Here is a 55,165-nt window from a genome sequence, read left to right as displayed (position 1 = left end):
CATGAACAGGAACAGCTGCGCGGTTAGGGTGACCATCTGGGTGAGCACGATCATGGCCAGGAACCGGTTGAGCGTCGCCGGCATGGTGATCCAGCCCTGCTGGTAGGCCAGCCGTACGGCCAGGCAGGTGCCCAGGACCAGCCCGTCGAACGCCATACCGGCGAAGAACGCCGGGTAGCGCTGCCGCCGCGGCACCGCCCACAGCCGGGACAGGTCGGTCTCGAAGACCAGGAACAACCCCCGCCTGCTGACCCTGAACCGGGCGGGCAGCCCGAACCGCTGCGCGCCGAGCCAGTGGAACCCCTCGTGCACGCCCGCCAGGGCGACCGTGGTGACGATGTCGACCAGCAGCGACAGCGCGGGGTCTGGCAGGAAGATGATGCTCTCCCAGGTCGGGCGCAGCGCCGCGTCGGCCAGCAGGGTGCAGAGGCCGAACACCATGGCCACGGCGTAGACGACCCACGCCGCCGGGGAGAACAGGATCCTGGCCAGCACGGCGACCGGTTTCGCCTGGGTGATGACCCAGTCCTGCTCCGGAGCCTCGTCGCCTGTCCCCCGGACCAGGCCGCGGTCGCGCAGGACGCCGACGAACTCCAGCACGTTGACGTCCGTACCGGCGAAGGCGCTCGCCTTGGCGGTGGCCTCGGCGATCGTCCCGCCCTGCTGGAGCACCTCGAGCGCGGTCGCGCCGACGGGCGGGATCGCGAGGAAGGTTCCCCTGGCGAGGTCTCCGACGAGGTACTCGTCGCCGTCGGCGACCATCGTCAGGTGCGCGACGTCGACGAGGCTCTCCGGCAGGATCTCCCCGTCCAGCGCCCGCCCCGCCGACGTGGCGCCGCACACCGGGCACTCGGGCGAACGCCCCCAGCGCAGCGACGGGGTCACGCCGCCGTCGGCGAAGTCGACGATCCACGTCTGCCCGGCGGAGACCGGCGGGGCGAACCCGGTCAGGTACCGCACGGCCTCCATCGCCATGAGCCCGGCGACGATGCTGACCGACGGCCCGATCGCCCGGTTGATCGGCTCGGGATCGAGCACCTCCCCCAGCACCAGGCAGGCCAGGCAGCCGGAGCGGCCGGGCCACACCGACTCGTAGCGGCCCTTGCTGAAGAAGAAGCCGCCGTAGAGACACGGCACCCCGGCGCGCACGCAGGCCTCGTTGACCCAGAGCGGCGCGTCCGTCGGCTGGTCGATGGCCGACACGACGAGGTCGACGCCGTCGAGCAGCGCGTGGATGTCGTCGGCCGAGGTGAGCCTGCGCCCGACGGTGGTGATCTCGGTGTGGCCGGAGAACTCGCGCACCCACGCGCGGGCCCGTTCCACCTTCGGCAGCCCGACGTCGGCCTCGCGGTAGACGAACTGCCGGGTGAGGTTGGCCGGTTCGACCCGGTCGAAGTCGACCACGACGACCTCGCCGACGCCGAGTCCGGCGAGGTTCATCAGCATCATCGAGCCCAGCCCGCCGACGCCCAGCAGCAGCACGCGGGCGCCGCGCAGGTCGCGGTAGTAGCTCATCGGGCTGTGGTCCATGCGCGCGAAGGCCTCGAGGAACTCGAGGTTGTTGCGCCACCTGCCGCGCTCCCCGTCGGTGAGCCCGGCGAGGGAGTCCGCGTCGACGAGCAGCCCGGCGTCGTCGAGCGCGGAGAGGATGCCTTCGACCGCGTCGGTGGAAAGCTCCGCTGCGTCGGCGATCTCGGCGGTGGTGCGCGAGCCGTCCGCCGACCGCATGACCCGGGTGACCTCGCCACCGGAGTCGGGGAAGCGCCGCAGGTCGCCCGGGGTCGGATTGACCGCGACGATGATCTCGTCGCCTTCTTTCAGCCATGGAACGGTCTTCAAGGATGGCCGCATCGGTCCTCACCTCTTCGGGGAAGCCGGGCGCCCGCGAGAGGGCGGGCGCCCGGCCTGTCACTCACGTGGCGACTAGCTGCACTTGCCGGTGCAACACACGATCGTCACCTGGATCGGCTCGACCTCACGCACAGTGATCGACATGGTCATCCCCTCCTCTCTGGATCCGGCCTTTCGCCTCCTTGGGCGTTCCAGCGCGTTCCACGCGGGGACCGGCTCCCCCGGACGGGGGAGGACGCGCCCCGCTGGGGCGCGATGTGCCGGGCGGCTCCGGCGAGAAGGGTGAAGGCGACCAGCCCCACCTCTCCACGGGAGCCCTCATGATCAACCGAGCTTTACCGCTGCTGATGATTCCGCTGCTCGCAGCCTGTACGGCGACGCCCGCCGCGGGCCCGACCCCCAGCCAGGGGAACGAGCTCGCCGCGTTCAGGGCACTGGCCCAGTGCTACCGCGCGCACGGCGTGCCGAACTTCCCCGATCCGGTGGTCGACGCGCAGGGCGAGATCAAGATCGATTTCCCGGCCCAGGTGCCGGCGGCCGCGAAGACGGCCTGCCGGTCCATCGAGGAGGGGCTTCCCGCCAGGGCCGGGCAGAAGCCGCTGACAGCCGAGGAGGTGGCCGCGCTCAGGAAGCTCGCGCAGTGCTTCAGGGACCATGGCGTCGCCGACTGGCCCGACCCGGACGCCGCCGGGACCTTCCACGTCAACCAGCGCATCCAGGAGCTCGGCAAGCAGGCCTGGCTGCCCGCCCGCGACGCGTGCAAGCAGTACTTCGTCGCCAAGGGCCTCCGGATGACCGGCCCCAGCGACCAGGGCGGCGGGAAGTGAGGCCCGCCGTCGCCGCCCTGGCCGGGGTGGTCGTCCTGGCGGGGGCGGGCGGCGCCTGGGTCGCCTGGGGCAGGACCCCCGCGCCCGCCGCCGTCACGCGCGCGGCCACCGGCACCGAGCGGGTGATCCGTACCGACGTCGCCCAGCGCGGCCAGGTGAACGGCACCCTGTCCTACGACGGCGCCTACCAGGTGCTCGGCGCCGGGGGCACGCTGACCAGGCTGCCCGCCATCGGGGCCGTCATCACCCGGGGCCGCGCGCTGTACGAGGCGGGCGGGCGCCGGGTTCCCCTCCTGTACGGCTCCCGCCCCGCCTGGCGGCCGATGTCGCTCGGCATGACCGACGGCGCGGACGTCAGGCAGCTGGAGGTCAACCTGCGCGAGCTCGGCTACACCGGGATCACGGTGGACCGGCACTTCTCGCCGGCCACCTACTACGCGGTCCGCCGGTGGCAGCGCGACGCGCACCTGCCCGTCACCGGCGGCGTTCCCCTGGGCCAGGTGGTGTTCCTGCCCAGGGCGCTGCGGGTGACCGGGCACGACGCCCAGCTCGGGGCGCCCGCCCAGGGGCCGGTCCTGCACGGCACCAGCACCGTCCCCGCCGTCTCCGTGGCGCTCGACCCTGCGCAGCTCACCACGGCCAAGGTGGGCGACCGGGTTCAGGTCACGATGCCGGACGGCAGGACGAGAAAGGGCCGGGTGGTACGCATCAGCCCGGTGGCCACCACCGTGGAGGGCCAGGACGGGCAGGCGCAGTCGACGGTTCCGCTCACGATCCGGCTGTCCGGCGGGGTCGTCAGCGGGCTGGACCAGACGCTGGTCCAGGTCGCCTTGACCACCCAGGTGCACAAGGACGTGCTGGCCGTACCCGTCGTGGCGCTGGTGGCGCGGCCGGGCGGGGCGTACGCGCTCGTCGTGGGCGGCCGCCGGGTGCCGGTGGAGATCGGGCTGGTCGACGAGATGGCCGGGCTGGTCGAGGTGTCCGGCGTCAGCGAGGGCGCGACCGTGGAGGTGCCCGCCGGATGAGCACCGTCCTGGAGTTGCGCGAGGTGTGGAAGATCCATCCCGGGGAGCCGCCGGTGGAGTCGGTCAGAGGGATCAGTCTGAGCGTGGAGGAGGGCGAGATGGCGGCGGTCCTGGGGCCTTCCGGGTCGGGCAAGTCGACGTTGCTGCACCTGATGGCCGCGCTGGACCGGCCGACGTCGGGCTCGGTACGGCTGGCCGGGCACGCCGTGCACGAGCTGGCCGACCGCCGGCTGGCCGGGCTGCGCGCCCACCACGTGGGGGTGGTGTTCCAGCAGTTCTTCCTGCTCGACAGCCTCACCGCGCTGGAGAACGTCGCCACCGGCCTGCTGTACCGGGGCGTGCGGGCAGGAAGGAGGCGCGAGCGGGCGGCCGCCGCCCTGGACCGCGTGGGTCTCGCCCACCGCACGGGACACCGTACGGCCAAGCTGTCGGGAGGTGAGCGCCAGCGGGTCGCCATCGCCCGCGCGCTCGTCGGCGACCCGGCGATCGTCTTCGCCGACGAGCCGACGGGGAACCTCGACTCCGCCAACGGCGCCGAGATCATCGCGCTGCTGCGCGAGCTCAACACCCAGGGCGCCACCCTGGTGATCGTCACCCACGACGCCGAGGTCGCCGCGGCCTGCCCGCGGCGGATCGAGCTGCGCGATGGCCGGGTGGTCCGTACGACCAGGGTGAGCGGGGCCTCCCGATGACGCCCTCGTCCAGGATGTCGGCCGCCGACCTGCTGGCCACGGGCACGCTCGGGCTGCGGGCGCGGCGCACCAGGGCCGTGCTGTCGGCGCTGGGGATCGCCATCGGGATCGCCGCCATCGTCGCGGTGCTCGGGGTGACCCGTTCCAGCCAGTCGGCGCTGCTCGCCCAGATCGACCGGCTGGGCACGAACCTGCTGACGGTCTCCAACGGCGCGGGGTTCGACGGGGGCGAGCGTGAGCTTCCCTTGACGGCCACCCCGATGTTGCGCCGCGTCGACGGGGTGACCGGCGTCGCGCCGACCGCCCAGCTCGCCGCCCGCGACGTCTACCGCAGCGACCTGGTCCCGGCCGGGCAGACGGGCGGCCTGGCCGTGCGCGCCTGCGACGCGTCGCTGCTGGCGACCCTCGACGGGCGGGTACGGCTGGGCCGGTTCGTCGACGCGGCCACCGCCGCCCAGCCGGTCACGGTTCTCGGCCACGACGCGGCCAGGACGCTGGGCATCACCGGGATCGACCCGGGCACCCGGGTGTGGCTGGGCGGTCACTGGTTCACCGTCGCCGGGATCCTCGAACCGTTCCCGTTCGCGCCAGAGCTGGACCGGTCGGCGCTGATCGGGTTCCCCGTCGCCCAGGCGATGTTCGCCTACGACGGCAGCCCCAGCCGCCTCTACGTGCGCGCGGAGCAGAGCCGGGTGGAGCAGGTCTCCGGATTGCTCAGGGCCACCGCCAACCCGGCCAACCCCGACCGGGTGGAGGTCTCGCGCCCCTCCGACGCGCTCACCGCCAGGATCGCGGTGGCGCAGTCGGCGGGGACGCTGTTCGCCGGGCTGGGCGCCATCGCGCTGCTCGTGGGCGGCATCGGGATCGGGAACATCATGGTGATCTCGGTGCTGGAACGTCGCGGCGAGATCGGCCTGCGCCGGGCTCTGGGCGCGACCCGTGGCCACATCGCCGGGCAGTTCCTGGCCGAGTCGCTGGTGCTGAGCGCGCTGGGCGGGGCCGGTGGCGTGCTGCTCGGTGCAGCGGTGACCGTCGCGCTGGCCCGCGACCGCGGGTGGGCGGTGCTGATCCCGCCGGAAGCCCTGTGGGGCGGGCTGGCGGTGGCGGTCGTCGTCGGCGCCGTCGCGGGCCTCTATCCCGCTGTGCGCGCCTCGCGGCTGGCTCCGACCGAGGCGCTGCGGACGGCTTAGGGGTTCAGGGCCTCGTCCAGCGGGATGAGGCCCTGCTGCAGGCCGAAGATGGCGGCCTGGGTCCGGTCGGCGAGGCCGAGCTTGGACAGCACGCTGGACACGTGCGTCTTCACGGTCTCCCTGCCGAGGCCCAGCGAGCGGCAGATCTCGGCGTTGGAACGGCCGCGGGTGAGCTCGACCAGCACCTGGAGCTCGCGCGGGGTGAGCAGGTCGAGCGGGTTGCTGCGACGGCCCTGCCGTACCCGCTCGACCAGGAGCGCGGCGGTGCCCGCCGCCAGGACGCTGCCGCCCACGGCGGCGGCCCGCACGGCCTCGACCACCTGGTCCACGGCCGTGGTCTTCGACAGGTAGGACAGCGCGCCCAGCCGGACGGCCTCGATGACGCGCTCGTCCTCCAGGAACGAGGTCAGCACGATCACCGCAGGCCCGTCGCCCGCCAGGCCGCGCAGGACGGCGAGGCCGTCCATGCCGGGCATCACCATGTCGAGCAGCATCACGTCGGGCCTGAGCGCCGGGATCACCGCCAGCGCGCGGGCGCCGTCGGCGCAGTCGCCGGCCACCTCGATGCCGTCCTCCTGCTCCAGCACGAACCGCAGGCCCTGGCGGACCACCTCGTGGTCGTCCACGATCAGCACCCGGATCATGAGGCCTCCCCGAACCTGGCCGTCACGGTCGTGCCCTTGCCGGGCTCCGTCCTGATGAGGAACGTCCCGCCCAGTTCCTCGACGCGTTCGCGCATGAGCCGCAGCCCCATCCCGTGCCCGGCCGCCGCGGCCGCCGGGTCGAATCCCGTGCCGTCGTCGCGGATCTCCACCTGTACGGCAGGCGCCACCCGCGACAACCTGACCTCCACCAGGGCGGGGTCCGCGTGCTTGATCGCGTTGCCGAGCGCCTCCTGGACCAGGCGGAGCACGGCGTGCTCGGTGGGCGGCGGGAGCGACACCTCCTCCAGCACGGCGTCCACCGTGAGGCCGAGCCTGCTCTCGTAGGCACGGCACAGCTCCTCGATCGCGGGGATCAGCCCGGCGTCCTCCAGCGCGACCGGCCGCAGCTCCAGCAGGAGCGCCTGCATCTCGCGCATCGCCCTGGTGGAGGTCCGCTCCATCGACTCGGCCTCGCGGCGGAGCCGTTCCGGAGCCGCCCGGCGCATTCCGGCCGCCAGCAGGCTCAGGGAGAACAGGTCCTGGGAGATCGAGTCGTGCAGCTCGCGGGCGATCCTGGCGCGTTCCGCCTGGCGGGCCTCGCTCTGGCCCGCCGTACGCTCGGCGTCCAGGGCGGCCTCCAGCCGTTCGGTCATCCGGTTGAACGACTCCTCCAGCCTGCCCACCTCGTCCGTGGCGGTCACCGGTACGCGCGGGCGGAAGTCGCCCTGGGCGACCGTCCCGGTGACCTCGGCCAGGCGGCGGACCCGGCCGATCAGCCGCCGGGTGCTGAGCAGCCCGAAGATCAGCCCGACGGGGATGACCAGCACCAGCACGAGCGCGCCCGGCGCGAGGAGCGGCAGCAGGGACTCGGCGGTGGCGCCGGGCGTCAGGTAGCCGCTCGGCGCCTGGACGTAGACGTATCCGGCCACCTTGTACTGCGCGTTCGCGTCGATGGCGGCGCCCGCGGGGGCGAGCAGCACCGGGCTCAGCCACCACGTGGTGTTCCCGGTGCGCGTCTTCGCCTTGCCGCCGCCCGCCGTGGCGGGCACGTCGAGCGTGTCGCCGTGGGCGTAGGTGCCCATGGCCGAGCTGGTGACGACCTGTCCCGCGGCGTCGGTCAGGACCTCGATGGGCCGGTCGGGGGCCGCGCCCTTGGTGTACTCGATCCGTACCGTGTCGTCGCCGCCAGTGGTGGTGCCGTCGAGCGAGATCCGCTGGCCCGCGGCCTTCTGCGCCAGGTTGAGCAGGGAGGACATGTCGAGCTTGGGGAAGTCGGCGTTGAGCCGGCTGAGAGTGAGACTGAGGATCTTCGCGTCCTGGTTGGCCAGGTTCTGCAGGCGGTTCTGGAGGCCGGAGTCGGAGACCACCGACGGCACGTAGATGCCGAGGAGCACCGCCTCGACGACCAGGACGGCGGCAGTGGTCACCAGCACGTACGACGCGGCCATCCGGCGCCTGAGGCCCATGCCCGCAGCGTAACCGTCCCGCGCCCGTCCCTCCTCCCCCAAGAGGGGGACCTGCCCAGGGCTCCGGCGGGCCCTGGGCAGGTTCGGATCAGTTGATGGTGAACTGGGTGCCCGGCTGGCGGACGATGTCGCCGTCGACGTTGTCGGTGGAGGCCGACCAGGCCAGCCGGATCTGCCCGGCTGCGGGCTGCGTGTAGGTCAGGTTGCCGGGGGCGGTCGGCTTCTGGGTGTCGCCGCCGGTGGCCGCGCCGTAGATCTCGAACTCGGAGATCTGCGCGGCCGGCCAGCCGGTGTTGGCGGTGATGAGGACCCGCCAGTAGCGGTGGGTGGCGGCGGGGAAGTCGATCGTCACCGCGTTGCCGGTGGCCGGGTTGAACGTGTAGCCAGCCGAGGCCTTGACGGTGCTGAAGGTCGTGCCGTCCGCGCCGCCCTGGACGGTGAGCGTCTGGGTGCGGGTCTGCCACGCGGCGGGGGCGGGCACCTTGAGCACGATCTGGTCGACGCTGGTGGGGGCGCCGAGGTCGATTCTGGCCCACTGCGGGAAGGCGTTGTTGGCGCTCTCCCAGTAGGTGGCCTGGTTGCCGTCGTTGACGTTGGAGACGGGGTAGTCGGGCAGGGAACTGCTGGCTTGGGTCGCCTTGCCCGGCGACAGGTTGGGCCCGCCCGCCGCCGTGGCCGGTGCGGCCCAGCCGGGGATGAGCAGGACGGCGGCGAGCACGGCTGCCGCCAGGCGTAACGGCTTTCTCATGCGACTACTTCTCTCGTCGAGCACATCGGGGGGTGATCGGGCGAAGAATTGCGAGAGATTGCCACGCAGTTGATAGGCGATTGTTTGTTTTTTGCGTGACGTTGGCCGGATGTTACATGCGTGCTACGGGCGCGTCAACGGCGGTTGTCAGGGGGGGATCATGGGGGTATGACGGCTGATGAGATGACACGGGTGCTCGCCGACGGCAACACGTTGCCGCTGCTGGGGCTCGGTGTGTGGCAGGTGCCCGACGGGCGCGGGTGTGTGGATGCGGTGCTGTGGGCCCTGGAAGCGGGGTATCGCCACATCGACACCGCGCAGGCGTACCGGAACGAGGCGAGCGTCGGCAAGGCGCTCAAGGAGAGCGGCCTGGCCCGTGACGAGGTGTTCGTCACGACCAAGTTCTTCCCGCGCGGCGACGACCCGGTGCGCGCCGCCGAGGAGAGCCTGCGCAAGCTCGGCCTCGACCAGGTCGACCTCTACCTCGTCCACTGGCCGCAGGGCGGCCCCACCTGGGCGTGGCCGGGCATGGAACGGGCGGCCGAGCTGGGGTACGCCCGCTCGATCGGGGTCTCCAACTTCGACGAGGCCGAGCTGGCGAGCGTGGCGGAGATCGCCACCCGGATGCCCGTCGCCAACCAGGTCGACTTCAGCCCCTTCTCCTTCCGCCGCGCCCTGCACGACACGTGCGAGAAGATGAACATCGCGCTGGAGGCGTACAGCCCGCTGGGCACCGGGCGGCACCTGACGGACGCCACGGTCGCGGCGATAGCCACCGAGGCGGGGCGCACGCCCGCGCAGGTCCTGCTCCGCTGGGCCGTACAACGGGGCATCCCGGTGATCCCCAAGTCGGTCAATCGCGAGAGGATCCGGCAGAACGCGCAGATCTTCGACTTCGAGCTGCCCGCCGAGGCGATGGCGCGGCTCGACGCCCTCGACCTGACCGGGGGCACCGGCAGCGCCCGCGAGGGCAAGTGGTGGTAACGGAGATGTAGCTCGAACCCGGGGGCGGTGCGGGGAGTCTCATCGAGTACGGAGGTGACCCGCAGCACCTGGGCTAGTACTGGCTGGCCGGACGGCTCGGCGCCGGAGGTCAGGGCGTCGTCTACGACGCCTACGGCCCGGACGGCGCCCACGTCGCGATCAAGGTGTTCCACGCCGTGGACGGGCCGATGGCCAAGGCCGCAGCCTGGGCCGGGTGGTCAGGGACGGGCGGCGGTTCACCGGCGACGAGCTGCACCGGCTGGCGATCGGGGTGGCGACCGCGCTGACCGCCGTCCACGAGGCCGGGGTGATCCACCGCGACCTCAAGCCCGACAACGTCCTGCTCGGCCCGGACGGGCCCCGCGTCATCGACTTCGGCATCGCCCGCACCCTGGAGATGTCCCTGACCCCGGCCGGTCACGCCCGCGTACATGGCGCCGGAGCTCTTCCAGAGCGGTCGCGGCGGGGCTCCGGCCGACGTGTTCGCGTGGGGCGCGACCATCTACTGCGCCGCCACGGGCGCCGGCCAGGAGTACCGCGCCATCTGCCCAGGCTGACGTTCCGGGGTACGGCTACCGCGGCGGCGGTTCGTTGGATCAAACTCCCAGCCGGGCGAGTTTGGCCGGGTCGATGATGATGTGGATCCCGGTGATCCGGCCGTCGGCCACGGTGAAGGCGATGGCGGACAGCGGAGTCCCGTCGGAGCGCCAGGACATGTGGCCAGGCACGCCGTTGACCAGCACCGGCCGCTGATGCGCGACCTCGCCGGAGAACATGCGCGCACCGGCCGCGACCTCCGTGGCCCCGATGGTGACGACCGTGCCGCCGGGCGTGTCGACGGTCAGCTTCACCTCCGGGTCCAGGACCCGCAGGAGCGCCTCGAAGTCACCGCCGACCGCGGCCGCGCGGAACGCCTTCACGGCCTCGTCGTGCTCCCTGCCGGGCCCCGCCGACCGGTCCGTGGATCGGACCTTGCGGCGGGCGCGGCTGGCGATCATCTTCGTGGCGTCGGCCGACTTGCCGAGGATCTGCCCGATGTCGTGGAACGGCACCGCGAACATGTCGTGCAGCACGAACGCCAGCCGCTCGCTCGGGCTGAGCGAGTCGAGCACCACCAGCATGGCGAAGCCCACGGAATCGGCCAGCGCCACCTGATCCTCCGGCGTGGGCTCGTCGGCGGGCACCACCACGAGGTCCGCGAAAGAGTAGCCGGTCTCAGGCCGGGCCTGGCGGGATCGCAACACGTCCAGGCTGAGCCGCCCGACCACGGTGGTCAGCCAGCCCGCCAGGTTGGCGATGCTCGCCTCGTCCTGGCGGACGAGGCGCATCCAGGCCTCCTGCACCACGTCCTCGGCGTCCGCGTGCGAGCCGAGCACGCGGTACGCCAGGGCGCGCAGCCGTTCCCGCTGAGCCTCGAAAACCTCGATCATGGCTGGCGCAAGGAGATCCGGTTGCCGTCCGGGTCCACCGCCTCGATCCGGACCCCGAACGGGTAGTCCACGGGTTCCGGCTCGTCGAAGGTGACACCGCGCCGTCGGAAGATCTCGAAGTCCTCACGCAGGTCACCGGACTGGAGGATCAGCGGACCGGGCGCGCCGGCCGTACCCGACCACAGGAGGATCTGCACCGGGCTGCCGGGAACGCCCACCGTGAGGAACCGCCCGTCGGGCCCCGGGACATCGATCCGCTTCTCCAGTCCGAGCCCCTCGGTGTAGAACTCCAGCGCCCTGTCCTGATCGGTGACGTAAACCGTCACGTACATGATGTTCGTCAACATACCCCTATGACGGGCGGGGGACGGAGAACGTAACAAGGGCCCTCAGACGTTGCGCAGGACCGAGACCACGACCCCCAGCACGACCGCTTCGTCGCCGTCGATGACCTGGTAGGCGGGGTTGCGCGGTTCGAGCTCGACGTGCCCCTGGCGGCGGCGGAACACCTTGACGGTCGCCTCGCCGTCGATCATGGCGGCGACGATCTGGCCGGAGTGCGCCTCGGGCTGCTGCCGTACCACCACGATGTCGCCGTCGCAGATCGCCGCGTCGATCATCGAGTCGCCCCTGACCCGCAGAGCGAACACGGTGCCGCGCCCGGTCAGGTCGCGGGGCAGGGTCAGCAGGTCGTCGACGTGCTCGTCGGCCAGGATGGGCGCGCCGGCGGCGATGTCGCCGACCACGGGCACGGACACCAGGTCGGCGGCCGGTCGCGACGTCTCCCGCCGCAGGAACGCGCGGACGTCGATCGGCCGGGTCAGCGTCGGGCTCCGGCGGAGGAAGCCCTTCTCCTCCAGGCTCTTCAGGTGCTTCGACACCGACGACAGCGAGCGCAGCCCGACCGCGCGGCCGAGCTCCCTGGTGCTCGGCGGGTACCCGTGGTCGACCACCCAGTCCTGGATGGCGACCAGGATCCGCTGCTGGCGCGGCGGCAGCGCCGAGGCGTCCAGGAGCTCGAAAAGATCAAGATCACTGTGGGTGGTCACCTTGGACATGGTAGGGCCGAACCAATCGGGCGGCGCCGGCATCAAAGAAGGGCAATGATCACTAAGGAAGGGCTCCCCCGCATGAAGCGCGCGATGATCGGCCTCATGGCCGCCGGTGTTTCCGTCCTGCTCCTGTCCGCCCCGGCGTACGCGTCGCCCACGATCCCCAAGGGTTTTCTGAAGTACGAGAACAAGCAGGCGCGCAAGGCGTTCGGCTCCATGGACTGGCAGGTCACCTCCGACCTCGCCGAGCTGGGCGCGCTCAACGCCTGTCCCAAGAAGACCTCAACCTTGCACAACGCCCTGGCGTTGCGCTCGGCCCTCGGCTCGGGCGACTCCGACTTCCACGTCGCCGAGCAGGTGGCGGTCTTCAAGGACGCGAAGGCGGCCAAGGCGGTGATGGCCAAGTACCTGGCGACGGTGAAGGCCTGCGCCAAGGTGAAGACGGCCGGCGGCAGCCCGGCGACCTACCGGGCCACCCCGGTGTCCATCGGCGACGAGGCCTTCCTCGTCGCCCACTACTCCTTCAAGAAGGACGACGTGGGGTACGGCGAGCGCGACGTGTTCGCCAGGCGGGGTTCCGCGGTCATCCTCTACGCCGTGAACGGCCCGTACATGACCGCCAAGCCGAAGCGGAAGGAGTTCGCCCCCTACGAGGCCGCCGCGAAGGCCATGGCCAAGAAGGTCTGCCAGTTGCCCGGAGTCTGCTGACCAGCCGACGATGGCACGATGGATGAGACGTTCTGGGACAAGGCGGACAACCACCTGATCCGCTACGGAACTACCTTCACCCCTCGGGTCATCGAACGCGCCGCTGGTGCGTACGTCTATGACCGGCAGGGCACGCCGATCCTCGACTTCACCTCAGGGCAGATGAGCGCCATCCTCGGCCACGCCCACCCGGACATCGTGGCGGCGGTCTCGTCCGCCGTCGCCACGCTGGACCACCTGTTCAGCGGCATGCTCAGCGCCCCCGTGGTGGACCTGGCCACCAGGCTCACCGCGACCCTGCCCCCGGCGCTGAGCAGGATGATGCTGCTCACCACAGGCGCGGAGGCCAACGAGGCGGCGATCAAGATGGCCAAGCTCGCCACCGGCCGCTTCGAGATCGTTTCCTTCGACCGCTCGTGGCACGGCATGACCCAGGGCGCCGCCGCCGCGACCTTCTCCGCAGGACGGCGCGGCTACGGCCCCGCCATGCCGGGCAACCTGGCGCTGCCCGCGCCGAACGCCTACCGCTCGCCGTTCCGCGCCTCCGACGGGACGCACGACTGGGCGGCGGAGCTCGCCTACGGCTTCGCCCAGGTCGACCGGCAGTCCGTCGGGAGCCTCGCCGCCTGCCTCGTCGAACCCGTCCTGTCCTCGGGCGGCATCCTCGACCTGCCGCCTGGATACCTGCGCAGGCTCAGGGAGATGTGCGACGAACGCGGCATGCTGCTCATCCTCGACGAGGCGCAGACGGGGCTTGGCCGTACCGGAACCATGTACGCCTTCGACCGCGACGGGGTCACCCCCGACGTCCTGACGCTGTCGAAGACCCTGGGCGCCGGGCTGCCCGTCGCGGCCGTCGTCACCACCGACGAGATCGAGCAGACCTGCCACGAGCGGGGGTTCCTCTTCTACACCACCCACGTCTCCGACCCGCTCGCCGCCTCCGTCGCGCTGACCGTCCTCCACGTCATCGAACGCGACGACCTCGTCCAGCGCGCCGCGACGCTCGGCGCCCAGCTCGCCGGGCGGCTGGCGGCCCTGCGCGACACGTGCGACGTGGTCGGCGACGTGCGCGGACGCGGCCTGCTCCAGGGCGTCGAGCTAGTCAAGGACAAGAAGAGCAAGGCGCCCGCCGACGCCCTCGGCAAGGCGGTCACCACGGCCTGCCTCGAACGCGGCCTGCACATGAACATCGTGCAGCTGCCCGAGATGGGCGGCATCTTCCGCATCGCCCCGCCCCTCACGATCACCGACGACGAGCTGCACCGCGGCGTCGACATCCTGGAGGCGTCCCTCCGGGCCGTCCTTGACAGGCAGCCGTTCGGCTGCCTAAGTTAAAGGCAGCCAAACGGCTGCCTATTTACCGGAGCAGGCATGGACGAGGTGTTCAAGGCGCTGGCCGATCCGAGCCGGCGCGCGCTGCTCGACTCGCTCAACGCCCGCAACGGGCAGACGCTGCGCGAGCTGTGCGCCGGGCTCGACATGGCCCGGCAGTCCGTCAGCAAGCACCTGGCCGTGCTGGAGGAGGCCGGGCTCGTCGCCACCGTACGGCGGGGCCGGGAGAAGCTGCACTACCTCAACGCCGCGCCCGTGCACGAGATCGCCCACCGGTGGATCAGCCGCTACGACCAGGCCAGGGTCCAAGCCCTGGCGGACCTGAAACTCGCCCTGGAGGAACCTCCGATGGACGCGCCGACCTTCGTCTACACCACCTACATCCGCACCACGCCGCAGAAGCTCTGGCAGGCGCTGACCGAGCCCGCCTTCACCCGCCGCTACTGGGCCACCGAGTTCGTCACGGACTGGGCCGTCGGCTCGCCGATGACCTGGGACAACCACGGCGTGCTGATCAGCGACCCGGAGCAGGTCGTGCTGGAGGCCGACCCGTACAACCGGCTCTCCTACACCTGGCACGCCATCACGCCGGAGCTCGGCAAGCGCTTCGACTGGAGCGAGGAGGTCACCGAGCGGCTGTCCGGCGAGGCCCGCTCGAAGGTCACCTTCACCATCGAGGAGTCGTCGGCGCAGGTCGTGAAGCTCACCGTCGTCCACGACGGCTTCGAGCCGGAGTCTGCGCTGGCCGAGATGGTCAGCCACGGCTGGCCGAACGTGGTGGCGAGCCTGAAGTCCCTACTGGAAACCGGCGAACCCCTCCCGGAAGACGCGTAACGCGCTCCGGCGCTCACCACCGTTCTACGGGATCATGTACGGCGAGGGGCCGACAACACCGTCCGCGCCCTTACCGAGCAGGCGTGGGATTGGCTGACCGAGCTCTAAGCGGGGTACGGCCCCAGCACCGGGCTGACGCAGGCGCCCGTCCTGGCCGCCCGCGCCCGATGGGGTCACGCACGTGACGGCCCGTTTGGTCAGGTGACGGGCTGGTCCCAGTTGATGAGGTGGCGTTGCACCGGGCCGAACATCTGCTCCGCCGTGGGGAAGGCCGTGGGCGGCGGGGCTGCCTCGCCTGCCTTCTGTCTGTTGGTCGCGGCCGCCGCTGCCGCGATGGCCTCCACCCTGGGACGGCGAAGCCGTTCGTAGGCGGCGAACGCGCTCGGCGCGTCGGGCAGGTCGCGCAGGCAGCGGGCCAGCTCGATCCCGCTCTCGATGGCCAGCGACGCCCCCTGCCCCGAGCTGGACGACGGCGCGTGGGCCGAGTCGCCGACCAGCACCATCCGGCCGCTGTGCCAGTGCGGCACCGGCGGCATCATCTCCATCGACCCGGTGACGAACATCGTCCCGGGGTCGCTGTGCCTGAGGAGCGCCTCGGCGGGCGCGTCAGCGCCGTAGAGGTCGCGCAGCCTCCTCAGCCAGTCGGCCGCGGGCACCTGGCGGGCCTCGGCCGCCGTCATCGGCTCCTCGCTCGGCAGCCCGGCGAACCACACGATCCGCCCGTCGGGCGCGGCCCAGCACCCGAGGAACGCGGTGCCGAAGGTGAAGTACATGACGCCGGGTTCGAGCACCACCCCGCTGCCCACGGCGTACCCGCCGAAGCTCAGCACGCCGCCGTACTCCGGCCCCGGCGCGTCCTTGTCGATCAGAACGCGGACCGTGGACCGGATGCCGTCGGCCCCGACCAGGATGTCCGCGCTGGCAGTGGTGCCGTCGGCGAAATAGGCGGTGACCTCGTCGGCGGTCTCCTTCGCCGCCACGAGCTGCTTGCCGTACTCGATCCTGACGCCCTGGGCCACCGCGTGGTCGTGCAGCACGCGGAAGAGGTCGGCGCGGGCCATGGCCTGCCCGGCGGGCAGGCCCTCCAGGCCTGCGGACTCGACGAAACGGTTGCCACGCGCGTCGCCCATGACCATGCCCGGCATCGGCTGGCCGACGGCGCGCACGGCCTCGGCCGCCCCGATGATCTCCAGTGCGTTCAGCCCGTTGGGCGCCACCATGAGCGCGGCGCCCACTCCGTCGGCGGCGGCCGGATGGGCCTCGTAGACCGTCGCCTCGATGCCCGCTTTGCGCAGCGCCATGGCCGTCACGGGTCCGGCGATGCCACTCCCGATGACAAGTACTCGGGTCACGTCTGTCTCCTCGATGGTGGGGATCATCAGTGTGCGGCGGCAACCGCTAGTCGGACAGTTGCCACATAACGACTTCAGCTGTGAGATATTCACGGGTGACCGCAGACGCAGAGGGTGACCGCGCGGAACGCGGGGCGGTCCTCCTGCTCCTCGTCGTCCTGGGCCTCGCCTACCTGAGGGACATGACGGGCCAGATCGACGCCTACGAGTCGTGGGGCCCGCTCGCCTTCGTGGACCTCCTCCTGGTCAGGCCGGTCCTGCTGGCCCTTCAGGTCGTCCACTCGCTGCCGCGCTTCGCCGACTTCAGATCGCGTCACCGCTTCACGACCCTGACCGCCCAGGCCGTTCTCACGTTCCTGCCGCCGCTCTTCCTCGGCGCCTTCATCGGCAACCTGTCCGGCTTCCTGGCCGGGTCCTGCCTGCTGCTGCTCCGCGCCCCCTGGTCGTGGATCGGGTACGGCCTGGCCGTCGCGGGGACCTGGGCGGTCAGCTTCCACTCCGGGGTCAGCGGGCTGCCCCTGGCGTACTATGTGATCTTCTCCGCGGTCGCCGGCCTGTGGGTCTTCGGCATCTCGCGCCTCACCGACGTCATCGTCGGCCTGCACCGCCTCCGGCGTACCCTGGTCGAACTGGCCGTCGCCCGCGAGCGCCTGACGGTGATCAGCGAGCTCCACGGGCGGACGGCGGCCAGGCTCGCCGAGCTCGCCGACAGCAGCGAGGCCGCGGCGGCGTTGGCCGCCTCCCACCTGGGCCGCGCCAGGCCGGCAGCGCTGGCGATCATCGCCGACACCAGGATCGCGCTGACCGACGCACGCGAGCTGGCCGGCCGCTACCGCCGTGCCCCCGCCCTCGATCCACCGCCCATGGACGGCCCGCGCGACGTGGAACCGCGGTTCGCCAGGATGATCATCCTGTCGCTGCTCGTCCTCACGATCCTGTACGACATGAGCTGGATCCTCGTCAACCGCCCGGGCCCCGCTCCGGTCGCCACGGCGCTCGTGGGCGCCGTCGCGTTCTTCGCGCTCCAGCTCCGCCACTCCCTGCCCGTCCGGCCCAGGGGCTGGGTGTGGACGCTGTGTCTGCAGGGCGTGCTCACCTACGCGTCGTTCCTCGTCGATGATCTCGGCTGGATCGGGATGGCGGCCTTCTTCTGCGCCTCCCTGCTCCTGCTGGTGCCGCCCCCGTGGTCCTGGGCGCTCTTCGCGGCCGCCACGGCGAGCATCGCGGTGGTCCTCGTCGCGCTCGGCCAGACCGCCCTCATCTCCGTCCTCTACTACCCGCAGTCCGTCGCCGGGTTCGGCCTGGCGATGTACGGCACGGCCAGGTTCGCCAGCACGGCGGTCGAGCTGCGTGCCGCCCGCACCCAGGTGGCCCGCATGGCCCAGGTCGGGGAGCGGCTGCGGCTGTCCAGGGACATGCACGACGTGGTCGGCTCCAGCCTGTCGGCCATGGTGATCAAGTCGCAGCTCGCCGTGGAACTGCTCGACGACGACCGGGCGGGCGCCGAGCGGGAGCTGCGCGAGGTGGCGGATCTGGCCAGGCGCGCGGCCCGCGAGGTCACGACGCTGAGCGACGCGGACTCCCGGGCCTCCCTCGCCGAGGAACTCGACTCGGCGAGGGCGATCCTGACCTCGACCGGCATCGAGACCGACATCGGCCCGGCCGTACCGCTGCCACCCGCCCTGGACCACGCCCTGGCGATGGTCGTCAGGGAGGCGGTCACCAACGTCCTGCGCCACAGCAAGGCCCAGTACTGCAGGATCGAGACGGTCGCCAGTTCCGGTCTCGTCTGGCTGACCGTCAGCAACGACGGGGTGGCCGCGCCGCGCGGGGAGGGCACCGGGCTCGGCAACCTCGCGGAACGCCTCCAAGCGGTCGGCGGCCGCCTCGACGTCTCCACGCGGAACGAGTCGTTCCTGCTGACCGCCATGGTGCACACTGCAGGGTGAGATCTCAGGCGGGAGGCAGCGTGATCCGGGTTCTTCTGGCCGAGGACATGCACATGATCAGGGCCGCGCTGGTCGCGCTGCTGGAACGGCAGCCCGACATCGAGGTGGTCGCCGAGATCCACTCCGGCGACCGGATCGTCCCCACCGCTCTGGAGCACCGGCCCGACGTGGCGGTCATCGACATCGAACTGCCCGGCATGGACGGCCTGACCGCCGCAGCGGAACTGCGCGAGCGGCTCCCCGAGTGCCGGACCCTGATCGTGACCGCCTTCGGCCGCCCGGGGAACCTGCGGCGCGCCCTCGCCGCCCGCGCGACCGGCTTCATCAGCAAGGACGCTCCTCCCGCCGCGCTCGGCGAGGCGATACGCAAGGTGTCCAGGGGTGAGCGGGTGATCGACCCGCAGCTGGCCGTGGCCGCCCTCGACCTGCCGGGCAACCCGCTGACCCCGCGCGAGATCGACGTGCTGCGCCTGGCCGCGGCGGGGACCTCGGCCGGCCAGATCGCCGAGCAGCTCTTCCTCTCCACCGGGACGGTGCGCAACTACCTGAGCGCGATCGTGTCCAAGCTCAACGCGCGCAACCAGATCGACGCCGTCCGGATAGCGACCGAGTCCGGCTGGCTCTGAGCCGTCAGCTCTTGAACTCGGCCGCGTGGTCCTGGATCCACACCTCGAAGCCGCGCGCCGGGTGGCCGGTGAGCTCCTCGACGGTGCCGGTGATCTCGGCGGGGACGTTGTCGTTGCTCTGCCACCAGTCGAGCAGGGCGTCGGCGAAGTGGCCGGGCATGTACTCGGCCATCTCCGCCTTCCACTCCTCCCGGCCAACGGTGTTGACCACGACGGGCTCGCCGATGGCCTCGGCGATGAGGTCGAGCTCCTCGGCGAAGGTGACCGAGCGCGGACCTGTGAGCAGGTAGGACTTACCGGCCAGCTCCGGGTCGGTCAGGACGGCGAAGGCGCACTCGGCGACGTCGGCCTCGTGGATCGGGTCGACGTGGGAGTTGGGGTAGACCAGGTTGACCGGGTCGCCGGACTTGATGGGCCAGGACCAGGCGGTCGCGTTGCCCGCGAAGGTGCCTGGACGCAGGATCGTGGTCGTGAGGGGCGAGGCGGTCAGCGCGTTCTCCGCGTCCAGGTGCTCCCTGGCGACGGGACTGTCGGCGGCGTCCGGCGACAGGGTGGAGCTGGAGGACAGCAGCACGACGTGCCGGACTCCGGCGTTGATCGCCGCGTCGACGAAGGCGTCGATGTGCGACGCCTCGGCGTACAGGAAGACCGAGGTGACACCCTGCAGCGCCGCGTCGAAGGTCGCCGGGTTCTTGAGATCGAGCAGTACGGCTCCCGCCGCCTCCTCCGGCTTCTGCGAACCGGTGCGTACCTGGAGGCCCCGCTCGCGCAGGAGGGAGACGAGGGAGCGGGCGACGGCGCCGCGGGCGCCGGTGACGAGGATGGTCATGTGGAACTCCTTAGTGATGCTGGGGCTGGGCGTTGCGCGGCAGCAGCCAGACGAGGGCGCAGCTGACGAGCACGACGGCGACGACGACCAGGAGGCTGGAGGTCATCGCGGGGGCGGTGTGGAAGTAGACGGTGGTGACGGCGGCGGCGCCGATGCCGTTGGCCAGTTGCTGGACGGCGGCCAGGGAGCCGCTGGCGCTTCCCGCCTCGGTGGGCTCGATGTCGCCGATGGTGACGTCGTAGATGGTGCCGAAGCAGGTGCCCATGCCCAGGCCGACGACCAGGACGGGCAGCGCGAGCACCCAGCCGCCGGTCGTGGGGGCGAGGGTGAGCAGCCAGCCGGTGCCCGCGAGGGTGAGGAGCAGGCCGACGAGGATGAGGGTGCGGCCGAGCTTGGCGATGAGCTGGTAGCTCGCGATGGAGGCGATGACGATGCCCGCCGCGATCGGCGCCAGGCCCAGGGCGGCCTGCGTGGGGGTGTAGCCCAGGGCGTTCTGCATGAACAGCGACAGCACGTACAGGAGGCCCGAGACGGCGGCGAAGAACACGAGGCCCAGGATCAGTCCCGAGGTGAAGCCGCGGTTCTTCAGCAGGGACGGCTGGATCAGCGGGCTTTTCGCGGTGACCTGGCGGCGCCAGAACAGGGCGAAGAACACGAGCCCGGCGGCTATGGCGATCCAGTCGTGGGACGCACCGGTCAGACCGTACAGCAGGCCGAGCATGGCGGCGCCCAGCAGGCCGGAGCCGACGCCGTCGACCGAGACGGCCGGGTCGCCGTCGTCGCGGGGCAGCAGTCGGGCCGCGGCGATGATGGCAGCGCCGCCGAGCAGGATGTTGATGAGGAACATAGGCCGCCAGCCGAGGCCGAACAGGTCGGCGTCGATGAGGAACCCGGCGATGATGGGCCCCGCGACGGCGGACAGGCCGAGCGTGGGACCGAAGGCGCTGAAGGCCTTCCCGATCTCCTCGCGGGGGAAGACGGAACCGAGGATGCCGAACCCCTGGGGGATCAGCAGGGCGCCGAAGGCTCCCTGGAGCAGCCGGGCGACGATGATCGACTCGGGGCTGACGGCCAGGCCGCAGGCGGCCGAGGCGACGGTGAAGCCGGTGAGGCCGATGAGGAACAGGCGGCGGCGACCGTACTTGTCCCCGAGCCTGCCGCCGACGACGAGCAGGACGCCGAGGGCGAGGGCGTAACCGGCGCCCAGCCACTGGATGAGCGCCTCACCGCCGTGCAGGTCCCTGGCGATGGTCGGCGCCGCGACGTTGGTGATCGTGGCGTCCAGCAGGTCGAGGACGTCGGCGACGAGGATGACGGCGAGGATGGCCCAGCGGGATCTCGGGGCGGTGGTGAGCGTGGACACGGGATTCCCTTTCTTGTGATCAAGGCCCAGTCTGGGAGCCTCGGTCGGCGGCAACCAGTTATGAGCTCACCGATCAGGACATGAGATCCTCACGAGCGGGCCACTAAGATCGCGTCCCGTGCCTGCGCATGGTTTCTGGGGGATTGTCAGGGTTGGGGTTGTAGGGCTGGTTCCTGTGGCGGCGGTCGCGGGGCTGGTGTTTGGCGATGCCTGGCTCTGGGTGGCTGCGGAATGGTCACCGCCGTCCTATATGCCCGACGCGTTTGACGCCCTGACGACCGTGGTGCTGCTCGGGGCCGCGCTGGTGAAGGCCGCGTTCCTCTGGCTGATCCTGCGTCCTCCGGCGCCGGGGCCGCTGGATCGACGGGCGAAGGTGCTGCGCTGGCTGCTTTATCTGGCAGTGGGCTACAACCTCGTGCTGGAGTTCACGATCTCCCTGGTCCCCTACGCGGTCGAGGCGGCGGTCCAGCTCGTGTTGTGGACCGCGATTCATGTCCTCTACCTGCTCGTCATCCGCTGGCGTTCCCTCCTGCTGCGCGCCGCTGCCGCAGTGATGTTCGCGGTCCAGCTGGTCGGGATGGGCAACGAACTGCTCGACGCGCTCGATCTCCCGGAGTTCGGGAAGGGCTGGTTGCTGGGTGCGGTGGCGGCGACCCTCCTGACGATCGTCGGGCAGCATCGTGACGGCCGGTGGAGCCGGGGCACGCTGACCGCCGGGTGGTTGTCGGTGGCCGTCTACGCGCTGGCGCTCCCGCTCAACGTGGTCCTCAACGGTGATCCGGTGCTGCCGGTCATCTGGGACGTGCTGGCGCTCGTCAGCACCGTGTGGATCGCCGCGACCGCCCGCGAGCTGGCCGCTGGGGAAAGCCCTGCGGAGACCGCGCCACGGCGTGGGGTCCGGCTCGCTCTGGCGGCGCTGGCCGTGCTGCCGGTCGTCGCGCTGATCCACCCGGAGGACACCCCGCGCCTCACCTACACCGCCCGGTCGCACAGCTGCGACGACCGGCCGCCCTTCGGCGATCTGCAGCCTTCGGAGCGCGACGCCACGTTCCTGTGCCTGGCGCGGAGCACGGTGGCAGGAATGCCCCCCATGTTCCCGGAGAGCCGGTCGGACCAGGAGATCCTCGGGTACGGCCGGGCGCTCTGCCGTACCAAGGACCGCGCAGAACAGGAGGCGATCCTGACCCGCGCCGGGAGCGAGCGCCCCGCCGAGGGCGCCGACCCTTCGGAGCTCGTCTACGTCTGTCCGGAGATCATCGGCGCCACCCGGCCGGAACTGCTGCGGTCGAGCTCGCAGATCGAAGAGGCGAACACCGCCTATTACGCCGAGGAGAACGCGAAGTGCCGCGACCCGTGGCCCAGGACGAAGGGCGTCGTCCAGGCCACGGCCAAGTACTTCCTGTTCGTCGACGGCGACCCCGGCTACCTGGTCCACGACCCCGACGACGAGGCGTCGGCCGAGCAGGCGACGGACAGGATCTTCGACGACGACACCACCATGGGGCTGGCGAGCGGCGCCGTCCTCGTCGGGCACATCGAGGACGTCGTCGACCTGTGCCTCACCGTGAAGGCCTTCCGCACTGCGCCGCCGTCGCGGAAGGCCGGGTGGGACCAGGTCCGTGAGGTGCCGATCACCAGCCGCAGCGGCAAGCTCACCGTTCCATACATGGGCGACGGCGGCGAGGTGGGCGCGGGCGCCCCGATGCCGAACCTGGCGATCACCGGCAAGGGCCGCTACCGGGTCCGCGTCCACGTGCGGGTCACCGGCGCCGGGGAGGAGCACCTGGTCGTCGTGTTCCCCGGTAGGTGAGCTATCCCTTGGGCAGCTTGAACCGGGTGGGATCGACCGTCGCCAGGATCCTGTCGAACGCCTTGATGTCCCCCGCTCCCTTCACCGTCAGCTTCGCCTTGGCGTAGTGCCAGATCCCGATGAGCTGGGTGCTTCCGTTGGCGCACTTCACCTGCCAAACCCGCCGGACCCAGCTCTTACCCGCGGCCATCGGCAGCGCGGCCCGGTCGACGATCTTCGCCGACTTCGCGTCGACGACCTTGCCGTCCTTGCCGGTGGCCACGCAGGAGGCGCGGTTCTCCGCCACGCCGGAGTGGCTCTCGTCGAATCCGAACCGGTCGTCGAGATACTTCACCGGCCAGTCCCCACTGCTGTCGAGGGACGGCGGGGCGAGGTAGAAGCCGCCCGGCCGCCAGAAGTCGAAGCCCTTCCAGCTCTTGGGATGGACGCCGAGCATGTGACCGCCCAGCCCGGCGGGAGGCACCTTCGTCATCGCCCACCCAGAGGGGAGGTTGAGCGTCAGCCCGTACCAGGACCGGGCGGTGTCCGCCTGAGCCTGCGTGGCGACGGCGCCAAGGGACAGGGTGGCCGCGGCGAGGACGGCGATCGTTCGTCTCATGGGATCACTGTCGCCGTCCCACATTGACAGCCGCTCAATGCCGGTGAGCGGGCGGTGAGCCCCCGGTGAGCGGCCATGGCCATCGTTGAGCCACACCAACGACTCAAGGAGACAGCGATGGGTGTTCTGACAGGTAGGACGGCGCTGGTGACCGGTGGTTCCCGCGGCATCGGCCGGGCTGTTGCCGTACGGCTGGCAGCAGAGGGCGCGCTCGTCGCCGTGCACTACGGCGGCAACGACGCCGCGGCCAAGGAGACGGTGGCGAGCATCGAGCGCGCGGGCGGGCAGGCGTTCACCGTCCAGGCCCGTTTCGGCGAGGAAGGCGCGGTCGAGCGGCTCTTCGCAGGTCTGACCGCCGGGCTGGCGGGGAAGGGTTTGGACGTTCTCGTCAACAACGCCGGGATCAGCTCCGTCAACCCGATCGCCCACGTCACGCCCGAAGAGCTGGCCAGGTTGCTGGAGATCAACGTCGCCGCGCCGTTCTTCGTGATCCAGCGCGCGTTGCCCCTGCTCAACGACGGTGGGCGCATCATCAACATGGGCTCGACCGCCAGCCGCATCGCGGTCTCCACCCAGATCGCCTACACCATCAGCAAGGCGGCACTGGAGTCCATGGCCCCCTCGCTCGCCAACGAGCTCGGCCCCCGCGGCATCACGGTCAACACGATCGCTCCCGGCGCGGTGAGGACCGACATGACCGCGGGATACACCAGCGTCCCCGAGATGGTCGCCGGGCTGGAGGCGATCACCGCCCTGGGACGGCTCGGCGAGCCGGAGGACGTCGCCGACGCGGTCAGCTTCCTGGCCGGACCGCAGGGCCGCTGGATCACCGGCCAGACCCTCGACGTCTCCGGCGGCACCTACCTGGGCCCGATCATCCCCACATAGTCACCCCAAGCCGACCCGCCCCTCGCGTGCTTCCGGACGGCCATAGGATCTTGATCGTTCAGCGTGGAGGACGGCCGACAAAGGCGGAGAAACGAGGCGGGACATCGAGCGGCAAGGCCTGCGCTCGCTGGTCGCCCGCGACATGGAAACCGCGGCCGCGCGTATCGACGTCGCCTCGGATCACGGAGACCTGCGGGCATACCGATTGCTACGAGTTGCGCGAGGGGCGCTGGCAGGCCGTGTGGTCGCAGGCAACCGCCGTTGGTTAATATCCCGCTTTATGACCATTTCCAGGGAACGGCCGCCCCTCGTCGCCGACGAACGCACCCAGCTCGTCGGCTGGCTGGACACCCAGCGCGCGATCGTCCAATGGAAATGCGAAGGGCTCTCCCAGGAGGACGCCTACCGGTCCGTCCTCCCCACCTCCCCGCTCATGACCATGGCAGGCCTCCTGTCGCACCTGCGCTGGACCGAGCACCTGTGGTTCGAGGTGCTCTTCCTGGGCCGCCCGAGCGACGGCAACCCACAGTTCGACGAGAGCGTCGAAGACGGCGACATGCGGATCGAAGGCGTCCCCCTCGCACAGCTCCTCGACGAGTACGAAGAGCAGTGCCGCATCTCCAACGAGATCGTCGCCACCCACTCCATGGACGACGTGGGCAAGCACCCCGACTACCGCTCAGCCGGCGCGACCCTGCGCTGGATGCTGATCCACATGGTCGAGGAGACCGCCAGGCACGCCGGTCACCTGGACACCATCAGGGAACTGCTCGACGGCGAGAAGGGCTACTACTGACGCTCCCACCGGTCGGTGAGCAGGGCCGGTGCGGGAGCGGTCCCGGGCAGGGGCGGGTGCCCGGAGCGCAGGCCGTCCAGAGCGATGGTGACCGTACGCCTGCGCGCGTTCTGGGCCGCTTCGGTCAGGTCGGTACGGCCCTGCCGGTCGAGCTGCTCGATCAGCGGTGACTTGCCGAGCTGTTCGATGAGCAGCGAGATGTCCATGGCCGTGGCGTCCGCCCTGAGCACCCCGGCAGCGTGCGCGCGGTCCACCAGCTCCCCCATCAGCTCATCCGACCGGGTGAACCTGGCCGCCATCTCGTCGGTGACGGTGATCGTCCCGGCCAGCGGTCCGAGGGAGCCGCCGCTGAACTCTACGCACGCGCGGACGTAGTGGGCGAGCCCCTCCCAGGGGTCCTCGTGCCGCAGCCCGCGCTCCGCCGCCTGGATCCACTGGTCGAGCGACAGCGCGCACAGGCGCTGGAAGAGCTCGTCCTTGGAACGATATCGGCGGTAGAGGCTGGCGATGCCGACTCCGGCGTGTGCGGCGATCGCCGCCACGGACGCGTGCGCTCCGTCCACGGCCAGGACCTTTTTGGCTGCCTCCAGGAGGGCCTGGTCGTTGCGCTCGGCTTCTGCCTGCCGCGGTGCTCTGCGGGCCATGCCGTTCACTGTAGCCGCTTTGCGAAGCGATTCACTCCGTTATAGGTTCGCATCAAACGTAGTGAAGTTATCCGTTTGGAGGAGCGTCATGCGGGCTGTCGTGATGGAGGAGTTCGGAGCGCCGGAGGTCCTGAGGGTCCGGCAGGTTGACGATCCGGCGCCGGGGCCGGGGCAGGTGCTGGTCGCCGTGGCGTACGCGAGCATCACGTTCGTCGAGACGCAGGTGCGCTCGGGCGAGGGGCCGTTCGGCAGGCCCGCGCTCCCCCGCACGCCCGGGAACGGCGTGGGCGGTCGCATCGTCGCGGTCGGCGCGGACGTGGACCCGGCCTTGGTGGGAACGGCTGCGGTGAGCACCACCGGCGGTGAGGGCGGTTACGCCGAGCTGGCGTTGGCTCGGGCGCAGGACGTGGTTCCTGTTCCGGCGGGTGTGGAGCTCAGGGACGCGGTGGCGCTGCTGGCCGATGGGCGCACGGCGCTGCTGCTGCACCGGCAGGCGGAGATCAAGCCGTCGGAGCGGGTTCTCGTGGAGGCCGCGGGCGGGGGCGTCGGCAGCCTGCTCGTACAGCTCGCGGCCGCCGCCGGTGCCCACGTGATCGGCGCCGCCCGTGGTTCCGGGAAGGCCGAGCTGGTCACCTCGCTGGGCGCGGCCGCCTACGTCGACTACTCCGGCCCTGACTGGCTGGACGAGGTGGGCGAGCTCGACCTCGTCTTCGACGGCGTCGGCGGACGGATCGGCACCGAGGCGATCGGCGCGCTCCGCGAGGGCGGGCGCGTGAGCATGTACGGCATGGCCAGCGGCTCGCGCGCCGAGCCCGACGCGGCCGACCTCCAGGCCCGCTCGATCGCCGTCATCGGCCTCACCGCCCCGCCGACCCCCGCCGAGACGCACGCCCTCATCACCGACGCGCTGGCCCTCGCGGCCGAGGGCAAGCTCCGGCCGGTCATCGGCCAGATCCTCCCGCTCGCCGAAGCAGCCACCGCACACCGGGCGATCGAGTCCAGGACCACCACCGGCAAGACACTGCTCGTGGTCGGCGACAAAGCGTCCGCCCTCAGTTCCTGACGGCTGCTGCGATCTGCTGGGCGGTCTGGGTGGGGGTGAGGTGTGTGGTGTCGACGACCTCGGCCTCGGCGTGCAGCCACGTCCGCGCCGCCTCGGCGTACGGCTCAAGGTATTGGAGACGGAACGGCGAGCCGGGGCCGAGGACCATGTCCCCGTCGATGCGCCCCCGGAGGGTGTCCCGGTCGGCGTGCAGGACGAAGTGCCGCACCGGGATGCCGTGCCGGGCCAGGCCCGCGCTGATCTCGCGCCAGTACTCCTCGACCAGCACGGTCATCGGCATCACCAGCGTGCCGCCGGTGTAGTCGAGCACGTGGCGGGCCGTCTCGACGACGAGCGGCCGCCACGGCGGCCAGTGCTGGAAGTTGCCCGTGCTCGGCAGTCCGGGCGAGATGTCCATGAGGGTCTCGCCCACCTTCTCGGCGTCGAGCACCCGTGAGTCCGGGATCAGTTGCTGCACGAGCGCGCTGGTCGTCGTCTTGCCCACGCCGTGGGTCCCGTTGAGCCATACGATCACGAACCCGACGCTAGCGGACCCAAGATGTAGACACCGTCCACATTTATGCTTACGCTCGAAGAAGTGGACGGTGTCCACAATGAGCGGGAGCGGTCATGGCCTCGGCGAAGCGCGACACCTACCGGCACGGCGACCTGCGCCAGGCCCTCCTCGACGCGGGCATCGAACTGGCCCGCGAAGGCGGGCCCGACGCGGTGGTCCTCCGGGAGGCCACCCGCCGCGCCGGAGTGGTGCCCAACGCCGCCTACCGGCACTTCGCCGGCCGTGACGCCCTGCTCCACGCCGTCTCCCTGGCCGCGATGGCCGAGCTCGCCCGCACCATGGAGGCAGAGCAGGCCCCCCTCCCCCACGACGACGCCCGCGCCCGCTTCCGGGCGCTCGGCACCGGATACCTGCGCTTCGCCCGCGCGCAACCCGGTCTGTTCCGCGCCGCGTTCTACGTCCCCCAGGACATGGCCGAGGCCGAGGCGGCCGTCTCGGCGGGCTCCGGGGGGCTCACGCCGTTCCAACTGCTGGGCGCCGCGCTGGACGGTCTGCTCACGGCCGGGCTCATGCCCGGCGAGCGGCGGCCAGGGGCGGAGTTCCTGGTCTGGGCGGCCATGCACGGCATGGCCGTACTCCTCATCGACGGCCCGCTCCGCGCCCTGCCCCCGCCCCAGGTAGAGGACGCCACGCGGCTGCTCATCGACATGATCGAACGGGGCCTGTGAAGGAGAGTCGCAATGGGTATCACGTTGGTCAGCCAATCCGTGTCCGTGGACGGCTACAGCGCCGGGCCGGACGTCTCCCTCGACCACCCGATGGGCGTGGGCGGGGAGCGCCTGCACCGGTGGTTGTTCGCGGGTGACAACGACGTCGACGCCGAGCAGGCGCGGCAGATGGTGAGCCGGGTCGGCGCGGCCATCGTCGGCCGCCGCATGTTCGACGTGGGCGTCGGCCTGTGGCAGGACACGCCTTACCCGGTGCCGACGTTCGTCCTCACCCACGAGCCTCGCGAGCCGCTGGCCATGAAGAGCGCCGCCTTCACCTTCGTCAACGACGGCGTCGAAAGTGCCCACAAGCGGGCCGTCGCCGCCGCCGGCGGCAAGGACGTGGTGGTGATGGGCGGCGCCGACATCATCGGCCAGTTCCTCCGCGCGGGCCTGGTCGACGAGGTCCACCTGCAGCTGATGCCCGTGCTCCTGGGCGCGGGGACCCGCCTGTTCGCCGATCTGTCCTTGGAGCTGGTACGGCAGGCGTCAACCGAATCCCCCCACGCGACCCACCTGCGTTTCGGCGTCGCCCGGCCGCCGGGATATTCGGATGCGGAGAACGTGGCGGTTGGTGTGTGATCGGGGCATGACGATCACGATGGACGGCTGGGCGAGTGGTGAGGTGTGGACGCCGCTTCGGCGGGATCTCGCAGCGCCTCTGCCGTTTCCCGGCATTCGCGTCGAGCCGGATCGGGAGCGTGGATGGACGAGGCCCTGCGGGCGTCGCCGTCCACCGAGGGGCATGGGCGGGCGGTGGCGGCAGAGCCGTATGTCGACGCGCGACGGCCGGAGGTTCGCGATGAACAAGCAGGGGCGCCGGCGCGCCTAAGCGGGTGCGGGCGGCCGACCGGCCGCCCGCACCACGATCAGGAGGCTCCGCGCAGGGCCACTCTGGGGAAGTCGACGGGCACGTCGAGGGCCACGTTCACGTAGTTCGTGAAGAGGTTGAGCGCGACGTGCGCCACGATCTCGACGATCTCCTCGTCGTCGAACCCGGCCTTGCGCAGCGCTTCGGTGTCGTCGTCGCTCACCTGCGCGCGTTCGTCGACCAGCTTGGCCGCGAAGCTCAGCGCGGCACTGACCCGCGGGTCCTCCGACTCGCCCTCTTGGGCCTGCCTCATCTCGCTCGCGGACACGCCCGCCTTGCGGCCCAGGGCGGTGTGGGCGGCCAGGCAGTACTCACACCTGTTGCGGTCGGCCACGAGCACGGCGATCTGCTCGCCCAGCCTGGCGCCGAGCCGCCCGCCGCCGAGGGCCCCGAACCCGGCCCACATCATGCTGAGCGCGGCGGGAGAGTTCGCGACCGCCCTGAACATGGCCGGCGTCGCGCCGAAGGTCGCGGTGATGTCGTCCAGCAGGGGCTTGGCCGCTCCGGAGGCGGACGCGGCTTCGATCAGTTCCACACGAGACATCGAGGGATTCTCCTGTCAATCGGTCGATCGTTAGCAGTACTATTAATCAGGCCTCGGCGCGCGTCAAGGGATAGTTAGGAGTACGAACAGTGGCGGACGGTTTCGACACGGCCAGCGAGCCCGTCGCGAGGCGGGTGACCAGCGGCCTCGCGAAGATCGGCGCGGTGCTCAAGAGCTGGGCGTGGAAGGCGGCCGGGCCTGAAGGCGTGACCCCGACCCAGGCGCAGGCGCTGGGCCACCTGTACCAGCGCCCGGCGAGCCTCGGCGCCCTGGCCGCCCAGCTGGGCGTTTCCGCCGCGACCGCGAGCAACGCCGTCGGCACGCTCGTCCGCAAGGGGCTCGTGGTGAAGGAGCCCGGGGTGAACAAACGCTCCGTGACGCTGCGTCTCACCGAAGCCGGGGAGTCCATGGCCAACCGGGCGGGCGAGTGGCCCGACGTCCTGAGCCGGGCCGTCGAGACGCTCGACCCAGAGGAGCAGACCGCCATGCTGCTGTCGCTGGTCAAGCTCATCCGCATGCTGCAGCAGAACGGCGCGATCTCACCCCAGCGGATGTGCGTCACCTGCCGCTACTTCCAGCCCCGCGTCCACCAGGACCCTGAGCGCCCGCACCACTGCGCCTACCTGGACGAACCGTTCGGCGACCGGCTCCTGCGCCTGGACTGCCCCGAGCAGGTCGACGCCCCGCCCGAGCAGCAGGAGCTCGCCTGGCAGTCCTTCACCTCATCGGGAGCGGCCTAGCGCGACACGCCTCTAGGGTAGGTCGGATGACTCCCGCTTTCCGCCGTTACGTCACCGCTGACGGCTTCAGCCAGTTCGGCACCCAGGTCACGCGCGTGGCCCTCCCGCTGGTCGCGCTGCTGGTGCTGGACGCGGGCCCGTTGGAGCTCGGCCTGCTCAGCGCGGCCGAGATGATCGGCTTCCTCTTGTTCGGGCTGCCCGCCGGTGTGTGGGTGGACCGGTTGCGCAGGAAGCCCATCCTGGTGACGGCCGACGTGTTGCGCGCGGTCGCCCTGGCCTCGATCCCGATCGCCGGAATGTTCGAGGCGCTGACACTGGCGCAGCTCTACGCGGTCGCCGTGATCGTCAGCATCGGCACGGCCTTCTTCGACGTCGCCCACCTGAGCTTCCTGCCCTCCATCGTGACCAAGGAGCAGCTGCCCAAGTCCATGGGGACCCTGGAGTCCGTGCGCAGCCTCTCCGTGCTCTTCGGCCCGGGGCTCGGCGGCTGGCTCGTGCAGGCGCTCACGGCGCCCATCGCCATCGTGGTCGACGCGGTCAGCTACCTGATCTCCGCCGCCCTGCTGGCGACCGTCAAGGCCAAGGAGTTCCCCTCCGGGGGGCGGGTGAGCCTCATGGAGGGCCTGCGCTACGTGCTCGGCCACCGCATCCTGCGCCTGGTCGGCCTCGTCGGCGCCATGACCATGTTCGTCAACGGCATCTGGGCCATCGTCCAGCCGTTGTACCTGGTCGACGAGCTGGGCGTGAGCGCGACGGCCTACGGCCTGATGATCTCGGGCGCGGGGACCGGCGGCCTGCTCGGCGCCTTCCTCGCGCCACGCGTGATCGCCCGCTTCGGTCACGGCCCCACGATGTACGGCGCAGCCGTACTCATCATCCCGATCACCGTGCTCGTCGCCTTCACCGGACCGGGCTGGCGGCTCGCCCTGTACCCGATCGGCATGGCGCTCCTCTTCCTGGTCGCGGTCATGTACAACGTCGCCCAGGGCAGCTACCGCCAGGCGATCTGCCCCGAGGCCCTGCGTGGCAGGATGAACGCCAGCCTCCGCTTCCTCATGTGGGGTTCGCTGCCGCTCGGCGGTGTCGTCGGCGGGCTGCTGGGCGAGGCCGTCACCGTTCACCAGCTCCTGTGGGTCGCCTGCCTCGGCACCGCGGCGGCCCACCTGCCCCTCGTGCTGGCTCCCGCCGTACGAAAGCTCAAGCTCACGGACGCCGACGCCAAGCAGGACAGCCGCGTGCGGGCGGCGCCAAGCCGGTGAACGATCGTGGTCACCGCGCCAGCGCCCGGTCCAGCAGGACGATCGGTACGGTCGCCACGGCCAGTCCGGCGCCGATCCAGCTCACGGCGGGGAGGCCACCGGCGTCGAGCGCCACCGCGGCCAGCACGGGCACGAGGCTGATGCCCAGTTGGAAGGCGGAGACCGTGGTGGCCCCGGCGAGGGTGGGGGCCTCTGACGCGATCGTGAACACGCGCCCGTAGATCGCGGGGTTCAGGACGAATCCCGCGATCCCCAGCAGCAGGACGAGGGGCACGACCAGCCACCCGTGCTCGGCGAAGAGCGCCAGCAGGACCGAGCAGGCGGCGATCCCGGCCGCCCCGATGAGGAGCGCGTGGAAGGGCCGCCGGTCGGAGATCCTGCCGCCGACCGACAACCCGACGAACGCGCCGACGCCGAAGAGCGCGAGGATCGCGGGCACCCACACGCCCGGGACGCCGGTCACTCGGGTCAGGAGCGCGGACAGGTAGGTGAACGAGATCATGTACGCGGCGGTGCTCAGGAGCGTGGCGGCGTAGACGTACCAGAGCTGCGGCCGCCGCATCACGGTGAGCTCGCGCCGCACGCTCGGCTCCTGATGTGCCCGCGTCTGCGGCAGGGCCAGCAGGATCGAGGCCGCGCCCAAAGCGGTCAGGGCGACGACCCCCCAGAACCCGCCACGCCAGCCGGAGAAGTAGCTGACCAGCGTGCCCGCAGGTCCGCCGACCACCATGGCCAGGCTGAGCCCGCTGACCACGACGCCCGATGCACGCGCGGCGCGGTCGGGGGCGACGAGGCCGATCGCGGTGACGGCCGCGACCGCCCAGAACCCGGCATAGGCGAGACCCGCCACGAACCTTGCGGCCAGCAGTACGGCATAGCCGTCGAAGACGAGGCTCGCCGCCACGGCCAGCGCGAAGATCGCCTGCGTGGCGACGAGGGCCGCGCGGCGCGGCCAGCGCAGGCTGACGATGGCCAGCGGCGGCCCCCCGACGACCACCCCGGCGGCGAACGCGGTGATCAGCCCACCCGCCGAGGACATGCTGATCCGCAGGTCCTCCGACACCGCGGGCAGGACCCCGGCGAGCAGGAACTCCGCGCTTCCCATCGAGAACAGGCTGAACGCGAGCAGGTAGACCCCCAGGGGAAGCCGTCCGCTCCGCACAGGAGTTGCAGTAGTAGTCACGCCGCGACGGTGCCACCGGCCGTGCCGGAACAGCAACAAACGTTGCCGAAACCGGGACGAGGTGCTGCGATGGGCCCATGGACTCCTTGCCCGCCGTCGCCGCGGCGCTCAGCCAGATCGCACCCCGCCTGCGGCGCATCCGCGAGAACCGGGGCGTGTCGCTGGCGGAGCTCAGCCGGGTCACGGGGATCTCGAAGAGCACCCTGTCCCGCCTGGAATCCGAGCAGCGCAAACCCAGCCTGGAGCTGCTGCTGCCGATCGCCGCGGCGCTGGCCGTACCACTGGACGACATCGTGCCCGCGCCGCACGTGCACCGGGAGCAGGCCCGATCGAGCGGCCGCCACTTCGTGCCCCTGTCACGCCACCAGGGCGAGCCCAGGGCGTACAAGATGACCATTCCCGAAGGCGAGCACGAACCGCTCGTGCGTACCCACACCGGCTACGCCTGGCTGTACGTGCTTTCGGGACGGCTCCGCGTGCTCCTGGGCGACCACGACCTGGTGCTGGGTGCTGGCGAGGTCGCCGAGTTCGACACGAGGACACCACACTGGTTCGGGTCGACCGGCAGGGGCGAGGTGGAGGTGCTCAGTCTGTACGGCAGGCGGGGCGAGCGCATCCGCGTCCGCGCCAGGCCGTCAATACGCAGCCGCTCGGCCAGATCGGCTGGGCGCCTCCCCCTATGATCACCGGGTGGATTTTTCGAGGATCGCGCCGATTGTGCTCCTTCTCACCCTGACGACCGGGTGTGGTGGAGAGAGCGTCGCCACAGCCACACGCACGCCCGCCGAGGCCGTGGCGGAGCAGGCGGGCGTGGTGAAGATCAGTGAGCGCGTCCGCCTGGACTTCGGCGAGACGGTCAACATCGCCGAGTACAGCGAGAGCCGTACCGCCGGAGTCCTGCGGCTCGGCGCGGCGGCCTCCGATCTGACCACGGTCCACCTCCGGACCGACCTCACCGAAGATCTGAAGGCCGTTGTCCCGGCCTCCCAGACGACCAGGGTGATCTCGGTCGGTGACTCCGGTAGCTACGTGCAGGGCGCGGACAAGGTGTGGCTCCACTACGGCAGCCCCACCTGCCGGGTGCTCACGTCGCTCGACGCGCGCGCCGTCCTGTCGCCCAAGGTGCTGCAGATACTCGCCGCCCCCGCTCCGTCCTCCGGTGAGGTCATCGACTCGGTCCCCACCGTCGAATACGCCGGGAACGCTCCGCAGACCGAGTTCGGCATCCCGGACACGGGCAACGATCCCGCCGCGGCGGACCAGGTGCGGGAGCACTACGGCGCGATCGAGGTCTCGTGGCAGCTCTGGGTCGGGCCCGACCAGCTCCCCCGCCGGGCCCGGCTCACCACCGTCAACCCCGAGCCCGAAGACGGCATGCCAGGGACCATCACGACCGAGATCGACTTCACCGGCTGGGGCAGTGACGTGTCCATCAAGCCTCCGCCGAAGAAGCAGGTGCAGGAGGCAGGTGGGTGCCCGGGCGAAGCGGGTTAACCCCAGGCGTTGGGGAGGTCCTGCATCAGGCCCACCAGGTTGCCGTCGGCGGCCCTGACGACGGCGAGCCGCCGCCCGGGGACGTCCACGATGCCCGTCTTCGCATCGCCGTTGGTGATCTCGGCCGTGCCGAGCTCCTCCATCGACCCACCGGCGACCTCGCCCATCGCCGTGGCACCCCTGTCCAGCAGATCACGATGGGCCGCTTCGACGTCGTCGACCTGCCAGAAGACCAGCGGGTGGTCGAACCATGGCAACCGGGAAAGACCGACCTCCAGCTCACCCCCGGCGAAAGCCACGTAGTCAGGGCTCTCCCACGCCGGGCCGCGGCCCAGGGTCGCGGTCCAGGCGGCCGTACTGGCTGCGATGTCCCGCGCGGGATAGATCACAGCGCGAACTCGGCTCAACTCGGTCATCTTCCGCTCCCCTTGCTCGATCAACTTCATGAGAACCATATCAGAACGGAATGCTCAGTTCCATATTGCAAGGCGTACCATCGGCTGGTGTTCGACTACAACCCGTTCGACCACGCCACGCAGCGCGACCCGTACCCCGTCTACCGTCGCCTGCTCGCCGACTTCCCCGTCTACGTCCACCCCGGCCAGGGTTTCCACGCCCTCTCCCGGCACGCCGACGTAGAAGCCGCGCTCCGCGACGCGGCCACCTTCTCCAGCGCCTACGGCGTCACGCTGGAGCTCTGGATGCCCGAGGCGCACCGCGTCATGGGCTTCCTCGCCATGGACCGCCCCGAGCACACCCGCTTCCGCCACCTGGTCGTCCAGGCCTTCACCGCCAGACGCGTCGCCAGGCAGGAGGACGACATCCGTGCGCTCACCCGGCGCCTGCTCGCAGACCCGCTCGACACCCGCACGTTCGACATCGCCGCGTGGATGGCGCAGATCCCCTCGTACGTGGTGTCGGAGATGATCGGCGTGCCCGACGCCGACCGGGCGAGGGTCGCCGCCTGGACCCACATGCTGGTCGACCGGCCCGACGAGGACGGCTCGGCCCCGGATGCGTTCTTCCAGGCGCACGCCGGGCTGCGCGCCTACATGCTGGAACTGTGCGCGGAGCGCCGCCGCGCGCCGCGCGACGACATGCTGAGCGCGCTCACCCAGGCGGAGGACGGCGCGGACCGGCTCACCGACAGCGAGATCGTGCAGGTGCTCGGGCTCATCCTGGCCGCCGGGCACGAGACGACGATCAAGGTGCTCGCGCACGCCTGGTTGCAGGCGGCGCTCCACCCCGTCCAGCGGGCGATCGTGTGGGCCGGGGAGATCGACGGCTGGCGCGAGGAGATGTGACCCGCGACACCTCGGGGACCGTGGTGACCGCGTTCGGCCTCGGCACGCACTTCTGCCTGGGCGCGGCGCTGGCCCGGCTGATCATCAAGGTGGTGCTGGAGGAGCTCGTGGCGGCCGTCGCCGACTACGAGGTCGACGAGTCGAGCGTGCGGTTCGTCCGTTCACCCGGCGTGCGGGGGGTGCGCGAGCTGATCACCACGCTCGTTCCCCGGTAGCCGCGAGAACCGGTAAGGCGTGGCCCCGTCGAGGGTGAGGCGGATGGGCGAGCCGGTCACCGATCCGTCCCTGACCTGCGCTTCATGGACGGCTGCACCGGGCAAAGCTGAGCGGTAGGGTGATCGTTCTGTCCTGAAAGATGACGGGGGTGGGCATGGGCGATGGCCTGCGGTTCTCGTTGCTCGGCCCCGTGCGAGCCTGGCGCGATGATCAGGAGCTGGACCTCGGCTCGCCGCAGCAACGCCTGGTGCTGGCCGTCCTCCTGCTCGCCGAAGGCCGCACGGTCGGCCTCGACCAGCTCATCGACGCGCTGTGGAGCGAGGCGCCCCCACGCACCGCCGCCCACGTGCTGCGCACCTACGTCTCGCGGTTGCGCGCGGTGCTGGGGCCCGACGCGCTGCTGTCCGTCGGCGACGGTTACGCGCTGCGGGCGGGCACGTGCGATGTCGCCGACCTGCAGAGGCTGTACGGCGAAGCCAGATACGCGGAGGCGCTGGCCCTGTGGCAGGGCGAACCGCTGGCCGGGCTCGCCGGTCACTACGCCGACGCCCAACGCGCCCGCCTGGCCGAGCAACGCCTGACCGCCCTCGAACACCGCCTGGTCCACGACCTCGACCAGGGCAAACACGCCGAAGTGGTAGCCGAGCTCAACACCCTGTGCGCCGAGCACCCCACCAGGGAACGGCTGCGCGGCCTGTTCATGCTGGCCCTCTACCGCGCCGGACGCCAAGCCGAAGCCATCGGCGTCTACACCGACACCCGCCAACTGCTCGCCGACCAGCTCGGCGTCGATCCCTCCCCCGAACTGGCCCAGCTCTACCAACGCATCATCACCGCCGACCCCACCCTCGCACCCACCCCCACCACCCCTCCAGCGCCCACCGGGCAGGTCCCGCGGCAAATCCCCGCCGACACAGCCGACTTCACCGGCCGCGAACGCGAAGTCGAGGAAATGGCGACCGCGCTACGCTCCGGCCAGACCTCAGCCCTGGTCGTCTCCGCAGTCGCAGGCGCGGGCGGCGTCGGCAAAACCACCCTGGCCCTCCACGTCGCCCACCGGCTCGCAGGCCACTACCCCGACGGGCAGCTGTTCGTCGACCTACGAGGCGCCGGCCCGCACCCCCTGGAACCCGACACGGTCCTCGCCTCGTTCCTGCGCGCCCTCGGCTGCGCGGAGGCACCAGAAGACCCCGCAGAAAGGGCAGCCCTCTACCGCTCCACGGTCGCCGGACGACGACTGCTGGTCGTCCTCGACAACGCCTCCGGTCTCAGCCAAGTACGGCCGCTGCTCCCCGGCTCAGCCGACTGCGGCGTCCTCATCACCAGCCGGACCCGCCTGACCGGCCTCAGCGGCGCCCACCAAGTCGACCTGGACGTCCTCGACCCAGCAGAAGCCCTCCACCTGCTCACCAGGATCATCGGCGAAACACGCGTCACAGCAGAACGACCCGCCGCCATGGACCTGGTCGCCGCCTGCGGCTTCCTCCCCCTGGCCATCAGAATCGCCGCCGCCCGACTCGCCGCCCGCCCCAACTGGAACATCTCCACGCTGCTCGACCGCCTCGCCGACGAACGCCGCAGACTGACCGAACTGCGCGCCGGAGACCTGGCCATCGAAGCGACCTTCTCCCTGGGCTACGAGCAGCTCGACACCGCCCACGCGCGGGCCTTCCGGCTGCTGGCCGTACCGGATGCCGCTGACCTGTCCCTCGCGGCCGCCGCAGCCCTCCTGGACCTGCCAGAACACGAAGCGGAAGACATCTGCGAGGAACTCGTCGACGTCAGCATGCTGGAGTCACTCACCCCCGGCCGCTACCGCTTCCACGACCTCCTCAAGATCTATGCCAGGTCCCGCGAGAACGACGAGGACGCACGGCGGGCGGCCCTCGACCGGCTGCTCGACTCCTACCTGGCAACGATGAGCGCCGCGCTACGGCTGATCATCCCCGGTGACCGTCGCGTAGGGACGGCAGAACTGTCGTTCGCCGACACGGCGGCCGTCACGGACTGGGCCGAGGCGGAGGAGCTCTCCGTGCTCAGCTGCGTCCAGCAGGCGGCCAGGACCCCCGGCTGCGACCTAGGCCGGGCCATCGCCCTGTGCGACGCCGGGGCCGACGTCCTCGGCGCCGACGTGCTCGGCTCCGACTCCGGCCCCTACGGCCTCAGCCAGATCGGCGACCTCCTCGTCAGCGCGGCCGAGGAGGACAAGACCCTGCTGGCGCGCGCCCACTACCTGCGCGGCACGGGCCGGGGGAACAACAACCACCTCGACGCCGCCACCGCCGACGGCCTGCTCGCCCGCGATCTCAGCCTGGAACACGGCGACCTGACCACCTACGCCCGCTCGCTCAACCTGCTCGCGCTCGCCGCGCTGGCCAGAGGGGAGAGGCCCGAGGCGGCGAACTGGTTCCAGCAGGCGGTCGCGGCGTGGCGCTCGTCCGGCGACCTGGTCGGCCAGGCCACGGGACTCGGCAACCTGGCCCGCGCCCTGTCCCGCCTGGGCCGTCACGGCGAGGCGCTCGCCGCCGCCCGGGAAGCCGAGCAGATCATGCGCGACCTCGGCGGCGGGCAGCGCCACCCCGACGCCACCTACCAGCTCGGCATCGTCCTGCGCGAGGCGGGCAGGCCGCAGGAGGCCGTGGTCCAGCTTGAGGCTTCGGTGGCGGAGTACCGGCGGCAGAAGGTGCGCGGCTGGGAGGGGCTCGCGCTGTTCCGGGCAGGAGAGGCGTATCTGGCGGCGGGGCAGCCCGAACGCGCCCTGACCTGCGCGGAGGAGGCACTCGCGATGCTGACGGATCTGGGCGACGAGTGGGGTCAGGGGATGGCGCTGATGGTCCTGGGCCAGGCGCTCGGCGACCTGGGGCAGCCCGGCCGTTCCCGCGCCTGCCTCACCGAGGCCCTGGAGATCTTCGACAGGCTCTCCCTGTCGGAGGCGGACGACGTCCGCGCCCTGCTGTCCGCGGTGAACGCCTAGCCGCCCCAAGGGCGGGCAAAGCCATGCTCTAGCGTGATCGCCATGAAGGCGGCCCGGTACCTCTGCTGGCTGGCCTGGGCGCAGAAGGGCCGGGTCGCGCTGGGCGCGACGCTGGGAACCCTGTGGATGGTGGGTCTGACGCTCCCGCCGTACCTGCTGTCCAGGGCCATCGACGACGGCCTGGCGCCCGGCTGGGTGCTGGCGCTGCTCGGCGCCGGCCTGGTCAACGCCTGGCTGGCGATGTTACGTCACCGGACGATGACCAAGATCCGGATGGACGCCAACTTCCGCACCGTGCGCGCCCTGGTCGAGCAGATCAACAAGCTGGGCGCCGACCTGCCCCTGCGCGCTTCGGCGGGCGACGTGGTGACGATCGGCATCGGCGACGTCATCACCGTCGCCGCCGCGCTGACGGTGACCGGCCCCGGCGTGGGCGCGGTGATCAGCTACGGCGTGGTGGCGGTGCTGCTGCTGCAGGTCTCCGTGGTGCTGGCCGTGGTCGTGCTGCTGGGCGTGCCGCTGCTGGCGATCCTCCTCGGGCCGCTGCTCGGGCGGCTGATGAAGGTGCAGAACGGCTACCGCGAGAACCAGGGACGGCTCACCACCCGCCTGGTCGACCTGATCGAGGGGCTGCGGGTGCTCAACGCGTTCGGCGGCAAGGAGGCCTACGCCGAGCAGTACCGCGCAGACTCGGCGAGCCTGCGCGAGCAGGGCTACCGGGTGGCGTCGCTGACGAGCTGGATCGGCGCGCTGGGCGCGGGATTGCCCGCCCTGTTCCTGGCCGCCGTCACCTGGCTGGGCGCCCGGCTCGCCGCCGAGGGGGCGATCACGGTGGGCGAGCTGGTCGGGGTGTACGGGTACATCGCCATGCTGGTGGTTCCGGTCTCCTTCTTCATCGAGGGCAGCTTCATGATCAGCGGCGGCCTGGTCGCCGCCCGCCAGGTCACCCGGTTCCTCGCGCTCGAACCCGCTCGGCGAACCGCGCGGGCGGACCCGCCGGGAGGCCTGGTGGGTGTGGTCAGTGCCCGGCCCGAGGAGAGCGTGGCGCTGCTCGAAGGGTTCGGCGGGTCCTCCCTGCTCGCCGACCACGACGCGGCCCTGTTCGCGGGTACGCTGCGCGAGGTCCTCCAAGGCCGGGGCGAGGCGGACGACGAGGCCATCCTCCGGGCCGTGCACGCCGCCGCCGCGCAGGACGTGGTCGCCGGGCTGCGCCACGGGCTCGACTCGGCGATCGAACCCGGGGGGCGCAACCTGTCGGGCGGCCAGCGCCAGCGCGTACGGCTGGCGCGGGCGCTGCTGGCCGAGCCCGAGGTGCTGCTGGCCGTGGAGCCCACCTCAGCGCTGGACACCCACACCGAGGCCCTCCTCGTGGAACGGCTCCGTACGGCTCGCGCGAGCCGTACGACGGTCGTGGCCACCACCTCGCCGCTGCTGCTCGCCCAGGCCGACCAGGTGCTGTTCATCGAGGACGGGCGGGTGGCCGCCACCGGCACGCACCGCGAGCTGATGGAGTCCACCCCCGCCTACCGGTCGGTGCTCGCATGAGCCGCGACCTGCCCGTCGCCGACCGCAGGCAGGTACGGCGGGCCGCCCTGCGCCTGGTCAGGCGCGACGTGCCGGGTTTCGCCACGACGCTGCTGCTCAACAGCCTCGCGGCGGCCGCGGCGCTGGTCAGCCCGTGGCTGCTGGGCCGCATCGTCGACGCCATCAGCGCCGGTGGCACAGTCGACCTGCTCGCCGCGGTCGCGGTGGGAGCGGCGCTGGCCCAGCTGGTCCTGTCCAGGTATGCCGAGAAGGTCGGCACCCGGTTCAGCGAGCGGGTCCAGGAGCGCATCCGCGCCGAACTCCTGGACCGCGTGCTGGCCCTGCCCTCGGCCACGGTCGAGCACGTTCGCACCGGCGACCTGACCGCCCGCGGCACCACCGACGTGGCCGCCGTCGGCCGCACCCTGCGCGACGCCGCCCCCGCGATCCTCGTCTCCTCGCTGCAGGCGCTCTTCCTGGTCGTCGCCGTCTTCCTGGTCGACCCGGTCCTGGGCGCCTGCGGCCTGCTCGCTCTGGCGGGCATCGCCGCCGCCTCCCGCTGGTACCTCCGCCGCGCCCGCCCCGCCTACCTGGAGGAGGGTGACGCGCGGTCCGATGTGGCCGAGCAGCTGGCCGCCAACGCCGCGGGCGCCCGCACCATCGAGGCCCTGGGCCTCCAGGCCAAGCGCGCGCGTGCGGCGGAGCGGGCGATCGAGCGCAGCCGGGACACCCAGCTGCGTACCCTTTTCCTGCGCAGCGTGCTCTGGCCGGCGGTGGAGGTCTCCTCGCTGCTCCCGCCCGTGCTGGTCCTGCTGGCCGGCGGGGTGTTCCTGGACCGCGGCCAGGTCACGCTGGGCGTGGTCGTCACCTGCGTGCTCTACCTGCGCCAGCTCGCCCAGCCGATCGAGACGATCCTGATCTGGCTGGAGCAGTTGCAGAGCAGCGGCGCCTCCTTCGCCAGGATCGAGGGCCTCGCGACCACCCCGAGGTCCCCTCAGCCCGGGGCGGAGCCGGAGGGTGACCGCATCGAGGCGCGCGGCGTGCACTTCGCCTACGAGGGCGGCGACGACGTGGTCGCGGACGTCGATCTGACCGTACGGCCCGGCGAACGCCTGGCCGTCGTCGGCCCGTCGGGAGCCGGGAAGTCCACCCTGGGCAAGCTGCTGGCCGGGATCGACCGGCCCCGCCTGGGCACGGTCACCGTCGGCTCTGCGCCCGTCGCCGACCTCTCCCCCGCCCAGCTCCGCGAGCACGTCGTCCTGGTCACCCAGGAACAGCACCTGTTCCTGGGCACCGTCCGCGACAACCTGCTGCTGGCGGACCCGACGGCCGGCGACGACCGCCTGAGCGAGGCGCTGGCGGCGGTCGGCGCCGACTGGGTCACCTCGCTCGACTCCCCGTGCTCCGGCGCCGACCTCGGTCCGGACCGGGTCCAGCAGCTGGCTCTGGCCAGGGTCGTCCTGGCCGACCCGCACACCGTCATCCTCGACGAGGCGACCGCCATGCTCGACCCCCGTACGGCCAGGCGCGCGGAACGCTCGCTCGCCGCCGTCCTGGAGGGGCGGACCGTCATCGCGATCGCCCACCGCCTGCACACGGCGCGTGACGCCGACCGGGTGGTGGTCATGGACGGCGGCCGGGTGGTGGAGGTGGGCGCGCACGACGAGCTGGTCGCGGCGGGCGGGGTGTACGAGGCGCTGTGGAGGTCGTGGCAGGGCTCGCGGTCAGGCGACCTCGTCGAGGATCTTGGTGTGGGGGGTTGAGGCGAGCGCTGGCGCGCTTTCCGGTGAGGCCCAGATCTTCGTACGCAGCAGCTCCAGGAAGGCCGTAGCCTCGTCGGCGGTCGTGAAGTCGAGGTCGATCACCACGTACGCGGGGTCGTCGACCGGGCGGGCGATCCGGTGGCCGAGCACCCCCGCCTGCCGCCGGAAGTCGGCGAAGCGGTCGAAGGCCGACTTCCAGACGTCGTAGTCGGTGATGGCGTGTTCGATGTGCAGGGTTGTCATACCTGTCATGGTCCGCGCCTGCCCGTGGTGCGGCCATCCCAGAAGTCTGGGGTCCTACGCTGGGAGGGTGGAGCGCCTCGCCCGTATCTGCGCGTCGGTCCGTGACGCCACGGCGTTGCGGGTGGCGCTGGTCGACGAGCTGCGCCGGGCGATCGGCTTCGACGCCTACGGCTTCGTGCTCACCGATCCGATGACCTCGGTCGGCTCCGCGCCGCTGGCCGACGTGCCGTGCGTGGAGGAGTTGCCGGAGCTGATCCGGCTGAAATACCTCACGCCGGTCAACCGGTGGACGGCGCTCGACGACCCGCCGACGGCCCTGCTGGGTGATCCGGCGCGCAGCCTGCTGTGGCGGGAGCTGCTGCACCGCTACTCCGTCGGCGACATCGCCTCCACCGTCTTCCGCGACCCGTTCGGCTGCTGGGGCTTCCTCGACCTGTGGCGGTCGACTCCCTTCACCGCGGACGAGGCGGGTCTTCTCGCGGCCGCCGCTCCGGCGATCACCCGTGGGCTGCGTGCCGCGCAGGCCGCCACGTTCCTGTCGGCTCCGGTCCAGCATCAGCGCAGCGGGCCCGTCGTTCTCCTGCTCGATCCCCGCCTGCGGGTGCTCGGGCAGACCGGGGAGACGCAGGCGTACCTGCGGATGCTCGTCCCGCCCGCACCCGCGCGCGACCCGATCCCGGCCGGGGCCTACAACGTCGGCGCGCAGTTGCTCGCCCGGGAGGCGGGCGTCGATCCGCGTCCTGCCCGTGCCCGCGTCCACCTGGGCGACGGGCTGTGGCTCACGTTGCGTGCGGCTCGGCTGGAGGAGAACATCGCCGTCACCATCGAGCAGGCCTCCCCGGCTGAGCGTGCCGACGTCTTCGCGCGCGCGTTCGGGCTCACCCCGCGCGAGACGCAGGTTCTCGACCAGCTCGCCACGGGCGACGACAACCGGCAGATCGCAGCGCGGCTGTTCCTGTCGGAGCACACCGTGCAGGACCACCTCAAGTCCGTGTTCGCCAAGACGTCGCTGCGCAGCCGCCGCGCGCTCATCGCCCACGCCTTCGGGCTCACCACGCTGCGGTAACTCGTTCGCGCCACCCAAGAGCCCCTGCGGACGTTGGCCGACACGACAGGTCGGCGCCCGGCTCGGCGGGCGATGCTGGGGCGGTGATCAGCGATATCGAGCAGCTCGTGACCTGCGAGTCCCCGTCCGACGACCTGGCCGCTGTCGCGCGGAGCGCCTCGGCGGTCGCCGAGGTCGGCGCGAGGCACCTGGGCGAGGAGCCCGAGCGTGTCGTCATCGGCGGGCGCACCCACCTGCGCTGGCGGTTCGGTGGAGAGCCGAAGGTGCTGCTGCTCGGGCATCACGACACCGTCTGGCCGATCGGGTCGCTGGCCACGCACCCGTTCGAGGTGCGCGACGGGGTGCTGCGCGGGCCGGGGTGTTTCGACATGAAGGCCGGGCTGGTGATGGCGTTCCACGCGCTGGCCGCCCTTGACGACCAGGACGGGGTGACCCTGCTCGTCACCGGCGACGAGGAGCCCGGGTCGCCCACGTCTCGGGGGCTCATCGAGGAGGAGGCCAGGCGGTGTGCCGCCGCGCTGGTGCTGGAGGCCGCCGGGCCTGGGGGCGCGTTGAAGACGGCGCGCAAGGGGGTGTCGCGCTACGAGGTGGTGGTGGGCGGGCTTGCCGTACATGCCGGTCTTGAGCCCGAGCGGGGGGTGAACGCGGCGGTCGAGGCAGCGGGGCAGGTCATGGCCGTGGCCGGGCTGGGGGACGCGGCGCTGGGGACGACGGTCACGCCGACCCGGCTGGAGGCGGGCACCACGGCGAACACCGTTCCCGGGTCGGCGCGGTTCGACGTCGACGTGCGGATGTGGGAGGCGGCCGAGCAGGACCGTGTTCACGCGGCGATGACGGGGCTGCGGCCACTGCTGCCCCGTGCGAGCGTGGAGGTCGGGGGTGGGTTGAACCGGCCGCCCCTCAATGCGGAGGCGTCGAGGGAGCTGTTCGAGCGGGCGTGCCGTCTGGCCTACGTCCTCGGGATCGGGCCGCTCGCCGGGGTCGCCGTCGGTGGGGGCTCCGATGGGAATCTCACGGCTGGTGTCGGCACGCCGACGCTCGACGGGCTGGGGGCGGTCGGCGGCGGCGCGCACGCCGACGACGAGCACGTGCTCACCGCCGAACTGCCGGGGCGGACCCGGCTGCTCACCGCCCTGGTGGCCGAACTGCTGGCGGAGGAGCGGCCGGAGGGCGGGGGGTTGTCCGTACGGACGAACGGAGGCATGCTGTCCCGTGCGCTCCGACCAGCTGCGCGGGCGAACCGGCTGGAACCATGACCGACGTGACCGATCTGATCCGTGTCGATGCGGCGTACGCCGTGGCCGAGGCTGCGACGAGAGCCTCGGGCGTCGACATCCGCCTGCTGGACAGCATCGACGAGCTCGAGGCCGTCCGCCGCCTGTACGAGCGGATCTGGCGCACCGGCGAGAACAACCCGCCCGTCACCGCCGACCTGCTGCGCGCCATGGAGAAGGCGGGCAGCTACGTGAGCGGCGCGTTCGAGGACGGCGAGATGGTCGGGGCCTGCTTCGGCTTCTTCTCGCCCCCGGCGCGCGAGGCGCTGCACAGTCACATCGCCGGGGTGTCGTCCCGCGTGCAGGGGCGGCATGTCGGTTTCGCGCTGAAGCTGCACCAGCGGGCCTGGGCGCTGTCGCGCGGCGTCAGGGAGGTCACCTGGACCTTCGACCCGCTGATCCGGCGCAACGCCTGGTTCAACCTGGGCAAGCTGGCCGCCGACGTGGACGAGTACCTGGCCAACTTCTACGGCCCGATGGACGACGACATCAACCGCAGCGACGACACCGACCGGGTCATGGTCCGCTGGATGCTGGAAGCACCGGCGGTCAAGGCGGCCTGCACAGGGACGCCCCGCCTGGTGAAGGCGGACGCCGCAGCCGCGCTGAGCGTCTCCCCGGCGGGCGGTCCTGTCGCCGGGCGCGCCTTCGGGAGAACCGTGCGCGTCGCCGTCCCCGGCGACATCGAGGCCATGCGCGACAGCGACCCCGCCCGCGCCGCGGTGTGGCGCAGGGCGCTGCGTGACGTTCTCGGCGAGCTGATCTCGGCCGGTGGGCGGGTGCGCGGCTTCGACCGCGCCGGCTGGTACATCGTGGACAGGTAGGAGACAGCATGAAGATCACCGGAGTCGAGCTGCGCACGGTCGAGATGCCGCTCGTGTCGCCCTTCCGCACCTCGTTCGGCACGGAGACCGTACGGCAGGCTCTGCTGGTGCGCGTCGTCACCGGCGAGGCGGAGGGGTGGGGCGAGTGCGGAGCCGGCACGGCGCCGCAGTACTCCTCGGAGTACACCCACGCGGCCGCGGACGTCCTGACCCGCTTCCTGGTCCCGGCCCTGGCAGGGGTACGGCACGCGCACCAGGTCGCCCCGGCCCTGGCCACGTTCAAGGGCCATCGCATGGCCAAGGCCGCGCTGGAGACGGCGGTTCTGGACGCGGGTCTCCGCGCCGACGGCGTCTCCTTCGGCCAGGCGCTCGGCGCGGTGAAGGAACGCGTGCCGTGCGGCGTGTCCGTCGGGATCACCGAGTCCATCCCCGCCCTGCTCGACGTGGTCGGCGAGTATCTCGACGCGGGATACCTGCGGATCAAGCTGAAGATCGAGCCCGGGTGGGACATCGAGCCGGTGCGTGCCGTACGTGAGCGGTTCGGCGACATCCTGCTGCAGGTCGACGCCAACACCGCCTACCGGCGCGGCGACGCCAGGCACCTGGCCGGGCTGGACCCGTTCGGGCTGCTGCTGATCGAGCAGCCGCTGGAGGAGGACGACCTCATCGGCCACGCCGAGCTGGCCAGGCGGATCACCACTCCGATCTGCCTCGACGAGTCGATCGTCTCGGCCCGCGCGGCGGCCGACGCGATCGCGCTCGGCGCCTGCCAGGTGGTCAACATCAAGCCGGGCCGCGTGGGCGGTTACCTGGAGGCCAGGCGCATCCACGACGTCTGCGCCGCGAACGGCGTGCCGGTCTGGTGCGGCGGCATGCTGGAGACGGGGCTGGGGCGCGCCGCCAACCTCGCGCTCGCCGCGCTGCCCGGGTTCCTGCTGCCCGGCGACACCTCGGCGTCCGACCGCTACTACCGGACCGACATCACGCCGCCGTTCCGCCTGGAGGACGGGCATCTGGCCGTCCCGGACGGGCCGGGGCTGGGTGTCAGCCCGATCCCCGACCTGCTGGAGGAGGTCACGGTCAGCGGGACCTGGCTGCCTGTCCAGCCGGACAGGCAGGATAACCTCGGTTCGTCATGACGAACGAAGCCAGCCTCGGGCGCGTCCTGGAGGAGCTCGGCACCACCCTGCTCGACGTGGTCTGCGGGGACGCCAAGCGGTCCGGCGACGTCGGCGGCGTCGTCATCTACGACCCGCTCGACGAGCCCGAGCTGCCCGCCAACGCGCTGGTGCTGGGCGTCGGCCTGCACGACCCGGCCGACCTCGCCCGGGTGGTGACCCAGCTCGGCGCGTACGGCGCGGCCGCGCTGGTGGTCCGCGCCCCCGTCGCGCCCGACGAGGAGCTCGCCGCCGCGGCGCGCGAGTCGGGGGTGGCGGTCCTGGCGTTCGCCCGCGGCGCGTCATGGACGCACCTGGCCGGGATGCTCAGGTCGCTCACCGCCGACAGCGGCCCGGACGACGCCCACACGCTCGGCCGGATCAGGTCGGGCGACCTGTTCGCCGTCGCCAACTCCATCGCCGCGCTGCTCGACGCGCCGGTCACCATCGAGGACCGCAACTCGCGCCTGGTGGCCTTCTCCAGCAGGCAGGAGGCGACCGACCCGTCGCGGGTCCAGACGATCCTCGGCCGCCAGGTGCCCGAGCAGTACACCCGCATCCTGGAGGAGCGCGGGGTGTTCCAGGCGATCTACCGCAGCGAGCGGCCCGTGTTCGTGGCGCCGCTGCCCGTGTCGGACGACGCCGCGCAGCCGCCGCTCCCGCGCACGGCGATCGCGGTGCGGGCGGGGGACGAGATCCTCGGCACGATCTGGGTGATCGTCCCCGAGCCGATGAGCGAGGAGCGCAGCCAGGCGCTCTACGAGGCCGCCCAGCTCGTCGCGATGCACATGGTGTGGCAGCGGGCCGACGCCGACATGGAGCGGCAGTTGCGGGCGGAGCTGGTGAGCACCGCCCTGCAGAGCGGCCCTGGCTCGCTGGAGGCGGTACGCCGCCTCGGCCTGAGGGACGAGCCCGCCGTCGTGCTCGCCCTCACCGTCGTCGAGTCTGCGGCGGAACACGCGCTGCCCGCGCAGCTCGCGGCCGAGCGCAAGCGGCTGGCCGACGCGTTCGCCATGCACCTGACGGCCGCCCATCCGCGCGCGGCTGCGGCCCTGATCGGCGACGTCGCCTACGGCATCCTGCCCCTCCTCCAGGAGGAGCGCGCGGTGCTCGTCGCCACCGAGTTCCTGGCCCGCGTGGGTTCCCGCCTGCGCCCGCTGGTCGGGGTGGGGCAGCTCGCCCGGGACAGCTCGGCGCTCGCCAGGTCCCGCTCCGGGGCCGAGCGGGCGTTGCGCGTGCTGCGCTCGGGGTCGGTGAGCAGGCAGGTGGCGCTGCTGGACGACGTCCACGTCGACGCGCTGCTGATCGAGCTCGCCGACCTGGTGCCGCGCGGCGACATCCCCAGCGGCGCGGTCGCGCGCATCGTCGCCTACGACCGGGAGAACCAGACCAGCCTGATCGAGACGCTGCGCGCCTGGCTCGACCATTTCGGCGACGTCGCGGAGGCCTCGGCGGCGATGTACGTGCATCCCAACACGTTCCGCTACCGGCTGCGCCGCGCCGCCGAGGTCGGGCGCGTCGACCTCAAGGACGCCGACGCCCGCCTGGCGGCCATGCTCCAGCTGCGCCTGATGAAGATCACAGATCCAGGGTTCTGACCAGGAACGCCAGCCACTCCGCGTCCTGCGCGACCGCGACCTCGTGCGGCGTGGCAGCGCCGTGCCCGGCGTCGTCGAAGACGTGCAGCAGGATCGGCGCGTCACCCTGCTGCGCCGCCTGCAGCCGCGCGGCGAACTTGCGCGCGTGCCAGGGCGCGCACCGCGGATCGCTCGCTCCCGCCTGGAGGTAGACGGCGGGGAAGACGCCTGGCCTGACCAGCTCGTACGGCGAGAGCCCCAGGAGCCGCTCGACCTCGGCTGGGTCGTCGGGGTCGGCCCACGCCTTGCGGATGACGAAGTCGAGGTAGGGGTCGCGGGTGCCGCCGATGAGGTCGAGCAGGGGCGCGCGCGGCAGGACGGCCCGCCACAGGTCGGGCCGTTTCGTGACGGCGACCCCGCACATGAGCCCGCCGTCCGACCCTCCGGTCAGCGCCAGCTGGGCAGGGGTGGTGCGGCCCGTGGCGATGAGGTGCTCGGCGACCGCGACGAGGTCGGCGTCGCGCACGTGCTTGTTCTCCCGGTGCCCGGCCAGGTGCCAGTCCCTGCCGAACTCGCCGCCGCCGCGCAGGTACGCCTGCACGAGCACGCCTCCCGCCGCGACGAAGGCGGCCAGGTCGGGCTGGTACTGCGGGAGCAGCGGCACGTTGGCCGCGCCGTACGCGGAGATGAGCGTGGGCGCCGGGTCACTCCCGGCCCGCCGGACCACGTGGTACGGCACGGCGGCCCCGTCGGCGGCGACGGCCAGCCCCTCCTCCAGCGTGGCGTCGAGTGTGACCGCGGGCGCGGACAGCGTCTCCAGCTCGGCCGCGCCCGGCCGGTGCAGGTAGACGCCCCACGAGCTGGTCAGCGTGGAGAAGGCGAAGACGAAGGAGTCGGCAGGTGAACAAGCCAGGGCGGTGAGGGCGAAGAAGGGGGCGGCGATCGCACCTCGTCCCGGCAGCGGCACCTGCCCGACGACGGCCCCCGAGCGGTCGAGGATACGGACCCTGGCGAAGGTCTGGTCGAACTCGCTGAGGTAGAGGTGCTCGCCCACCGGGGTGAGCGAGCGCAGCACCGTGTCGCCCTCGGGGACGAGCTCGATCCACTCCGACGGGTCGTCGAGCTGGATGGCGACCACGCGGCCGCGCGGAGCGCCGACGTCGGTCACGGCTATGTAGTGGTCGCCGACGATGTGACCGGCGACCGTCCCCGCGCACTCGGTGACGAACGGCCGCCACTCGCCGTCCGCCCGGCGGACGGCCACCGGGATCGGGCTGCCCACCCGATGGCTGGCCACCGCCCAGCCGGGCGAGGTCTGCACGAGCGTGTACTCGCGCGACCCCTCACCGACCGGCACGGGTTCCAGCGTCGTGGACTTCCCGAGCAGGTGCAGGAACGTCGCCTGGCGGAACTCGCGCGCCGAGCCGGTGAGGGCGAAGAAGTAGAAGCCGCTGCTGTCCGGCAGCCACGAGACGCCGCCCGCCCACGCGCTGTGCAGCACCTGCTCGGGCGCGCCGGGCAGCTCGCGCCCCGTGTCCACCTCGACGAGGGTGATGGTGTTGTGCTCGCTGCCGTCGGTGCACAGGCCGAGCGCCAGGACCCGGCCGTCGGGCGAGGGCGCCAGCCACGACACGACGCCGCTCACCTCCGTCACCGGCAGGCCGTCGCCGTACGGCCGGGCGGAGACGACCACGGCTGACCCATCCACCCGGAACCAGCGGCCCGCCGCGAAAGCGGGCAGGGCAGGGCGGGCCCCCGCGTCATGGGCCAGGATCAGGTCCCTGGCCGAAGATGAGTCGATCCAGGCCGTGGCGAGCTCCGCCTGAGCGCGCTGCCACTGCCACACCTCGGGCGTCTCCTCCTCCAGCCACCGGTAGGGGTCGGGCACGCGGACCCCGGCGACCTCGGCGACGACCTCGACGGTGCGGGCGGGCGGGTAGATCATCGATTCTCCTCGAACTCGGCGCGGAGCCGCTCGAAAGCGCCGGGAATGCGGGTGGCGTGCCGCACGTGCACGACGGCGTCGTACGGCTCGCCGCCCAGGGCGAGCGCGGCCACGGGAAGATCGAGCCGGTCCATCCGCTCCTCCAGCGAGCCCGGCTCCACCACGTGTTCCACGAGCTCGACATCGCAGTCGAACGGCCGCGGCGACCGCTGGGTGAACCTGACCTCCGGCCCCGACCCGTAGGTCATCCCGATGACGACCATCTCCTCCCCCAGCGCGGCGTCGAGCAGGCAGCCCATCGTGGGCCGCCCCTCGAACGGCGTGCGCTGCACGTGCGCGTTGTGCGCGCTGACGACGACGCGCTCCTCCCGCTCGAGGACCCAGCGCACGGTGTCGGCCATGAACACGTCCCTCGGGTACGGCCCGGCCTCCGGAACGTCCAGCTCAGCGACGAACGCGCGCAGCGACGCCCCGCACCGCCGTACCACCGGATCGTCGTGCGGGTCGGCCCGCTCGGCCAGCCCGGCCAGCCCCTCGACCAGCAGGGCGCGCTCGTCGGGCGGCATGGCCTCGAACCGGATCGCCGCCTCCGTCCTGCCGCCCAGATCGCTCAGGCGCAGGAGCTCGGCCGCCACCGGCATGCGCCGCGCGATGGCCCGCACGGCGGGACCCGGCGAGGTGGACGAGCCGGGAAGGTCCATGCCGTAGAAGGCGACCTTCGCCGAACGCATCCAGTCGAGCTGCCGCCGCATCGGCTCGCACTCGCCGAACCGGTAGGTGATGCCGTCGCGGGCGACGTCCTCCACCCGCCCGGGAGCGCCGTGGATCCAGGCGTCGACGTCCAGCCCCTCGGGGAAGCCGGACTCCATGACGAAGGCGGGGAAGCCGAGCTCGCGCAGGAGCTGGTGCTTGAGGTCGTAGAACTCGGTGATGTTGTGCGCGCCCTCGCCGATCGCCACCACCCGCGCGTCGCCGACCATCTCGCGTACTAGCTGTGGAAATACCATAGTTCCGGGGTGTAGATGTAGCTGAGCAGCGCCTTGAACGACGGCTGCGGGCCGGACAGGGTGTCCTTCCACACGACGAGCGTGTGGGGGGTGGGGAAGAACAGCACGGGCAGGCTCTCGGCCAGGTGGTCCACCTCGGTGGTCAGCGCCTTGTCGTCGGCGCCGAACGTCGAGGCGTTGATCAGCTCGTCCGCCTTGGCGTCCTTGTAGCTGCCCAGGTTGAAACTGCCCTCCGTGTTGAAGACCGTGTTGCTGGTCGGGTACCCCGCCGCCTGGTACAACGGGCCGAAGTCCTGCATCGCCCACTCGTTTTTCGTGGCCGGCGCGAAGGGGTTGCCGTAGTTGGTGTACATGTAGTTGAGCGACTTGGTCACGATCTTGACCTCGATGCCGAGCTTCTTGGCTGCCGACGCGAACGCGACGTCGCGGGCGCCCACGTACGCGGGAGTGTTGGCCGAGGCCAGGGTGAAGCCGATCGGCTGACCCTGCTTGACGCCCGCGCCGCACAGGCTGGGGTTCTCGCAGGTGGTGACGCCACCTGGCACCACCTTCCAGCCGTGGTCGGTGAGCAGCTTCCGCGCCGCTTCCGGGTCGTACGGATACAGGGGCGCGCCGCCGAACCCGATGCCCGCCGGGGTGTAGTTCGGGGAGCCCGCGCCGTTGTAGATGCCCCTGCTGGCGATGTAGCCCTGCTGGTCGATCAGGCGCTGGAGGGCCTGCCTGACGTACGGCTGCGCGATGACCTTGTCGAAGCCGCCGACCGTGTTCTCGAAGTTGATGGTCAGCGCGTCGAACCTGGCGGGCGCCGGGGCGCCGTAGACGTTGTAGCCCTTCGCCTTCAGCGCGTCGATCTGGGTGATGAAGCTGGAGTCGAGCGTGCCGACCGTCAGGTTGCCCGCCTTGAACTGGTTGAGCACCGCGGCCGCCGAGGTGAACGCCTTGAAGTCGACCTGGTCCAGCCGCGACTCCCCCGGCCCGCTGTAGGCGTCGTTGCGCGTCAGGGAGAAGGACCCGGTCGTCGGGTCGAAGCTCCTGAGCTTGTACGGCCCGTTGACCACCTGCCACAGCGGGTCGGTGGCGAACGTCGACTGCGACTCCGCCGCCTTGGTCAGGTACTTGTAGATCGCCGTCGCGTTCTTCTGCTGGGTGTAGTCGAGGTGCTGCCCGCCCTTGGCCGCGATGTTCCACTCCTTGGACGGCATCACGTACAGGAGGGTCAGCATCGACAGCAGGTACGACGGGTTGTAGGCCGTCTTCAGCTTGAGCGTGAGCGTGTCAGGCGCCGTCGCCTCGGCCGTGACCCCGTCGGGGAACTGGCCCGGGGTGTAGAAGCTCCAGTTGGCCGGGCTCAGCGCGAGCGCCGCCTTGAGCAGAGCCATGGAGAAGACGACATCGTCGGCCGTGACGGGCGTGCCGTTCGACCACGTGTACTTCCGCATCTTGATGGTCGCCGTCCTGCGGTCGGCGCTGTAGACGGGCGGCTCCGCCATGCTCAGCTCGGCGTCGGCGACCTGGGTGCCCTCCCCGCTGGGGCGGTAGAGGGCACGCCACATCAGCCCGCGCCCGATGACGGTCCCGCTGGAGGCGGCGGGCGGGTAGGGGTAGATGTAGTTGGGGCTCAGCCCCGGGGTCAGCGCGACCGTCGCGGTGCCGCCCTGCTTGGGCGTGCCCTTCTGCGTCGGCGCGGCGCTGTAGGCAGCGGCTGTGTCCTTCTTCGCCGGGCCGCCGCTGCACGCTGCTGCGAGCATGACGGCCATGGCGGCGAGCGCCGCGGCGAGTTTCCTACCTGGCATGGAATGCTCCTTCTTCATGCGGCGCGCCGGCTGACGGCGTCCCTGAGCGCGTCGGCGAGCAGGTTGAGCGCCAGGACGGTGAGGATGATGCAGCCGCCGACGGGATAGATCAGCCACCAGTAGTCGGCGGAGATGTAGGTGACGCCGCTGGCCAGCTGGCTGCCCCAGTCGGCGGTGGGGTAGGTCAGGCCGAAGCCGAGGAAGCCCAGGGCGGCGACGACGAGGACGGCGTCGGCGACCTGGAAGGTGATGTTGACGATGATCACGCCGAGCGCGTTCGGGATCAGGTGGGTGAGGATGAGCCGCCCGCGCGAGGCGCCCATCACCTTGGCCGCCAGCACGAACTCCCGCACCCGCAGCGTCAGCACCTCGCCGCGGACCAGCCGGGCCGAGACGAGCCAGGAGAACGCGCCGATGACCAGGCTCAGCGACAGCGCGTCCGCGTGGAACTTGGCCGACAGGATCAGCACGAAGAACAGGAACGGCACCGAGAGCATGACGTCGACCATGCGCATCATGAACCCGTCGACCACGCCCCCGGCCAGTCCGGCGACGGCGCCGTAGAGGGTGCCGATCGTGGTCGCGAAGAGCGCGGCGAGCAGCCCGATCTGCAGCGACACCTGCCCGCCGGCCATCAGCCGCCCCAGCACGTCGAACCCGTTGGTGTCCGTACCGAGCGGGTAGCCCCCGCCGGGCGGCAGGGCCGCGTTGACCAGGTCCACATCGGTCTGGTTGGTGGGATGGAACAGCGGGCCGAGGAAGCAGAAGGCGAAGACGGCCACCAGGAGCAGGCCGCCGGTGAGCGCCAGGGGGTTGCGCCTCATGTGTTCAGCTCGATTCTGCGGTCGGCGGCCGCGACCAGGAGGTCGGCCACGAAGTTGCCCGCCACGGTCAGGACCCCGCCGATCAGGGTGTAGGCGAGGAGCACCGGGTAGTCCTCGCGCTGCAGGCTGTTGAGGAACAGCAGGCCGAGGCCGGGATAGTTGAAGAGCGTCTCGACGATCAGGTTGCCCGCCAGCAGCGTCGGCACCAGCGTGCCGACCAGGGTGATCAGCGGCAGGCAGGCGTTGCGCAGCAGGTGGCGCAGCAGGATCAGCCGCTCGGGCAGCCCCTTGGCCCGCGCGACCCTGATGTAGTCCTGGCCGAGCTGGTCCAGGGCCGAGGAGCGCTGGTACTGCGAGAAGATCGCGATGCTGGTGACCGCGAGCGTGATGACGGGCAGGGCCATGGCGCGCGGGTCGGTGAAGACCACCCACGGCGAGTGCGACTGCGACGCCTCTGCGGGGAAGACCGGCAGCGCCTGGCTGAAGATCGCGATAAGGATCAGCCCGAGCAGGAACGACGGCGTCGCGTACAGCACGTAGGAGGCGGCGGTGGCGAACCGGTCGACGAGGCTGTTGCGCCTGACCGCCTGGAGGATGCCGAGCGGGACGGCGACCAGCAGCGCTAGGACCAGTCCCGCCAGCGACAGCATCGCGCTGCGGCCCGCGTTCTGCCGCAGCAGCGTGCCCACGTCGGCGTTCAGCTTGTAGGACCGGCCCAGGTCGGCGTGCAGGAGCTGGTTGAGGTAGCTGAAGTACTGCACGACGACCGGCTGGTCGAAGCCGTTCTGCCGGTTGAAGTCGGCCACCGCCTCCGGCGAGGCGCGCTGCCCCAGCACGATCCGCCCCGGGCTGTCGGAGACGAGGTGCAGCAGGAAGAACACCACCACGGAGATGCCGAGCAGGACGAGGAGCGAGATCGCCACCCGCCTGACCACGTACCAGGTCATGCTTGCTCCAGGGGGAAGTGGCAGGCGACCTGGTGGGTGCCGGTGAGCGCCTTCATCAGCGGCTCGGTCTCAGCGCACAGGTCGGTCGCCAGCGGGCATCGGGTGCGGAACCGGCAGCCGCTCGGCGGGTCGATGGGGCTGGGCAGCTCGCCACGCACCCTGGCCTTCGCCCTCGGCCGCCCGATCTCGGGGACCGCCGCCAGCAGACCGGCCGTGTAGGGGTGGGCGGCCGAGCCGTACACCTCGTCGGTGGTGCCGGTCTCGACGAGCTTGCCCAGGTACATGACGCCGACCCGGTCGGCCAGATACCGCACGACGGCCAGGTCGTGGGAGATCACCACGCTGCTGAGCCCGCGTTCGAGCTGGATGCGGCGCATCAGGTTGAGCACCTGGGAGCGGATGGAGACGTCCAGCGCGCTGACCGGCTCGTCGGCGACCAGGACGCTGGGGTCCAGGGCGAGCGCGCGGGCCAGGCCGACCCGCTGGCGCTGGCCGCCGGACAGCTCGTAGGGGTAGCGCTCCATGACGGTGCCGGGCAGGCCGACGTCGGCCAGCAGCTCGCGGGCGCGGGTGGTGCGCCCGGCGCGGGTGCCGATGCCCTGGATGGCGAGGGGTTCGCGCAGGATCGTGCCGATGCGCATCCTGGGGTCCAGGGCGGCGTTGGAGTCC

At 71.5% G+C, this 55,165-nt stretch carries 54 protein-coding genes (2 of these 54 cut by a window edge); 31 read left to right on the top strand and 23 right to left on the bottom strand.

The window, feature by feature from the left end; all coding sequences use genetic code 11:
- Positions 1-1,851, bottom strand: partial view of a HesA/MoeB/ThiF family protein gene (locus tag ACIBG8_RS04975; protein ID WP_397341197.1) — the 5' portion only. 402 nt of this gene lie to the left of the window's left edge; the window shows 1,851 of its 2,253 coding nt (coding positions 1-1,851); it begins with the start codon at positions 1,849-1,851; its stop codon lies off the left edge, out of view.
- A gap of 320 nt (positions 1,852-2,171) precedes the next feature.
- On the opposite strand from ACIBG8_RS04975, the gene ACIBG8_RS04970 reads away from it, so the two are divergent.
- Genes ACIBG8_RS04970 through ACIBG8_RS04955 form a run of 4 tightly spaced genes read left to right on the top strand, consistent with a single transcriptional unit; the run spans position 2,172 to position 5,585 of the window.
- Positions 2,172-2,678, top strand: coding sequence for a hypothetical protein (locus tag ACIBG8_RS04970; RefSeq protein WP_397341196.1), 507 nt, complete (start codon positions 2,172-2,174; stop codon positions 2,676-2,678).
- Positions 2,675-3,703 (top strand): peptidoglycan-binding protein, encoded by a 1,029-nt coding sequence (locus ACIBG8_RS04965; RefSeq protein ID WP_397341195.1) that lies wholly within the window; start codon positions 2,675-2,677, stop codon positions 3,701-3,703. Before ACIBG8_RS04970 ends, ACIBG8_RS04965 begins: the two co-directional genes overlap by 4 nt.
- Positions 3,700-4,395, top strand: a complete 696-nt coding sequence (locus tag ACIBG8_RS04960) for an ABC transporter ATP-binding protein (RefSeq protein ID WP_397341194.1) — start codon at positions 3,700-3,702, stop codon at positions 4,393-4,395. The genes ACIBG8_RS04965 and ACIBG8_RS04960 overlap by 4 nt, the downstream gene beginning before the upstream one ends.
- Entirely contained in the window at positions 4,392-5,585 is a 1,194-nt protein-coding gene (locus ACIBG8_RS04955; protein WP_397341193.1) for an ABC transporter permease, read from the top strand. Before ACIBG8_RS04960 ends, ACIBG8_RS04955 begins: the two co-directional genes overlap by 4 nt.
- On the opposite strand, the gene ACIBG8_RS04950 is transcribed toward ACIBG8_RS04955, so the two are convergent.
- From ACIBG8_RS04950 to ACIBG8_RS04940, 3 genes are all read right to left on the bottom strand, one after another.
- On the bottom strand, positions 5,582-6,229 hold the full coding sequence (locus ACIBG8_RS04950; protein ID WP_397341192.1) for a response regulator: 648 nt from the start codon (positions 6,227-6,229) through the stop codon (positions 5,582-5,584). The two genes, ACIBG8_RS04955 and ACIBG8_RS04950, sit on opposite strands and share 4 nt — an antisense overlap.
- Positions 6,226-7,695 (bottom strand): ATP-binding protein, encoded by a 1,470-nt coding sequence (locus tag ACIBG8_RS04945; protein WP_397341191.1) that lies wholly within the window; start codon positions 7,693-7,695, stop codon positions 6,226-6,228. The genes ACIBG8_RS04950 and ACIBG8_RS04945 overlap by 4 nt, the downstream gene beginning before the upstream one ends.
- 88 nt (positions 7,696-7,783) lie before the next feature.
- Positions 7,784-8,443 carry a discoidin domain-containing protein gene (locus ACIBG8_RS04940; protein ID WP_397341190.1) on the bottom strand — a complete coding sequence of 220 codons (660 nt, stop codon included), beginning with the start codon at positions 8,441-8,443 and terminating at the stop codon, positions 7,784-7,786.
- A 168-nt stretch (positions 8,444-8,611) separates the two neighbouring features.
- Here ACIBG8_RS04940 and ACIBG8_RS04935 point away from each other — a divergent pair, with 168 nt between their 5' ends.
- Together ACIBG8_RS04935 and ACIBG8_RS04930 are read left to right on the top strand one after the other, a co-directional pair.
- A complete protein-coding gene (locus ACIBG8_RS04935) occupies positions 8,612-9,427 on the top strand; it encodes an aldo/keto reductase (RefSeq protein WP_397341188.1) in 816 nt (271 codons plus the stop codon).
- Positions 9,428-9,641: 214 nt separating this feature from the next.
- A complete protein-coding gene (locus tag ACIBG8_RS04930; RefSeq protein WP_397341187.1) occupies positions 9,642-10,061 on the top strand; it encodes a protein kinase in 420 nt (139 codons plus the stop codon).
- On the opposite strand, the gene ACIBG8_RS04925 is transcribed toward ACIBG8_RS04930, so the two are convergent.
- The 3 genes from ACIBG8_RS04925 to lexA are packed head-to-tail and all read right to left on the bottom strand — an operon-like array spanning position 10,024 to position 11,915.
- The gene (locus ACIBG8_RS04925) at positions 10,024-10,857 is read right to left on the bottom strand and encodes a sigma-70 family RNA polymerase sigma factor (RefSeq protein WP_397341186.1); all 834 of its coding nucleotides are present in this window, start codon (positions 10,855-10,857) and stop codon (positions 10,024-10,026) included. The two genes, ACIBG8_RS04930 and ACIBG8_RS04925, sit on opposite strands and share 38 nt — an antisense overlap.
- Positions 10,854-11,204, bottom strand: a complete 351-nt coding sequence (locus ACIBG8_RS04920; protein WP_397341185.1) for a VOC family protein — start codon at positions 11,202-11,204, stop codon at positions 10,854-10,856. The genes ACIBG8_RS04925 and ACIBG8_RS04920 overlap by 4 nt, the downstream gene beginning before the upstream one ends.
- Before the next feature lie 42 nt (positions 11,205-11,246).
- A complete protein-coding gene (gene lexA / locus ACIBG8_RS04915) occupies positions 11,247-11,915 on the bottom strand; it encodes a transcriptional repressor LexA (protein ID WP_397341184.1) in 669 nt (222 codons plus the stop codon).
- 45 nt (positions 11,916-11,960) lie between these two features.
- On the opposite strand from lexA, the gene ACIBG8_RS04910 reads away from it, so the two are divergent.
- The 3 genes from ACIBG8_RS04910 to ACIBG8_RS04900 are packed head-to-tail and all read left to right on the top strand — an operon-like array spanning position 11,961 to position 14,786.
- Complete coding sequence (locus tag ACIBG8_RS04910) at positions 11,961-12,617, top strand: sensor domain-containing protein (protein WP_397341183.1); 657 nt, start codon at positions 11,961-11,963, stop codon at positions 12,615-12,617.
- A gap of 18 nt (positions 12,618-12,635) precedes the next feature.
- Complete coding sequence (locus tag ACIBG8_RS04905) at positions 12,636-13,955, top strand: aspartate aminotransferase family protein (RefSeq protein ID WP_397341182.1); 1,320 nt, start codon at positions 12,636-12,638, stop codon at positions 13,953-13,955.
- A gap of 36 nt (positions 13,956-13,991) precedes the next feature.
- Complete coding sequence (locus tag ACIBG8_RS04900) at positions 13,992-14,786, top strand: ArsR/SmtB family transcription factor (RefSeq protein WP_397341181.1); 795 nt, start codon at positions 13,992-13,994, stop codon at positions 14,784-14,786.
- Positions 14,787-14,983: 197 nt separating this feature from the next.
- On the opposite strand, the gene ACIBG8_RS04895 is transcribed toward ACIBG8_RS04900, so the two are convergent.
- A complete protein-coding gene (locus ACIBG8_RS04895; protein ID WP_397341180.1) occupies positions 14,984-16,138 on the bottom strand; it encodes an FAD-dependent oxidoreductase in 1,155 nt (384 codons plus the stop codon).
- A gap of 95 nt (positions 16,139-16,233) precedes the next feature.
- On the opposite strand from ACIBG8_RS04895, the gene ACIBG8_RS04890 reads away from it, so the two are divergent.
- Together ACIBG8_RS04890 and ACIBG8_RS04885 are read left to right on the top strand one after the other, a co-directional pair.
- A complete protein-coding gene (locus ACIBG8_RS04890) occupies positions 16,234-18,087 on the top strand; it encodes a sensor histidine kinase (RefSeq protein WP_397341179.1) in 1,854 nt (617 codons plus the stop codon).
- Between the two features lie 20 nt (positions 18,088-18,107).
- The gene (locus ACIBG8_RS04885) at positions 18,108-18,713 is read left to right on the top strand and encodes a DNA-binding response regulator (RefSeq protein WP_397341178.1); all 606 of its coding nucleotides are present in this window, start codon (positions 18,108-18,110) and stop codon (positions 18,711-18,713) included.
- A gap of 4 nt (positions 18,714-18,717) precedes the next feature.
- Here ACIBG8_RS04885 and ACIBG8_RS04880 read toward each other — a convergent pair whose 3' ends face one another.
- Together ACIBG8_RS04880 and ACIBG8_RS04875 are read right to left on the bottom strand one after the other, a co-directional pair.
- Positions 18,718-19,542, bottom strand: coding sequence for an NAD(P)H-binding protein (locus ACIBG8_RS04880; protein WP_397341177.1), 825 nt, complete (start codon positions 19,540-19,542; stop codon positions 18,718-18,720).
- A gap of 10 nt (positions 19,543-19,552) precedes the next feature.
- On the bottom strand, positions 19,553-20,905 hold the full coding sequence (locus ACIBG8_RS04875; RefSeq protein ID WP_397341176.1) for an MFS transporter: 1,353 nt from the start codon (positions 20,903-20,905) through the stop codon (positions 19,553-19,555).
- A 250-nt stretch (positions 20,906-21,155) separates the two neighbouring features.
- On the opposite strand from ACIBG8_RS04875, the gene ACIBG8_RS04870 reads away from it, so the two are divergent.
- Positions 21,156-22,715: a hypothetical protein gene (locus ACIBG8_RS04870; RefSeq protein WP_397341175.1), complete on the top strand. Its 1,560-nt coding sequence runs from the start codon at positions 21,156-21,158 to the stop codon at positions 22,713-22,715.
- A 1-nt stretch (position 22,716) separates the two neighbouring features.
- Here the strand turns inward: ACIBG8_RS04870 and ACIBG8_RS04865 are convergent, their stop codons facing one another.
- Entirely contained in the window at positions 22,717-23,313 is a 597-nt protein-coding gene (locus ACIBG8_RS04865; RefSeq protein WP_397341174.1) for a hypothetical protein, read from the bottom strand.
- A 117-nt stretch (positions 23,314-23,430) separates the two neighbouring features.
- Between ACIBG8_RS04865 and ACIBG8_RS04860 the strand changes: the two genes are divergently transcribed.
- Positions 23,431-24,201, top strand: coding sequence for an SDR family NAD(P)-dependent oxidoreductase (locus ACIBG8_RS04860; protein ID WP_397341173.1), 771 nt, complete (start codon positions 23,431-23,433; stop codon positions 24,199-24,201).
- 280 nt (positions 24,202-24,481) lie between these two features.
- On the top strand, positions 24,482-24,997 hold the full coding sequence (locus tag ACIBG8_RS04855) for a DinB family protein (protein WP_397341172.1): 516 nt from the start codon (positions 24,482-24,484) through the stop codon (positions 24,995-24,997).
- Here ACIBG8_RS04855 and ACIBG8_RS04850 read toward each other — a convergent pair.
- Positions 24,991-25,641: a TetR/AcrR family transcriptional regulator gene (locus tag ACIBG8_RS04850; protein WP_397341171.1), complete on the bottom strand. Its 651-nt coding sequence runs from the start codon at positions 25,639-25,641 to the stop codon at positions 24,991-24,993. The two genes, ACIBG8_RS04855 and ACIBG8_RS04850, sit on opposite strands and share 7 nt — an antisense overlap.
- A gap of 88 nt (positions 25,642-25,729) precedes the next feature.
- Between ACIBG8_RS04850 and ACIBG8_RS04845 the strand changes: the two genes are divergently transcribed.
- Positions 25,730-26,704, top strand: a complete 975-nt coding sequence (locus tag ACIBG8_RS04845) for a zinc-binding dehydrogenase (protein WP_397341170.1) — start codon at positions 25,730-25,732, stop codon at positions 26,702-26,704.
- Here ACIBG8_RS04845 and ACIBG8_RS04840 read toward each other — a convergent pair.
- A complete protein-coding gene (locus ACIBG8_RS04840; protein WP_397341169.1) occupies positions 26,694-27,218 on the bottom strand; it encodes an AAA family ATPase in 525 nt (174 codons plus the stop codon). The genes ACIBG8_RS04845 and ACIBG8_RS04840 overlap by 11 nt on opposite strands.
- A gap of 95 nt (positions 27,219-27,313) precedes the next feature.
- Here ACIBG8_RS04840 and ACIBG8_RS04835 point away from each other — a divergent pair, with 95 nt between their 5' ends.
- Entirely contained in the window at positions 27,314-27,928 is a 615-nt protein-coding gene (locus tag ACIBG8_RS04835) for a TetR/AcrR family transcriptional regulator (RefSeq protein WP_397341168.1), read from the top strand.
- A gap of 12 nt (positions 27,929-27,940) precedes the next feature.
- Positions 27,941-28,549: a dihydrofolate reductase family protein gene (locus tag ACIBG8_RS04830; protein WP_397341167.1), complete on the top strand. Its 609-nt coding sequence runs from the start codon at positions 27,941-27,943 to the stop codon at positions 28,547-28,549.
- Between the two features lie 287 nt (positions 28,550-28,836).
- Here ACIBG8_RS04830 and ACIBG8_RS04825 read toward each other — a convergent pair whose 3' ends face one another.
- The gene (locus ACIBG8_RS04825; protein WP_397341166.1) at positions 28,837-29,382 is read right to left on the bottom strand and encodes a carboxymuconolactone decarboxylase family protein; all 546 of its coding nucleotides are present in this window, start codon (positions 29,380-29,382) and stop codon (positions 28,837-28,839) included.
- Positions 29,383-29,471: 89 nt separating this feature from the next.
- Here ACIBG8_RS04825 and ACIBG8_RS04820 point away from each other — a divergent pair, with 89 nt between their 5' ends.
- On the top strand, positions 29,472-30,122 hold the full coding sequence (locus tag ACIBG8_RS04820; RefSeq protein WP_397341165.1) for a MarR family winged helix-turn-helix transcriptional regulator: 651 nt from the start codon (positions 29,472-29,474) through the stop codon (positions 30,120-30,122).
- Positions 30,123-30,148: 26 nt separating this feature from the next.
- On the top strand, positions 30,149-31,381 hold the full coding sequence (locus ACIBG8_RS04815) for an MFS transporter (RefSeq protein ID WP_397341164.1): 1,233 nt from the start codon (positions 30,149-30,151) through the stop codon (positions 31,379-31,381).
- 10 nt (positions 31,382-31,391) lie between these two features.
- Here ACIBG8_RS04815 and ACIBG8_RS04810 read toward each other — a convergent pair whose 3' ends face one another.
- Positions 31,392-32,564 (bottom strand): MFS transporter, encoded by a 1,173-nt coding sequence (locus ACIBG8_RS04810; protein ID WP_397341163.1) that lies wholly within the window; start codon positions 32,562-32,564, stop codon positions 31,392-31,394.
- Between the two features lie 77 nt (positions 32,565-32,641).
- Here ACIBG8_RS04810 and ACIBG8_RS04805 point away from each other — a divergent pair, with 77 nt between their 5' ends.
- Positions 32,642-33,247, top strand: coding sequence for a helix-turn-helix domain-containing protein (locus ACIBG8_RS04805; RefSeq protein ID WP_397341161.1), 606 nt, complete (start codon positions 32,642-32,644; stop codon positions 33,245-33,247).
- Between the two features lie 7 nt (positions 33,248-33,254).
- Positions 33,255-34,058, top strand: coding sequence for a hypothetical protein (locus ACIBG8_RS04800; protein ID WP_397341160.1), 804 nt, complete (start codon positions 33,255-33,257; stop codon positions 34,056-34,058).
- Here the strand turns inward: ACIBG8_RS04800 and ACIBG8_RS04795 are convergent.
- Positions 34,055-34,474 carry a VOC family protein gene (locus ACIBG8_RS04795; RefSeq protein ID WP_397341159.1) on the bottom strand — a complete coding sequence of 140 codons (420 nt, stop codon included), beginning with the start codon at positions 34,472-34,474 and terminating at the stop codon, positions 34,055-34,057. The genes ACIBG8_RS04800 and ACIBG8_RS04795 overlap by 4 nt on opposite strands.
- Before the next feature lie 87 nt (positions 34,475-34,561).
- On the opposite strand from ACIBG8_RS04795, the gene ACIBG8_RS04790 reads away from it, so the two are divergent.
- From ACIBG8_RS04790 to ACIBG8_RS04770, 5 genes are all read left to right on the top strand, one after another.
- Positions 34,562-35,362, top strand: coding sequence for a cytochrome P450 (locus ACIBG8_RS04790; protein WP_397341158.1), 801 nt, complete (start codon positions 34,562-34,564; stop codon positions 35,360-35,362).
- Complete coding sequence (locus tag ACIBG8_RS04785; protein ID WP_397341157.1) at positions 35,359-35,577, top strand: hypothetical protein; 219 nt, start codon at positions 35,359-35,361, stop codon at positions 35,575-35,577. The genes ACIBG8_RS04790 and ACIBG8_RS04785 overlap by 4 nt, the downstream gene beginning before the upstream one ends.
- A 155-nt stretch (positions 35,578-35,732) precedes the next feature.
- On the top strand, positions 35,733-38,552 hold the full coding sequence (locus tag ACIBG8_RS04780; RefSeq protein ID WP_397341156.1) for a BTAD domain-containing putative transcriptional regulator: 2,820 nt from the start codon (positions 35,733-35,735) through the stop codon (positions 38,550-38,552).
- Between the two features lie 42 nt (positions 38,553-38,594).
- Positions 38,595-40,097, top strand: a complete 1,503-nt coding sequence (locus ACIBG8_RS04775; protein WP_397341155.1) for an ABC transporter transmembrane domain-containing protein — start codon at positions 38,595-38,597, stop codon at positions 40,095-40,097.
- On the top strand, positions 40,094-41,839 hold the full coding sequence (locus ACIBG8_RS04770) for an ABC transporter ATP-binding protein (protein ID WP_397341153.1): 1,746 nt from the start codon (positions 40,094-40,096) through the stop codon (positions 41,837-41,839). The genes ACIBG8_RS04775 and ACIBG8_RS04770 overlap by 4 nt, the downstream gene beginning before the upstream one ends.
- Here ACIBG8_RS04770 and ACIBG8_RS04765 read toward each other — a convergent pair.
- The gene (locus ACIBG8_RS04765; RefSeq protein ID WP_397341152.1) at positions 41,801-42,082 is read right to left on the bottom strand and encodes a hypothetical protein; all 282 of its coding nucleotides are present in this window, start codon (positions 42,080-42,082) and stop codon (positions 41,801-41,803) included. The two genes, ACIBG8_RS04770 and ACIBG8_RS04765, sit on opposite strands and share 39 nt — an antisense overlap.
- Before the next feature lie 67 nt (positions 42,083-42,149).
- Between ACIBG8_RS04765 and ACIBG8_RS04760 the strand changes: the two genes are divergently transcribed.
- From ACIBG8_RS04760 to ACIBG8_RS04740, 5 genes are all read left to right on the top strand, one after another.
- A complete protein-coding gene (locus tag ACIBG8_RS04760; RefSeq protein WP_397341151.1) occupies positions 42,150-43,148 on the top strand; it encodes a LuxR C-terminal-related transcriptional regulator in 999 nt (332 codons plus the stop codon).
- 83 nt (positions 43,149-43,231) lie between these two features.
- Positions 43,232-44,404, top strand: a complete 1,173-nt coding sequence (locus tag ACIBG8_RS04755) for a M20 family metallopeptidase (protein WP_397341149.1) — start codon at positions 43,232-43,234, stop codon at positions 44,402-44,404.
- Between the two features lie 5 nt (positions 44,405-44,409).
- Positions 44,410-45,246: a GNAT family N-acetyltransferase gene (locus ACIBG8_RS04750; protein ID WP_397341148.1), complete on the top strand. Its 837-nt coding sequence runs from the start codon at positions 44,410-44,412 to the stop codon at positions 45,244-45,246.
- A gap of 8 nt (positions 45,247-45,254) precedes the next feature.
- The gene (gene menC, locus ACIBG8_RS04745) at positions 45,255-46,385 is read left to right on the top strand and encodes an o-succinylbenzoate synthase (protein ID WP_397341147.1); all 1,131 of its coding nucleotides are present in this window, start codon (positions 45,255-45,257) and stop codon (positions 46,383-46,385) included.
- On the top strand, positions 46,382-48,001 hold the full coding sequence (locus tag ACIBG8_RS04740; RefSeq protein ID WP_397341146.1) for a PucR family transcriptional regulator: 1,620 nt from the start codon (positions 46,382-46,384) through the stop codon (positions 47,999-48,001). The genes menC and ACIBG8_RS04740 overlap by 4 nt, the downstream gene beginning before the upstream one ends.
- On the opposite strand, the gene ACIBG8_RS04735 is transcribed toward ACIBG8_RS04740, so the two are convergent.
- The 6 genes in view from ACIBG8_RS04735 to ACIBG8_RS04710 are tightly spaced (at most 14 nt apart) and all read right to left on the bottom strand, a layout consistent with a single transcriptional unit that may run on beyond the window.
- Positions 47,982-49,925 (bottom strand): prolyl oligopeptidase family serine peptidase, encoded by a 1,944-nt coding sequence (locus ACIBG8_RS04735; protein ID WP_397341145.1) that lies wholly within the window; start codon positions 49,923-49,925, stop codon positions 47,982-47,984. The two genes, ACIBG8_RS04740 and ACIBG8_RS04735, sit on opposite strands and share 20 nt — an antisense overlap.
- Positions 49,922-50,932 carry an erythromycin esterase family protein gene (locus tag ACIBG8_RS04730; RefSeq protein WP_397341144.1) on the bottom strand — a complete coding sequence of 337 codons (1,011 nt, stop codon included), beginning with the start codon at positions 50,930-50,932 and terminating at the stop codon, positions 49,922-49,924. The genes ACIBG8_RS04735 and ACIBG8_RS04730 overlap by 4 nt, the downstream gene beginning before the upstream one ends.
- Positions 50,914-52,725: an ABC transporter substrate-binding protein gene (locus tag ACIBG8_RS04725; protein WP_397341142.1), complete on the bottom strand. Its 1,812-nt coding sequence runs from the start codon at positions 52,723-52,725 to the stop codon at positions 50,914-50,916. The genes ACIBG8_RS04730 and ACIBG8_RS04725 overlap by 19 nt, the downstream gene beginning before the upstream one ends.
- A gap of 14 nt (positions 52,726-52,739) precedes the next feature.
- Complete coding sequence (locus ACIBG8_RS04720) at positions 52,740-53,549, bottom strand: ABC transporter permease (RefSeq protein WP_397341141.1); 810 nt, start codon at positions 53,547-53,549, stop codon at positions 52,740-52,742.
- Positions 53,546-54,496, bottom strand: coding sequence for an ABC transporter permease (locus tag ACIBG8_RS04715; RefSeq protein WP_397341140.1), 951 nt, complete (start codon positions 54,494-54,496; stop codon positions 53,546-53,548). The genes ACIBG8_RS04720 and ACIBG8_RS04715 overlap by 4 nt, the downstream gene beginning before the upstream one ends.
- Positions 54,493-55,165, bottom strand: the final stretch of a protein-coding gene (locus ACIBG8_RS04710; RefSeq protein WP_397341139.1) for a dipeptide ABC transporter ATP-binding protein. Its footprint extends 1,277 nt past the window's final position; 673 of the gene's 1,950 nt are visible here — the last part of the coding sequence; the start codon falls outside the window, past its right edge; it ends in the stop codon at positions 54,493-54,495. The genes ACIBG8_RS04715 and ACIBG8_RS04710 overlap by 4 nt, the downstream gene beginning before the upstream one ends.

It is taken from the genome of Nonomuraea sp. NPDC050556 (genome assembly GCF_044457355.1).
In the GTDB taxonomy this organism is placed as follows: Bacteria; Actinomycetota; Actinomycetes; order Streptosporangiales; family Streptosporangiaceae; genus Nonomuraea.
This window is presented reverse-complemented; position numbering and strand designations above follow the sequence as displayed.

Bases quoted from the DNA above. Each gene is read 5' to 3' on its own strand.
- ACIBG8_RS04950 (WP_397341192.1), bottom strand. From the start codon at position 6,229: ATGATCCGGGTGCTGATCGTGGACGACCACGAGGTGGTCCGCCAGGGC.
- ACIBG8_RS04970 (WP_397341196.1), top strand. From the start codon at position 2,172: ATGATCAACCGAGCTTTACCGCTGCTGATGATTCCGCTGCTCGCAGCC.
- ACIBG8_RS04880 (WP_397341177.1), bottom strand. From the start codon at position 19,542: ATGACCATCCTCGTCACCGGCGCCCGCGGCGCCGTCGCCCGCTCCCTC.
- ACIBG8_RS04850 (WP_397341171.1), bottom strand. From the start codon at position 25,641: ATGGCCCGCAGAGCACCGCGGCAGGCAGAAGCCGAGCGCAACGACCAG.
- ACIBG8_RS04765 (WP_397341152.1), bottom strand. From the start codon at position 42,082: ATGACAACCCTGCACATCGAACACGCCATCACCGACTACGACGTCTGG.
- ACIBG8_RS04770 (WP_397341153.1), top strand. From the start codon at position 40,094: ATGAGCCGCGACCTGCCCGTCGCCGACCGCAGGCAGGTACGGCGGGCC.
- ACIBG8_RS04940 (WP_397341190.1), bottom strand. From the start codon at position 8,443: ATGAGAAAGCCGTTACGCCTGGCGGCAGCCGTGCTCGCCGCCGTCCTG.
- lexA (WP_397341184.1), bottom strand. From the start codon at position 11,915: ATGTCCAAGGTGACCACCCACAGTGATCTTGATCTTTTCGAGCTCCTG.
- ACIBG8_RS04935 (WP_397341188.1), top strand. From the start codon at position 8,612: ATGACGGCTGATGAGATGACACGGGTGCTCGCCGACGGCAACACGTTG.
- ACIBG8_RS04945 (WP_397341191.1), bottom strand. From the start codon at position 7,695: ATGGGCCTCAGGCGCCGGATGGCCGCGTCGTACGTGCTGGTGACCACT.
- ACIBG8_RS04815 (WP_397341164.1), top strand. From the start codon at position 30,149: ATGACTCCCGCTTTCCGCCGTTACGTCACCGCTGACGGCTTCAGCCAG.
- ACIBG8_RS04870 (WP_397341175.1), top strand. From the start codon at position 21,156: ATGCCCGACGCGTTTGACGCCCTGACGACCGTGGTGCTGCTCGGGGCC.
- ACIBG8_RS04960 (WP_397341194.1), top strand. From the start codon at position 3,700: ATGAGCACCGTCCTGGAGTTGCGCGAGGTGTGGAAGATCCATCCCGGG.
- ACIBG8_RS04730 (WP_397341144.1), bottom strand. From the start codon at position 50,932: ATGGTATTTCCACAGCTAGTACGCGAGATGGTCGGCGACGCGCGGGTG.
- ACIBG8_RS04720 (WP_397341141.1), bottom strand. From the start codon at position 53,549: ATGAGGCGCAACCCCCTGGCGCTCACCGGCGGCCTGCTCCTGGTGGCC.
- ACIBG8_RS04925 (WP_397341186.1), bottom strand. From the start codon at position 10,857: ATGATCGAGGTTTTCGAGGCTCAGCGGGAACGGCTGCGCGCCCTGGCG.
- ACIBG8_RS04825 (WP_397341166.1), bottom strand. From the start codon at position 29,382: ATGTCTCGTGTGGAACTGATCGAAGCCGCGTCCGCCTCCGGAGCGGCC.
- ACIBG8_RS04830 (WP_397341167.1), top strand. From the start codon at position 27,941: ATGGGTATCACGTTGGTCAGCCAATCCGTGTCCGTGGACGGCTACAGC.
- ACIBG8_RS04835 (WP_397341168.1), top strand. From the start codon at position 27,314: ATGGCCTCGGCGAAGCGCGACACCTACCGGCACGGCGACCTGCGCCAG.
- ACIBG8_RS04865 (WP_397341174.1), bottom strand. From the start codon at position 23,313: ATGAGACGAACGATCGCCGTCCTCGCCGCGGCCACCCTGTCCCTTGGC.
- ACIBG8_RS04905 (WP_397341182.1), top strand. From the start codon at position 12,636: ATGGATGAGACGTTCTGGGACAAGGCGGACAACCACCTGATCCGCTAC.
- ACIBG8_RS04955 (WP_397341193.1), top strand. From the start codon at position 4,392: ATGACGCCCTCGTCCAGGATGTCGGCCGCCGACCTGCTGGCCACGGGC.
- ACIBG8_RS04735 (WP_397341145.1), bottom strand. From the start codon at position 49,925: ATGATCTACCCGCCCGCCCGCACCGTCGAGGTCGTCGCCGAGGTCGCC.
- ACIBG8_RS04715 (WP_397341140.1), bottom strand. From the start codon at position 54,496: ATGACCTGGTACGTGGTCAGGCGGGTGGCGATCTCGCTCCTCGTCCTG.
- ACIBG8_RS04910 (WP_397341183.1), top strand. From the start codon at position 11,961: ATGATCACTAAGGAAGGGCTCCCCCGCATGAAGCGCGCGATGATCGGC.
- ACIBG8_RS04805 (WP_397341161.1), top strand. From the start codon at position 32,642: ATGGACTCCTTGCCCGCCGTCGCCGCGGCGCTCAGCCAGATCGCACCC.
- ACIBG8_RS04795 (WP_397341159.1), bottom strand. From the start codon at position 34,474: ATGACCGAGTTGAGCCGAGTTCGCGCTGTGATCTATCCCGCGCGGGAC.
- ACIBG8_RS04740 (WP_397341146.1), top strand. From the start codon at position 46,382: ATGACGAACGAAGCCAGCCTCGGGCGCGTCCTGGAGGAGCTCGGCACC.
- ACIBG8_RS04920 (WP_397341185.1), bottom strand. From the start codon at position 11,204: ATGTTGACGAACATCATGTACGTGACGGTTTACGTCACCGATCAGGAC.
- ACIBG8_RS04860 (WP_397341173.1), top strand. From the start codon at position 23,431: ATGGGTGTTCTGACAGGTAGGACGGCGCTGGTGACCGGTGGTTCCCGC.
- ACIBG8_RS04845 (WP_397341170.1), top strand. From the start codon at position 25,730: ATGCGGGCTGTCGTGATGGAGGAGTTCGGAGCGCCGGAGGTCCTGAGG.
- ACIBG8_RS04725 (WP_397341142.1), bottom strand. From the start codon at position 52,725: ATGCCAGGTAGGAAACTCGCCGCGGCGCTCGCCGCCATGGCCGTCATG.
- ACIBG8_RS04900 (WP_397341181.1), top strand. From the start codon at position 13,992: ATGGACGAGGTGTTCAAGGCGCTGGCCGATCCGAGCCGGCGCGCGCTG.
- menC (WP_397341147.1), top strand. From the start codon at position 45,255: ATGAAGATCACCGGAGTCGAGCTGCGCACGGTCGAGATGCCGCTCGTG.
- ACIBG8_RS04775 (WP_397341155.1), top strand. From the start codon at position 38,595: ATGAAGGCGGCCCGGTACCTCTGCTGGCTGGCCTGGGCGCAGAAGGGC.
- ACIBG8_RS04780 (WP_397341156.1), top strand. From the start codon at position 35,733: ATGGGCGATGGCCTGCGGTTCTCGTTGCTCGGCCCCGTGCGAGCCTGG.
- ACIBG8_RS04855 (WP_397341172.1), top strand. From the start codon at position 24,482: ATGACCATTTCCAGGGAACGGCCGCCCCTCGTCGCCGACGAACGCACC.